The sequence below is a fragment of the Pseudomonas sp. URIL14HWK12:I12 genome (assembly GCF_003097135.1).
Taxonomy (GTDB): Bacteria; Pseudomonadota; Gammaproteobacteria; order Pseudomonadales; family Pseudomonadaceae; genus Aquipseudomonas.
Genome location: NZ_QEQL01000002.1, coordinates 1 through 56643, shown reverse-complemented (window position 1 = coordinate 56643; position 56643 = coordinate 1). Strand labels below are relative to the sequence as shown.

Here is a 56643-nt window from a genome sequence, read left to right as displayed (position 1 = left end):
CAGTCACTTGCAGCAACTGCTGTTGGCTGGGCTCGCCTTGGCGCAGGTTGTTGTCGTCTGGCGGAAGGTATTGAGCATGCAGCGGGGCGGCGGCCAGTGGTGCAGCACACAGGAAGGATAAAACGGCAACGAGCGGCAGGCGCATGAGGAGCTCCGAGGCGGGCGGCGCTGAACTTTAGCACACCCCACCCGCCGCTCAGCTGGCCGGTTACAGGCCTTTTACCGCAAAGATGCCAGGGGCGTTGCGCCAGTAGCCCTTGTAGTCCATGCCATAGCCGAAGATGAAGCGGTCGATGCATGACAGCCCGACGAAGTCTGCCTTCAGGTCCGGGCTGGCTTTGCGATCATGCGCCTTGTCGACCAGCACAGCGGTGCGCACCGAGCGGGCCCCGGCGTGGCGGCAGAAATCCATAATTGCGCTGAGCGTATGCCCTTCGTCGAGGATGTCGTCGATGATCAGCACATCACGGTCGATGAACGAAATTTCCGGCTTGGCTTTCCAGAACAGATCGCCACCACGGGTTTCATTTCTGTAGCGCGTGGCGTGCAGATAGGAGGCTTCCAGGGGGAAGCGCAGATGGGTAAGCAGCTTGCCAGCGAAGATCAGCCCGCCGTTGAGCACGCAGAACACTACAGGGTTGCTGTCGGCCATTTCGGCGGTGATGTGCTCGCCCACTTGGGCGATGGCCGCTTCGACTTCGGCTTCGGAATAAAGGCAATCGGCTTCATCCATGACCTGGCGGATATGGCTGAGATCGGCAGGCATAGGGGCTCTCCTGAAGGTGGCGAAATAAAAGCGGGCAAAGGTACGCATCGGGCGCCAACGAAGCAAGTGATTGTGGACTAACGTGCATCAATGGCTCCACGCCTTGCGCTGAATAGATTAATCTAGCGCGTTTTTTCCGCGCCCTTTGGAGAGTTGCACATGCCCGTTCGCGAAATCCGCCACCCGCTGATCCGTCACAAGATCGGCCTGATGCGTCGCGCCGACATCAGTACCAAAAATTTCCGCGAACTCGCCCAGGAAGTGGGTGCGCTGCTTACCTATGAAGCCACCCAGGACCTGCCGCTGGAAACCTATGAGATCGACGGTTGGTGCGGCCCGGTGCAGGTCGAGAAGATTGCCGGCAAGAAGATCACCGTGGTGCCGATCCTGCGCGCGGGGATCGGCATGCTCGATGGTGTGCTCAGCCTGATTCCTGGTGCGAAGGTCAGCGCCGTAGGCGTGGCGCGCAACGAAGAAACACTCGAAGCGCACACCTACCTGGAAAAACTGGTCACCGGCATCGGTGAACGCCTCGCGCTGATCATTGACCCCATGCTGGCAACCGGTGGCTCGATGGTTGCCACCATCGACCTGCTGAAGAAAGCCGGCTGCCGAGATATCCGTGCCATGGTGCTGGTTGCAGCGCCGGAAGGCATTGCTGCGGTGGAAAGCGCCCACCCGGACGTGCGCATCTACACTGCCTCCATCGACCACGGCCTGAACGAGCAGGGGTACATCATGCCGGGGTTGGGCGATGCCGGAGACAAGATTTTTGGCACCAAGCAAAAGGACGCGTGATGATGCAGAGCGAGTTCGAAGACCCGCTGTGGCGCACCGTGCTCTCTGGCGCGCAGATGCTGTTCGTGGCGTTCGGTGCGCTGGTGCTCATGCCGCTGATCACAGGGCTCGACCCTAACGTGGCGCTGTTCACGGCGGGCTTGGGCACGCTGCTTTTTCAACTGGTCACAGGCCGCCAGGTGCCGGTGTTCCTGGCCTCCAGCTTTGCTTTCATCACCCCGATCATTCTCGCCAAGGGGCAATTCGGGTTGGCCGAAACCATGGGCGGGGTGATGGCGGCAGGGTTCGTGTACACCTTCCTGGGGCTTGCAGTGAAGATCAAGGGCACCGGCTTCATCGACCGCTTGCTGCCGCCAGTGGTGATCGGCCCAGTGGTGATCTCGATCGGCCTGGCCATGGCCCCGATCGCCGCGAACATGGCCATGGGCAAGGCCGGCGACGGCACGGAGCTGATCCCCTATCGCACCGCGATTCTGATCTCGATGTCGGCCTTGCTGACCACCCTAGTGGTCGCGGTGTTCGGCCGAGGCATGCTGCGCCTGGTGCCGATCATCGCCGGCGTGCTGGTGGGCTTCGGCATGGCGCAGCTGCTTGGGGTCACCGACTTCAGCAAGGTTGCCAGTGCCCCTTGGCTGGCGCTCCCGCACTTCACAGCACCGGCCTTCAACCTGCAGGCGATCCTGTTTATCGTCCCGGTGGCACTGGCACCCGCCATCGAGCATATCGGCGGCGTAATCGCCGTGGGCAGCGTCACCGGGCGCGATTACCTGCGCAAACCAGGCCTGCACCGCACATTGCTGGGTGACGGCCTGGCGACCACCGCCGCTGGTTTGTTTGGCGGGCCGCCCAACACCACCTACGCCGAGGTGACCGGCGCGGTCATGCTGACTCGCAATTACAACCCGAAGATCATGACCTGGGCGGCGGCGTTCGCAATTTCGCTGGCGTTCATTGGCAAGTTCGGTGCGCTGTTGCAGAGCATCCCCGTACCGGTAATGGGTGGCATCCTGTGCCTGTTGTTCGGCTCGATCGCTGCAGTGGGCCTGAACACCCTGATCCGCCACCAGGTCGATCTTGGCCAGCCGCGCAACTTGGTGATCGTCTCGATAACGCTGGTGTTCGGCATCGGGGGCGTGCTGATTGGCACTGGCACGCAGGCCAGCGACTTTGGCCTCAAAGGCATAGCGCTGTGCGCGCTGGTGGCCATTGCGCTGAACCTGCTGCTGCCCAAGGCACAGGCCTGAGCCCGCGCCGGGCGCGCCTCAGGCCGAGGCGCGCTGGGCGAGCTGCGCCAAGGCTTGAGCCCAGCCAGGATGATCGTTCAGGCACGGCACCAGTACCAACTCCTCGCCTCCCGCTTCACGGAATTGCTCCTGCCCGCGAATGCCGATCTCTTCAAGGGTCTCGATGCAGTCGGCCACGAATGCAGGGCACATCACCAGCAGCCGCTTGACGCCACGGGCGGCCAATTCGTCCAGCCGTGAGTCGGTATATGGCTCGATCCACTTGTTCTTGCCCAGCCGAGACTGAAACGCCACTGACCATTTTCCGTCAGGCAACCCGAGCACATCGGCCACCGACTTTGCCGTCGCCAGGCATTGGCCGCGATAGCAGACCGCTCGCTCCTGTGCGGTCGCGCCGGCGCAGCAATCGGCCGCTCGCAGGTCGTGCTTGCTGCCTTTGGGCAGCAGCTTGCGAATGTGGCTTTCTGGCAGCCCATGAAAGCTCAGCAGCAGGTGGTCGTATTCGTGCTCCAACCACGGCCGGGCGCTGTCGGCCAGGGCTTGGATGTACAGCGGCTCGTCGTAGAACGGCTTGAGCGTGGTGAAGGTGATTGGCAACTTCTGCTCGGCAACCACCTGCTGAGCCATTTGCACCACTGTGGTGACGGTGCTGTCGGCGAACTGGGGATAAAGTGGCGCCAATGTGACCTTGCGTACGCCCTGCGCGGCCAGCTTCTGCAGCACCGCGGGCAACGACGGCTCGCCATAACGCATGGCGATCTCCACCGGGCCATGGGGCCACAGGCCGTGCATCTGTTGTTGCAGCCGGCGGGTGAGCACCACCAGCGGCGAACCTTCATCCCACCAGATGGAAGCATAGGCATGGGCCGACTGAGCCGGGCGCCTGATCAGGATCAGCGAAACCAGCAGCCGGCGCAGTGGCCAGGGCAGGTCGATGACGTAGGGGTCCATCAGAAACTGGTTCAGGTAGCGAGCCACGTCGTCCACGTCGGTGGAGGCCGGCGAGCCCAGGTTGACCAGCAGCAGCGCGTGATCGGTCATTCACAATCCTGTTTCAGTCAAGGTTCAGCGCCGAGTGAAAACATCATCGAGCGCGGTTTGCAGTTCGGTGAAGCGAAAGCTGAAGCCTGCATCTTGAAGCCGAGACGGCAGCGCATGCTGGCCTCCGGTGAGCAGGCCGGCCATCTCGCCCAGCAACAAGCGCAGCACCGAACCGGGCATCGGCAACACCGCCGGCCTGTGCAGGGCCTTGCCCAGGCGCTTGACGAATTCACGGTTGCGCACCGGGTGCGGGGCGCACGCATTATAGGGGCCCTCGGCATTCTCGCGGTTCAATAAAAAATCTATCAGGGCGACCTGGTCGTCAATATGAATCCAAGGCATCCATTGCCGACCGCTGCCCAGCGGGCCGCCCAGCCCAAGGCGAAACGGCAGTGCCATGCGCTGGAGCATACCGCCCTCGGAGGCCAACACCAGCCCGGTACGCACTAGCACAACCCGTATGCCCAGATCCCGGGCGCGCTCTGCGGTTTCCTCCCAAGCGATGCACAATTGGCTGGCAAAATCCTCACTCACCGGCGCGCAAGTTTCATCCAGGGTGCGTTGCCCGCCATCACCATACCAACCCACCGCAGAGCCGGAGATCAGAACAGTCGGACGTTGCTGGCGGCTGCCAAGCCAGGCTAGCAATTCTTCTGTCAGGCCAATACGGCTGGCCCACAGCAGCTTGCGCCGGGCAGCTGTCCAGGGCCGGTCGGCGATAGGTGCGCCTGCCAGATTGACCACCGCGTCAATCGGCTCCTCCTTGAGCTCATCCAGCTGGCCGATGCCGCGCACACCGGCACCACAGCGCGCTGGCACGCCCGCCGGCTCGCGGCTCAGGACGGTCAGCCGATGCCCCTGCTCGATCCAGAAGCGGCAAAGCCGCCGGCCGATCATCCCTGTACCACCGGTCAGCAAAATGTGCATGGCAGCTACCTCGTAGTGGCCGGCCCAAGGGCCGTTATGATGTATTGCATCTGAGCCAGGGCACTAATGGCCCTGTGCGTTCTCAGATAAAACATAGGACACCTCAGCACGTATAGGTTTTAAGGAAGCTTGAACTTATACCTGTTTTTCTGAATGTACGGGCCCGCGTCACAGGCGTAGGCTGTACGTCGAGACGTATAGAGGTCACCCATGACGACTGTACCCATCGCAATCATCGGCACTGGCATCGCTGGGCTTTCAGCGGCCCAGGCCCTGTCAGACGCCGGCCACACCGTGCACCTGTTCGACAAGGGCAAAGGCCCTGGCGGGCGGATGTCCAGCAAACGGAGCGAAGCGGGCTCACTGGACCTGGGCGCTCAGTACTTCACTGCGCGGGACCGCCGCTTCGTCGCCCAACTTCGGCAGTGGCAGGAGCAAGGCTGTGTGGCCGAGTGGGCTCCTACGCTTTACACCGCCAGCAGTGAAGGCCTTACCTTGTCACCCGATGAACAGGCCCGCTGGGTCGGCACCCCACGCATGGGCGCGTTGTGCCGGGCACTGGTGGCCGACCTGAAGGCAACTTACGGCTGCCGGGTTGTGGAGGTGTTCCGAGGCGAGGATTACTGGCATCTGCTCGACGCCGAAAACAATAGTCATGGCCCGTTCAGCCATGTCATCTGTGCAGTGCCTGCGCCTCAGGCTACCGCATTGCTCTCGGCGGCCCCCAAGCTCGCTGCCGTTGTGGCCGGTGTGAAGATGGACCCCACGTGGGCAGTTGCCCTGGCGTTCGACACAGCACTGCAAACCCAGATGCAAGGCTGCTTTGTACAGGGCAGCCCCTTGGACTGGGTAGCCTGCGATCGCAGCAAGCCGGGGCGCAGCAGCTCACTGGACACTTGGGTACTGCATGCCAGTGCGCAGTGGAGCCGCCAGCACATCGACCTGGCCAAGGAGGCGGTGATCGAACGCCTGCGCGGAGCTTTCGCGGAGCTGGTCAATTGCCCCGTACCTGACCCCCAGTTCAGCCTGGCACATCGCTGGCTCTATGCTCGCCCTTCGAGCGCGCATGAATGGGGCGCGCTGGCCGACTCAGATCAGGGCCTGTACGTCTGCGGGGATTGGTGTCTGTCAGGCCGCGTGGAAGGCGCCTGGCTCAGCGGCCAGGATGCGGCGCGCAAGCTGCTTGAAAGCCTTGAGCGCTGAACTGGCGCTCCGCTGATCGGCACTTACCGCGAATGAGATGAACTAAACCTGCACAAGTTGTACAAATGTCATAAGATTGTACAACTCCAGGTGCAGAGGTTCCCATGCTCGCTAACGTGCCCGTCCGTAAACCGAAAATTGCCATCAGCGCCTGCCTGATGGGCGATGAAGTTCGTTACAACGGTGGGCACAAGCAATCCCGCTACTGTCGCAACCTGCTGAGTGACCACTTTAACTTCGTCAATGTTTGCCCGGAGATGGCCATTGGGTTGGGTGTTCCGCGCCAGCCTATTCGCTTGGTGGGCGACCCGTCCGCGCCGCGAGCCCGAGGGACCGTCGAGAAAAGTCTTGATGTTACCCAAGCACTCGCTGATTACGGCCAGGAGATGGCTCAGGCACTGGGTGATATAAGTGGCTATATCTTCATGCAGAAGTCCCCTTCGTGCGGCGTCGAGCGCGTAAAGGTCTACCGCGAGGATGGCGTTCCGCAGATTGAAAGTGGAAGCGGTGTGTATGCCAAGGCGTTCTGCCAAGCCAGGCCTGACCTGCCCGTCGAGGAGGAAGGCCGGCTATGTGACCCAGTGCTGCGAGAAAATTTCGTCACCCGGGTCTATGCGTATGCGGACTGGCAGGCCCTCAAGGCAGAGGGCCTGAGCCGTCGTGCGCTTACCGAGTTTCACGCCCGTTACAAATACCAACTAATGGCCTGCAACCCAGAGCAGTATAAAGCGCTGGGCGGACTGCTCGGCAAAAGCAACGAGCGGCCCCTGAACGAATTGGCAGCCGAGTATTTTCACGGGCTAATGCAGGGGTTGCGCCGCTGTGCGACCCGCGGCAGCCATGCCAACGTGCTGATGCATATCAGTGGGTACTTGCGCCGCCACCTGGACCCTCAAGACAAGGCAGAGATCCGTGACTTGATTCTTCAATACCGCGATGGCACCGTTCCGCTGGTGGTGCCAATGACCCTGCTCAAGCATTTGTTCCGCCTGCACCCTGACCCTTATATCGCCAGGCAAGTCTACTTGCAGCCGCATCCTGAAAAACTCAGTTTAAGAAACGCTATCTGACCATGAGCCCCGCACCCGCGCCCGATAATGACTACAACCAGGCACTGGCCGAAGGCTGGCTGCCCATACGTGAAGTATCCCGTAGAACCGGGGTCAACCCAGTCACGCTCCGCGCCTGGGAGCGACGTTATGGCTTGGTTGTCCCCCATCGAACGCCCAAAGGCCATCGGCTGTATTCGGCCGAGCATCTGGCGAGGATCGAGTCGGTTCTGACGTGGTTGAATCGCGGTGTTCCGGTCAGCCAGGTCAAGGTGTTACTGGAGTCACCGGCCCAGCGGTTGCGGCAGCGTTCCGAGAACGAATGGCAGCCGCTGTGCCAACAGTTGCTTGAGGCCGTTGCAGAACTGGCAGAGCGCAAGCTAGACGACAAGCTCAATCAAGCGATGGCACTTTACCCACCCAGCACCCTGTGCCAGCAGTTGCTCATGCCTCTGCTTCGCGAGCTAGACCTGCGCTGGCAAGGGCAGCCTGGCGCTGCGGCACAACGCGCGTTTTTTCTCAGCTGGCTGCGCAGCAAACTAGGCGCGCGTATTTATCACAACAATCGGCAGTTGAGCGGCAAGCCTGTGCTGCTGATCAATCAATCCGATTTACCAATGGAGCCCGCGCTGTGGATAACCGCCTGGCTGATCAGTAGCGCTGACTGCCCAGTGGAGGTATTCGACGTGTCGCTCCCTCCTGGGGAGCTGGCGTCGGCCGCCGCGTTGCTGGGCGCACGCACCACAGTGCTTTACTCCAGCCGCCCTCTGCATCTAGAGCGCCTTGCTACTCAGGTGATGGATGCTGGGCTTGTGTTGTTGGCCGGGCCTTGCGTGGAGATCCATCGCAGCGAGTTGGCCATGCACCCGACACTTTCGAGCTTGCCATTGGCCAGTACCCCACTGGACGCCTGCCAGCAATTACAGATGGCTAACGTACTTTGAGGGGTCAGCCATGAAAGCGACTGCACAGCGGCAACTTGCCTGGTTGCGCACAGACCTGCGCACCCATGACAATACTGCCTTGGCTCAGGCATGTTCAGCCGGGCCTACCGTAGCCCTGTTTGTCCTGAGCCCCCAGCAATGGTTGAGCCACGACGACTCCGCCAACAAAGTGGATTTCTGGCTGCGCAATGTGCGCGAGCTTTCAAAGCAGTTGGCAGACCTCAACATTCCGTTGTTGATCGAACACGCAGACACCTGGGACACAGTGCCGGCGCTGATCCAGCGCGTCTGCCATGCCCACGATATCCAGGGCGTACACTGCAATCGCGAATACGGCGTCAATGAAGGCCGCCGGGATGCCGCTACAGCCGAAGCCTTGAAGGGCGACGGCGTTCAATGGCACAGCTGGCTTGATGGCACGCTCTTCGAACCGGGCGCGATCCTGACGCATTCAGGGGGGTACTTCAAAGTATTCAGCCAGTTTCGAAAGCAGTGCCTCTCGCGGCTTGAGCATAATTTACCCAGCGTGCACCGCCGCCCAGCCAAGCAGGCGCCCCTGCACATAGCAAGCAGTCAAGTTCCAACCACGCTCAAGGGCTTCACCTCGCCTTCAGAGGCATTACGTGCGCACTGGCCAGCTGGGGAAACCGAAGCCCGCAAACGCCTGGATCACTTCATCGATGCCGACATAGACGAGTACGACACCCAGCGCGACTTACCCGCACGGCCCGGTACCAGCACACTCTCGCCCTACCTGAATGCCGGGGTCATTTCGATACGCCAGTGTTTGCACGCCGCGTTGCGGCACAACCAGGGCGAGCTGTATTCAGGCAGCAGTGGTGTGACCACATGGGTGGGCGAACTGATCTGGCGAGAGTTCTACCGGCATATTCTCGAGGGGTTCCCGCGCGTTTCAATGCACAAGGCATTCCGGCCAGAAACCGAAGCGCTGCCATGGCGCCATTCGCCCGACGACCTCGCTGCCTGGCAAGAGGGGCGTACCGGCATACCTTTGGTAGATGCCGCGATGAAGCAATTGGTCGAAACCGGCTGGATGCACAACCGCCTGCGCATGGTCACAGCCATGTTCCTGACCAAGAACCTGTTGATCAATTGGCGTGAGGGTGAGCGTTTCTTCATGCGCCACCTGATTGATGGCGACTTGGCAGCCAACAATGGTGGTTGGCAATGGAGCGCATCGACCGGCACCGATTCGGTGCCCTACTTCAGGCTTTTCAACCCGCTGAGCCAATCACAGCGTTTTGATCCTCAAGGCGTGTTTCTCAAGCAGTGGTTGCCGCAGCTAGAACCGCTCTGCGCCAAAAGCGTCCATGAGCCTGCACGAGCCAACGGAGGGTTGTTCGCGCAGGTGGACTATCCCAAGCCAATTGTCGATCTCAAAAGCAGTCGCGAGCGGGCGCTGAGTGCCTTTCGCAATCTGTGATCAGAGCGGCAACTTGTAATTGAGTGAGTAGGCCTCGATACCATCGTTAGGCTCCTTCAGCCCGCCGTTGGAATAATGGATCGCGCGAACGCTGAGCTCATGACCACCCGGCAGTTGCACCCCCAGGCCCAGGCGGTCTTCGAAATTGAAGGACGAGCCCAGTTTGTTGTCTTCGATCTGAGTTTGGGAAAACAACGATACGCCGATGCCCGCTTCAACGAAGGGCTTGATCGAGGCATTGCCAAATTCGTAGCGGAAAACAGGTGCGAAAGACACACTGTGCGCGCTGGAGTGCTTGTCACCGTCCCAATAGGTGTAGCCGGCATCCCAGTAACCCGTGAGGCGGCCTGCGCCGCTTTGCAACCAGCTCTTGTCCCAGTCGATCTGGTAACCCAGGCGATACACTTGGGTTGATTCACCCGTTTCACCGGCCGAAAAGGTGACGCCATCAGCGTATGCGCCCACGCTGCAACCTAGCAACAGCGCCGCCGTGGCGGCCAACCCCATCAAGCGTTTCATCGACGTACTTCCTGTGTGGTGTTCTTTTTTGCACGCACAAGGCCCAAGGCCCGAACGCAATTATAGAAGCTCGCCCTGCATCATTAGTTCACCCATGCCCGACGACCTTTTCACATCTTTTTTACACTGGCAATAGACCAACGCTGCTCTCAGTGCAACCCAACCCAGGAAGCACGGCCGCAAGCCTCTGAGGATCGGCGCTGGTCCAATAGCGCACGCTACCTTCCAGGCTATCGTTCAACAGCCCATGCCGGCTCAACAGGCGTTGCGCCTGCCGGGCCACGGCCGCGCCGGTGTCGATCAGTACAACCTCCGGTGGCAGTAGCGTGGCGAGCAGCGGCCTGAGAAAAGGATAATGCGTGCACCCCAGGATCAAGGTGTCGCACCCCGCTTCCAGCAAAGGCGCCAGGTAACCCAGGAGAAGGCCGCACAAAGCCGGGCTGTGCAGGTCGCCGGTTTCTATCAACTCGACCAGCCCGGGGCAGGGTTGGGTAAAAACCTTCACATCGCTGGCGAATTGGTCAAGTAAGGCCGCAAACCGCGCGCTCTGCAAGGTACCGGTCGTCGCCAGCACCCCTACCCTGCCATTGCGCGTCGCCTTGGCCGCTGGCTTGACTGCCGGCTCCATGGCTACCACAGGCCACCCTGGGTAGCGGGTGCGTACATCTGCGCAGGCCGCAACAGTTGCGGTATTGCAAGCAATCACCAGTGCCTTGGCGCCCTGTGCCCGCAGAAACTCGGCCACCCGAGCCATGCGCTGGCGGATGTAGTCGGGGCTTTTTTCGCCGTAGGGGCAGTGCCCGCCATCGGCCACATACAGCCAGTTTTCCCCAGGCAACAGCGCACGCAGCTCGTGGAGCACCGACAAGCCGCCGACGCCTGAGTCGAACACCCCTATCGGTGCGTCCACTTCAGGCATTAGTGCCTCCGCACACCGGGCAATCTGGGTCGCGCTTGACCCGCAGCTCGCGGAAACGCGTGCCGAGGCCATCGATCAACAACAGCCGGCCTACCAGCGGCTCGCCGAAACCGGCCAATAGCTTGAGCGCCTCCAACGCCTGCAAGCTGCCCACCAGCCCTACCAGCGGCCCGGCGACGCCCGCCTGGCTGCAGGTCAGGTCTTCTTCACTGCCGTGGCCATACAGGCAGTGGTAACACGGGCTGCTCGCCTGTCGCGGGTCGAACACCGACAACTGGCCTTCCAGGCGGATCGCCGCACCGCTGACCAGCGGCACGCGAGCTGAAACGCACGCCGCATTGACGGCCTCGCGAGTCGCAAAATTGTCGCTGCAGTCCAAGACCAAGTCGACACGGCCGATCACTTCGGCCAGGCGGGTTTCATCCAGCGCCTGGCGATGGGGCACCAGCTCGATACCTGGGTTCAACGCGCCCAGCCGGGCCAGCGCCGAATCGACCTTGGGCAGGCCGACCTCGGCACTACCATGCAACACCTGGCGCTGCAGGTTGGTGACGTCCACCGTGTCGAAATCAGCCAGATGCAACTGGCCCACACCTGCTGCTGCCAGGTACAAAGCCACCGGCGAGCCCAGCCCACCGAGGCCGACGATCAGCACGCGCGACTGTTTCAGGCGCAGTTGCCCGGCAACGTCGATCTGCGGCAACAGCACCTGCCGGCTATAGCGAAGGAGTTCTTCGTCGCTCAGCATGCCAGCCGGCCCAGGCTGATGCGCTCGTGACCGCCCAGGTCTCGGCGGCTTTCGACCTGCTCGAAGCCATGCTCGGCCAGCAGCTCGCGCACACGCGGGGCCTGATCGTAGCCATGCTCGAGCAACAGCCAGCCGCGTTCGGCCAGATGCCCGGAAGCATGGGCGATGATGTGACGAATATCGTCAAGCCCATCGGCGCCTGAAACCAGCGCGCTGGCAGGCTCGAAACGCACATCGCCGGCCACCAGGTGAGGGTCTTTCTCGGCGATGTACGGCGGGTTGCTGACGATCAACTCGAAGCGCTCACCGGCAAGGTTCGAGAACCAATGGCTACTTAGCACTCGTACGTTCGCCAGGCCCAGGCGCTGGCGGTTGCGCTCGGCGAGTGCAACCGCTTGCTCGACGCGGTCAACGGCGGTGACCTGCCAACCGGCACGTTCGCGCGCCATGGCCAACGCGATGGCCCCAGTGCCGGTGCCCAGGTCCAGTGCGCGTACGCTGGCGGCCGGCAAGCATTCCAACGCGGTTTCTACCAGCAGCTCGGTGTCAGGCCGGGGTATCAGGGTGTGCGGCGCAACTTCCAGGTCCAGCGACCAAAAGCCCTGCTGGCCGAGAATATAAGCCACCGGCTCGCCCTGGTTGCGGCGCGCCAGGTACCCGGCGAACGCCTGGGCCTGGTCGTTGGCGACGATGCGCTCAGGCCAGGTGCGCAGGTAACTGCGGGACTTGCCCAGGGCCGCGGCGAGCAGCAGCTCGGCATCCAGGCGGGCAGTAGGCGATTGTGGGATCTGCGCTTCGCGCAGCAGGCTGGCAATGATGGTCATTCAATCACCCAGGGCGGCCAGTTGATCGGCCTGGTATTCGGCCAGCAGGGGTTCGATCACGGCCTCGACGCCACCGGCGAGCACTTCGTCCAGCGCATAGAGAGTCAGGTTCACGCGATGGTCGGTGACCCGGCCCTGCGGGAAATTGTAGGTTCGGATTCGCTCGGAGCGGTCGCCCGAACCCACCAACAGCTTGCGCTCGCTGGCAATCGCGGTCTGCTGGGCGCTGGTCTGCATGTCGTCGAGCCGTGCCTGCAGCCAAGACATCGCACGCGCCCGGTTCTTGTGCTGCGAACGCTCTTCCTGGCACTCCACCACGATGCCGGTGGGCAAGTGGGTGATGCGGATGGCCGAGTCGGTCTTGTTCACGTGCTGGCCGCCCGCCCCAGAGGCGCGGTAGGTGTCCACACGCAGGTCGGCCGGGTTGATCTGGATGGCGGCCTGCTCGTCGGGCTCAGGCAACACGGCCACGGTGCAGGCGGAGGTGTGGATACGGCCCTGGGATTCGGTTTCAGGCACACGCTGCACCCGATGCGCGCCAGACTCGAACTTGAGCTTGGCGTACACGTTGTCGCCCTCGACCCGGGCGATCACCTCTTTATAGCCGCCATGCTCGCCTTCGTTTTCCGACATCACTTCCACGCGCCAGCCCTGGCGTTCGGCATAGCGCGAGTACATGCGGAACAGGTCGCCGGAGAAGATCGCCGCTTCGTCGCCGCCGGTGCCAGCTCGAATCTCGAGGAACACGTTGCGGCTGTCGTTGGGGTCCTTGGGTAAAAGCATGCGCTGCAAGGCACCTTCAAGTGCAGCGATGGCCTCCTTGGCTTCGGCCACTTCCAGCACGGCCATTTCGCGCAGGTCCGGGTCGCTGTCCTTGAGCAGCGCCTGGGCGCCCTCGAGGTCGGCCTGGGCCTTGCGCCAGCCGGCAAAGGCCTGCACCACCGGCTCGACCTCCGCATACTCGCGGGAATAGGCGCGGAACCTGGCCTGATCGGAGATGATCTCGGCGTCACCCAGGAGCGCGGTGAGTTCCTCATAGCGGTCCTGGAGGGTGTCCAGCTTGTTGAGCAGCGACGCTTTCATTGCGGGGGGTTATCCGGTGAGCCCTCGTTGAGGGCGAACAATTCCTGGGCCGTGGCCAGCGCTTCGACGCGGCCCTCGGCGGAAAACTTCTTCAGTTGCACGCTCGGCGCGTGCAGCAGCTTGTTGGTAAGGCCACGCGCCAGCAGTGCCAGTGCCTGTTCGGCGCTGGCACCATTGGCCAGAGCACGCTGGGCCTTTTGCAACTCGTCGTCGCGCAGCCGCTCGGCCTGTTGCCGATAGGCGCGCAGCACATCGACCGCCGCCAGCCCACGCAGCCGGCCCATGAATTCGCCAACGCCGGCTGCCACCATATCCTCGGCCGCCTGCGCAGCGCCCTGCCGGCTCTTGAGGTTCTCGGCAACCACTTCGTGCAGGTCATCGACCGAATACAGGTAGACGTCTTCCAGCTCGCCCACTTCAGGCTCGATGTCGCGCGGCACCGCGATGTCGACCATGAAGATCGGCTTGTGCTTGCGCAGCTTCAGGGCGCTTTCCACCGCGCCCTTGCCCAGGATCGGCAGTTGGCTGGCGGTGGAGCTGATCACGATGTCACTGCCGGCCAACTCCTGCGGGATATCCGACAGCAGCACCGCACGGGCACCGAACTCTTCGGCCAGCAGGCTCGCCCGCTCCAGCGTGCGGTTGGCAACCACGATACGCTTGACCCCTTGCTCATGCAGGTGGCGGGCGACCAGCGTGATGGTTTCGCCGGCACCGATCAGCAGCGCCTGGCTGCGTTGCAGGTCGCTGAAGATCTGCCGTGCCAGGCTCACCGCCGCGAACGCTACAGACACCGGGTTTTCGCCGATCGCAGTATCGGTGCGTACCTGCTTGGCGGCATTGAACGTGGCCTGGAACAGCCGCCCCAGCAGCGGGCCCACGGTGCCTGCTTCACGCGCCACGGCGTAGGCGGACTTCATCTGGCCAAGAATCTGCGGCTCGCCCAGCACCAGCGAATCGAGCCCGGAGGCCACCCGCATCATGTGGCGCACCGCGTCGTCATCCTGGTGAACGTAGGCACTGGCTTTCAGTTCCTCAACGCTCAATTGGTGATAATCAGCCAGCCAGCGCAATACCGCCTCCGCCGCGGGGCTTTCCTGTTCCAGGTAAAGCTCGCTGCGGTTGCAGGTAGAAAGGATCGCGGCTTCACGGCTCTCGGTGTGCCGGCAAAGCTGCTGCAAGGCATCGACCAATTGCTCGGGTGTGAACGCAACGCGCTCACGCACGTCCACCGACGCAGTCTTGTGGTTGATACCCAGGGCGAGGAAGGCCATTCAATGTCGCTGATGAGGACGAACAAGCCGGCAATTGTCCTACTTCGCAGAGCACAGAACAACCACTGCGCTCTATTGTCCCAATAGACGGCTCGGCCCTTGGGGCTGTCGCTGGGTTTTGTACAGCCGCTTGTGTCATCATGCCCTTCAATCGCAGGTCAATCGTTTGAATGCCCTTATATGAATAGATCCCCCGCGTTGCTTCTTGCTCTTGCCGTGCTCAGCGGTTGCCAAGCCTTGCCGCCCATCGGCCAGCCCAACGGCCCGCAAGCCGACGAAGAAGCCCCGGCGAGTACCCCGGCCAAGCCCGAGAAATACGCAAGCTTCCCGCCAGGCACCGTTTACAGCCTGCTGGCGGCAGAACTGGCAGGGCAGCGCAACCGCTTCGATATTGCCCTGGCCAATTACGTCGACCAGGCACGCAAAACCCGCGACGCAGGCGTGGCAGAGCGGGCTTACCGAATCGCCGAATACCTGGGTGCCGACCAGCCGGCCACCGAGATGGCCCTGCTGTGGGCCAGCGTAGCGCCGCAAAGCACCGACGCTCAGCGTGCTGCTGCCATTCAGCTGGCGCGTACCGGCCGCTACGACCAGTCGATGGCGTATATGGAGAAGGTGCTGCAGGGCCGCGGCGAAACCCATTTCGATTTCCTCGCCCTGAGTGCCGCCGAAACAGACAAGCCTACCCGCGAAGGCCTCAAGCAGAGCTTCGACCGGCTGCTGGCGAAATACCCCAGCAACGGCCAGCTGATCTTCGGCAAGGCACTGCTGTTGCAACAGGACGGCGACACCGCCGGCGCCCTGAAGCTTCTCGAAGACAACCCGCCTAAAGATGGCGAAGTAGCACCCGTGCTCCTGGAGGCGCGCCTGTTGCAGGCAACCGACCAAGGCAAGCAGGCGGTTCAACTGCTTGAGAAATACATTCGCAAAAGCCCGGACGACAAGCGGCTGCGCTTGACCTACGCACGCACCCTGGTCGAACAAAACCGCATCGCCGATGCGAAGGTGCAGTTCGACCAACTGCTGCAGCAATACCCCGATGACGACGACCTGCGCTATTCCCTGGCACTGATCTGCCTGGAGGAAAAGGATTGGGACCAGGCCGAAAGCCTGCTCAACGACCTAGTCGAGCGCCAGGCTCATGTGGATTCCGCCCACCTGAACCTGGGCCGGCTGGCCGAGGAGCGGGGCAACCTGGAGCGCGCCGTCAACCAGTACTCGCTGGTCACGCCGGGGCCGGATTACCTGCCTGCACAATTGCGCCTGGCCGATATCCTCATTGCCAATGGGCGCGCTGCCGATGCTTCCCGGCGCTTGGCCGACAATCGCCTTGCCGCACCTGACTACGCCGTGCAACTGTGGCTGGTCGAGGCCGAGGCACTTGCCGACAACGACAAAGACTCTCTGGCCATGGGCGTGCTGAACAAAGCGCTCAGCCAGCACCCCAACGATGCCAGCCTGCTTTACACCCGCGCGATGCTCGCGGAAAAACGCGGCGACCTGGCTCAGCTGGAAAAAGACCTGCGCGCAATCATTGCGCACGACCCGGACAACGCCATGGCACTCAATGCACTGGGCTACACGTTGTCGGACCGCACGCAACGCTATGCCGAAGCCAAGGCGCTGATCGAGAAAGCCCATAGCCTGACGCCGGAAGACCCGGCAATTCTCGACAGCCTGGGGTGGGTCAACTTCCGCCTGGGCAACCTGGAGCAGGCCGAAAATTATCTGCGCCAGGCGTTCAGCCAGTTCCCCAACCACGAAGTGGCCGCGCACCTGGGCGAAGTGCTCTGGGCCCGGGGCAAACAGAAAGAAGCCCGCGAAGTGTGGGCACAAGGCCTTAAAGATCAACCTGACAGCCCCGTCCTGCGCAGTACTTTGCAGCGCCTGACCGGCTCCGAGACCCTCTGACCCATGCAATTGCGCCACTGCCTCGCTCTTTTTTGTCTTTCCTTAGTCGCCGGTTGCGCCGGCCTCGGCCAACAGGAGGCGGTGCAGGGCAGCGGCTCCCCCGAGCAGTGGGCCGCGCACAAGTCGCAGGTCGCCTCGGTCAACGGCTGGGAAATCAACGGCAAGATCGGTATTCGCGCGCCGCAGGACTCCGGCAGCGGCACGCTGTACTGGTTGCAGCGCCAGGATTACTACGACATCCGCCTTTCCGGCCCGCTTGGCCGCGGCGCAGCGCGGCTGACCGGCCATCCGGGCAAGGCCAGCCTTGAGGTGGCCAACCAGGGCCGCTTCGATGCCGACAGCCCCGAGCAGCTTTTGCGTGACCAATTGGGCTGGAACCTGCCGGTCTCCAACCTGGGGTACTGGGTGCGAGGGTTGCCGGCACCCGGCAGCAAGGCCTCGATCACGCTCGATGGCGATAGCCACCTGGCGCACCTGGAGCAGGACGGCTGGCGCCTGGACTACACCCGCTATGGCGATCAAGGCCCCTATCAGTTGCCGGAGCGCATCAAACTGCAAGGCCAGGACCTGGACGTGACCCTGGTTATCAAGGACTGGCAGCCTCGCCAGCTGGGCCGTTGAAATGCCCACCGAACGCCTGACCCTGCCCTCCCCGGCCAAGCTCAACCTGATGCTGCACATTCTCGGCCGCCGCCCTGACGGCTACCACGAGCTGCAAACACTCTTCCAGTTTCTCGACCACGGTGACGAGCTGGATTTCGCCGTTCGAGAAGACGGGCAGATTCGCCTGCACAGCGACCTGGCCGGCGTGCCCCATGACAGCAACCTGATCGTTCGCGCCGCGCGCGCCCTGCAAGAGGCCAGCGGTACGTGCCTTGGGGCCGACATCTGGCTGCGCAAGGTCCTGCCCATGGGGGGCGGTATAGGCGGTGGCAGCTCGAATGCGGCCACAACGCTGCTGGGCCTGGATTATCTCTGGGGTACGCGGCTAGGAGAGGATCGGCTGGCAGCGCTTGGCCTGAAACTGGGCGCCGATGTTCCGGTTTTCGTGCGCGGCAAAGCGGCCTTCGCCGAGGGTGTGGGGGAGATTCTCACCCCGGTAGAACCCGAAGAACCGTGGTATCTGGTACTCGTTCCGCAAGTCTCTGTAAGTACAGCAGAAATTTTTTCAGATCCACTGTTGACACGTAACTCGAAGCCCATTAAAGTGCGCCCCGTTCCCAAGGGAAACAGTCGAAATGACTGCCAACCGGTGGTAGAGCAGCGTTACCCAGAAGTACGTAACGCACTGAATTTGCTAAACAAATTCACATGCGCTAGACTCACCGGCACTGGAAGTTGTGTGTTTGGGGCCTTCCCAAACAAGGCCGAAGCTGATAAAGTTTCGGGCCTTCTGACAGAGACCCTTACAGGGTTTGTAGCGAAGGGAAGCAACACTTCAATGTTGCATCGCAAGTTGCAGAGTCTGTTCTAAGAACCGAGTGCCAAGCACTCGATGATCCGCCACAGGGGCGTCGCCAAGCGGTAAGGCAGCAGGTTTTGATCCTGCCATGCGTTGGTTCGAATCCAGCCGCCCCTGCCATTTTCCTATACTCATCCAGGTATACCCTCAGCCGGCAGGTACTGCGCGTGTCCAAGATGATGGTCTTTACGGGGAATTCCAACCCCGATCTGGCTCGGCGTGTTGTACGTCAGCTTCATATTCCCCTGGGTGATGTCTCGGTCGGCAAGTTCTCCGACGGTGAAATCAGTGCTGAGATCAATGAAAACGTTCGCGGTAAAGACGTCTTCATCATCCAGCCCACCTGTGCGCCGACCAACGATAACCTGATGGAACTGGTAGTGATGGCCGATGCCTTCCGCCGTTCCTCGGCATCGCGAATCACCGCCGTGATCCCCTATTTCGGTTATGCCCGGCAAGACCGCCGCCCTCGCTCAGCGCGCGTGGCGATCAGCGCCAAGGTCGTGGCCGACATGCTCACCGTGGTCGGTATCGACCGGGTGCTCACTGTCGACCTGCATGCCGATCAGATCCAGGGCTTCTTCGATATCCCCGTCGACAACATCTACGGCTCGCCCGTGCTGGTCGATGACATCGAAGATCAACGTTTCGAAAACCTCATGATCGTCTCCCCCGACATCGGTGGCGTCGTGCGTGCACGCGCCGTGGCCAAGTCGCTGGGCGTCGATCTGGGTATCATCGACAAGCGCCGCGAGAAAGCCAACCACTCCGAGGTGATGCACATCATCGGTGACGTGGAAGGCCGTACCTGCATCCTTGTCGATGACATGGTCGATACCGCCGGCACTCTCTGCCACGCCGCCAAGGCGTTGAAAGAGCACGGCGCGGCCAAGGTGTATGCCTACTGCACCCACCCGGTGCTGTCGGGCCGCGCCATCGAGAACATCGAAAATTCCATGCTCGACGAGCTGGTGGTGACCAACACCATCCCGCTGTCTGCCGCAGCACAAGCCTGTGCACGTGTCCGCCAACTGGACATCGCACCGGTGGTCGCTGAAGCGGTTCGCCGCATCAGCAACGAAGAATCGATCAGCGCGATGTTCCGCTGAGGGCCCTGCCCTCTCGGCATCACGCTGACGAAAAGCGCCCCGCCCGAGCAGTAATTGCCGGGCGGGGCTTTTTTGCCTTGAAAGCCCTTGCGCTGGTCGCAAACGCAAGTGCGCGAAAGGCCAATTTGGAGATACGAAATGACTGATTTCATCCTGAATGCCGAAGCGCGTTCCGACTCGGGGAAAGGTGCGAGCCGCCGCCTGCGTCGTAACGCCGGCCTGATTCCTGCCGTGGTTTACGGTGGCAATCAAGCCCCTGAGTCGATCACCCTGGTCGCCAAAGACTTCAGCAAACTGCTGGAAAACGAAGCTACCTACGCTCACGTGATCGAGCTGAACGTCGGCGGCACCAAGCAGAACGTCCTGATCAAGGCGCTGCAACGCCACCCGATCAAGGGCTTCCCGATGCACGCTGACTTCGTCCGCGTCGTTGCTGGCCAGAAACTGACCGCCAAGGTCCCGGTTCACTTCATGAACCAGGAAGCTGCTGTCAAGAAAGGCGGCGAGATCTCGCACACCGAGACCGAGCTGGAAGTGTCCTGCCTGCCGAAAGACCTGCCCGAGTTCATCGAAGTCGACATGGCCAATGCCGAAATCGGCACCATCGTTCACCTGTCCGATGTCAAGGCGCCAAAAGGCGTTGAGTTCGTGGCCCTGGCCCACGGCAACGACCTGGCCGTCGCCAACGTTCACGCTCCTCGCGTGCAGGCTGAAGACGGTGAAGCTGGCGAAGAAGCTGCCGAGTAATCGAGCCGCTTGCGCCAAGGGCCACCTGCGGGTGGCCTGAACGCGTGCAAAAAGGAAGAGCCCCTGACGTGACCGCCATCCAGTTGATCGTTGGCCTGGGAAACCCCGGCCCCGAATACGAACAGACCCGGCATAACGCAGGGGCTCTTTTCGTTGAGCGCATCGCCCGTGACCAGAACGTGAACCTGGCGGCCGATCGTAAGTATTCCGGCCTCGTGGGGCGTTTCTCCCACAAGGGCCAAGACGTTCGTTTGCTGATCCCTACCACCTACATGAATCGCAGCGGCCAGTCGGTCGGTGCGCTGGCGAACTTCTTCCGTATTCCGGTAGACGCCATCCTGGTGGCCCACGACGAACTCGACATGCCCCCGGGCGTCGCTAAGCTCAAGCAAGGCGGCGGCCACGGTGGCCATAACGGGCTGCGCGACATTATCGCCTCGCTCGGCAACAACAACGGTTTTCACCGCCTGCGGCTGGGTATCGGCCACCCCGGTGATGCCAGCAAGGTATCCGGGTTCGTTCTGGGCCGCGCCCCGCGTGAAGAACAGGACAAACTCGACGCCAGTATCGATTTCGCCCTCGGCGTGCTGCCGACCATCCTCGCCGGCGATTGGCCGAAAGCGATGCGAGACTTGCACAGCCAGAAGGCCTGACTCTTCGAAGAGGGAAGCACCATGGGTTTCAACTGCGGCATCGTCGGCCTGCCCAACGTGGGCAAATCCACCCTGTTCAACGCGCTGACCAAATCCGGCATCGCAGCGGAGAACTTCCCGTTCTGCACCATCGAGCCCAACAGCGGCATCGTACCGATGCCCGATGCGCGCCTCGATGCGCTGGCTGCCATCGTCAAGCCCGAGCGGGTGATCCCCACTACCATGGAATTCGTGGACATCGCAGGCCTGGTGGCCGGCGCATCCAAAGGCGAAGGCCTGGGCAACAAGTTCCTGGCCAACATCCGTGAAACCGATGCCATCGCCCACGTAGTGCGCTGCTTCGAAGACGAGAACGTGATTCACGTCTCCAACAGCGTCGACCCCAAGCGCGATATCGAGATCATCGACCTCGAGCTTATCTTCGCCGACCTCGACAGCTGCGAAAAGCAACTGCAGAAGGTCGCACGCAACGCCAAGGGTGGTGACAAAGACGCACTTGCACAAAAGGCAATCCTGGAAAAGCTCATCCCTCACTTCACCGAAGGCAAGCCTGCGCGCAGCCTGATGAAGACCATGAGCCCCGAGGAAAAGGCACTGATCCGCGGTTTCCACCTGCTCACCAGCAAGCCGGTGATGTACATCGCCAACGTCGCTGAGGACGGCTTCGAAAACAACCCGCACCTGGACGTGGTCAAGGCCATCGCCGCCGAGGAAGGCGCGCTGGTGGTGCCGGTGTGCAACAAGATCGAGGCCGAAATTGCCGAGCTCGACGACGGTGAAGAGAAAGACATGTTCCTCCAGGAACTGGGCCTTGAAGAGCCCGGCTTGAACCGCGTGATCCGCGCCGGTTATTCCCTGTTGAACCTGCAGACCTATTTCACCGCAGGCGTAAAGGAAGTGCGCGCCTGGACCGTACGCGTCGGTGCTACGGCGCCTCAGGCCGCAGCGGTGATCCACACCGACTTCGAGAAAGGCTTCATCCGCGCCGAAGTAGTCGCCTACGACGACTTCATCCAGTACAAGGGCGAGAACGGCGCCAAGGAAGCCGGCAAGTGGCGGTTGGAAGGCAAGGAATACATCGTCAAGGATGGCGACGTGATGCATTTCCGTTTCAACGTCTGAGCCCCTCCCGATGAGGCCTTCCCCAGGCCTCATCCTGGCGCCGTTGCACCTCTAGCACCGGCGGCCCTACCAAGTGACCGGCGGTAGCTCACAGTTTGCACAAACCGCTCTGCCAAACGTACCGCGACACCTTACAATCGCCGCAGTTCCGTGCCCTGTTCGAAGGCTCGTCGGCCCATGACGCTCGACCCCATTACCCTCCTCTGCATGACCGTGGCACTTGCCGCAGCGGCCGCCCTGTACCTGGCCGTGGAATGGCGCAACGTGCGCGAGCCGTCACTGCTGTACTGGTGTGGCGGCTTTTCGACCATTGCCATAGGTTCCACCCTTGCGCTGCTGCGCAGCAGCGGTTTGCTGCTGGTCGGCATCTGGTTCGCCAATGGTTTGTTGATCGCAGCCCACGGCCTGTTTCTGCTGGGTGTGGGGCGCTTCACGCAAACGCGGCTGGGGCGGGGCTGGTGGCTGATCGTGCCGCTGTGGGCAGGGCTGCTGTGGCTGCCGGCCGGCCCGCTGTGGTCTGCCGTGATGCTGGCGAGCAATTCGGCGCTGGTCGCGCTGCTGAGCTTGCGTGCCAGTAGCCTGCTGCGCCCGCACGGGGTTTCGCTGAGCGTGGGGGCGGTGCAGTTACGCTTCGTCATGCTCGGCCACGGGATTTTCTACCTGGCCAAGGCGCTGTCTGCGGTGATGTCGGGCGCGCTGATCGACCTGGCGGCGTTCAAGGGGCAGATCATTCAGGTATCGCTGATCGAAGGCGTCGTGGCGATCATGCTGATTGCCTTGTCGATGATCGGCAGTGAACGCCATCGGCGGGAGAAGCGGATCGCCCGGCTCGCCGCGCGCGACCCCCTGACCTCGCTCTACAACCGCCGCGCACTTGAAGTGCGTGCCCCCCACATGCTCGCCAGTGCGTCCCATGATGCCCCGGGTGCACTGCTGCTGATCGACATCGACCACTTCAAGCAGGTCAACGACCTGCACGGCCACAACGCTGGTGATCAATTACTGGTAGCGCTGAGCGAGATCATCCGCACCCACCTGCCTCAGGGTGCGGTGGCTGCACGGCTGGGAGGGGATGAATTCGTGATCTTGCTCAAGCATGCCTCCGTTGACCGAATCGTCGAGCTCGGCAGCGCCCTGCGGGGGCGTTTTCACCAAGCCGCGCAACAGCGATTCCCCACGCCCGACGCGGTCACGCTCAGCGTAGGCGCCACTTTCTTCGATCAGCCACCAGCGAGCCTAGCAGCGCTTATCGAGCAAGGGGATGCGGCGTTATATGAGTCCAAGCGCAATGGGCGAAACAGCCTGCGGCTCAAGGACTGGACGACAACACCGCAGGCAAGCCAGAGAAGCGCCGGCTGATCGAACTTTCCCAAGCAGCACACGACTACTCGAGCGCTCAACGGACCCACTCGCCTAGGGCGATGAAGCCCGAATTACCTGGCCTGTAAGGGTTTTCCACCTCATACTGGCTTATTGAAATCGCTGCCTATCCAACACAACTATTCTCCCCTCAAAATGTCTTTGCATTCACAGCAGCCCATTCAGGGGAGCGGGCTGCGCATCGGAGCGTGAAACCTTATGGCAGCACTGCAACTGAGCACCCTCGAGGCGTTGTCGGCAAACCAGGCCAGCACCATCGACCAATGGATTTCTCGCCTGGAGACTGCCGGCGCCACGCGGAACGTGCGAGAGCACGACCTGCGCCAGCAGGTCGGCGAATTTCTCGATCTGCTGCTTGCAACGCTGGCCAAACAAGGTAGCGCGCACATTGGCGACAGTGGCTGGGACGATATCCGTCGCTTTCTCGAAAGGCTATCGGCGAGCCGGGCGCAACTGGGCCAGGATTCGCACCAGACCGCCCATTTCATCTTCAGCCTCAAGGGGGTGCTCTTTGCACGCCTGCAAGCGGCCTACCGCGAACAGCCCGAACTGCTGGCCGAACAGCTCTGGGAGATTTCCGAGCTGCTCGACGCGCTGGCCATGCACACCATTCGGACGTTCCAGAAGTCCCGTGAGTCGGTGATCAAGCGCCAGCAGGAAGAGCTGCTGGAGTTATCGACGCCGGTGGTGAAGTTGTGGGACGGCGTCCTGGCGCTGCCGATGATTGGCACCCTGGATTCCCAGCGCAGCCAAACGGTGATGGAGTCGCTGCTGCAAGCGATTGTCGACACTGGCTCGGAGATAGCCATCATCGATATCACCGGCGTGCCGACGGTCGATACCCTGGTAGCGCAGCATCTGCTCAAGACGGTCACCGCGATCCGCCTGATGGGTGCCGATTGCATCGTCAGTGGCGTGCGCCCGCAGATCGCCCAGACTATCGTGCACTTGGGACTGGATTTGGGCGAGCTGGTCACCAAGGCCAGCCTGGCCGACGCCCTGAAACTGGCGCTGGCGCGGCTGGGTGTCAGCGTCAGCAAGGCGGTGTAAGCGATGGAGCGTATTCCGATTCTACAGATGGGCGACTTTCTGCTGGTGACCATCCAGGTCGACATGGACGACCAGATCGCCCTGCGCCTGCAGGATGACCTGTCCCAGCGCATCTACGCCACCTCAGCCAGAGGCGTGCTGATCGACATCTCGGCCCTGGACATGGTCGACTCCTTCATCGGCCGCATGATCGCGACCATCGCCGGGCTGTCACGCCTGATGGATGCGCGCACGGTGTTGACAGGCATGCAGCCGGCGGTGGCCATCACCCTGGTGGAGCTGGGCCTGGAACTGCCGGGCGTAAGCACCGCCCTGAACGTCGATCGCGGCATGCAGCGCCTGCGCGAGCAAGTAGGCCAGGCATGAGCGGCGAGCGCAGCGGTACCCTGCCGGTAAGAATCGAGCAGGACGTGGTACTCGCCCGCCAACTGGCGCGAAAGCTTGCCAGCGAATGTGGCATGCGCCTGGTGGACCTGACCAAACTGGTCACGGCCGTCAGCGAGCTGGCGCGCAATACCGTGGTCTATGGCGGCGGTGGCGACATGGATTGGCAGGTGCTCGAAGAGTCCGACCGCACCGGAGTACGCCTTGTGTTCCGTGACGAAGGCCCGGGCATCCCTGACATCAAGCTGGCCATGACCGACGGCTGGACCTCCGGAAAAGGCATGGGCCTGGGCCTGACCGGCGCCCGCAGGCTGGTGGACGACTTCGAGCTCGACACCACACCAGGGCACGGCACGAGGGTATCGATCACGCGATGGATATGAGCAACCTTCGACGCCTCACGGAAGTATTGCCGCTGCAGGACGACAGCCAGGTCGGCCACGCCCGGCGAACCGCGCAAAGCCTTGCGCGGCAGGTCGGCATGGACGACACCGACAGCGGGCGTGTAGCGCTGGTGGTCACGGAGCTGGCCACCAACCTGCTCAAGCATGCCGGCCAGGGTGAGTTGCACCTGCGCGCCCTGCCCCGCGCCCACGGTGCAGGCATCGAAGTGCTGAGCGTCGACCGAGCACAGGGTTTCGACCCGCACGCCTGCCTTACCGATGGCTACTCCACCGGCGGTACGCAGGGGTTCGGCCTGGGCACGATCAGCCGCCAGGCCCAGGTGTTCGACCTGTACGCCGACGCCCGTGGCGCGGTGTTGCTGGCACGGGTGTATCCCCGCGCCGACAACGCCCCTGACGTCCGCTTCGGCGTCAGCCACCACGCCTTGCACAACGACCCAGCCTGCGGCGACACCTGGCGCCTTGCTCAAAACGACGAGTTCCTCAGTGCACTGGTGATCGACGGCCTGGGCCATGGCGAAGAGGCCGAACACGCAGCCCGAAGCGGCGCGCAGGCCTTCACCGACGCACCCTTCGGCGCTCCGCAGCAGTTGCTGCCGGAGATCCACCAAGCCATGCGCGGCACTCGTGGGGGCGCAGTAGCCCTGGCACGTTTCGATCGGCGCAGCGGACACCTCGGCTTCGTCGGTATCGGCAACATCAGCGCCAGCCTTCAGGGTGGTGAGCGTACCCGTGGTCTGGCCTCGTTGCCGGGCATCGTCGGAGAGCAATACCGCACCGCTGTGCAGTACGACCATCACATCGAGCCCCGCCAACTGCTGGTGATGCACTCCGATGGGCTACAGACAAGGTGGCGGCTTGAGGATTACCCAGGCTTGGCTGCCCGCCACCCCGCCATCATCGCCACGGTGTTGCACCGGGATTTCTGCCGGGCACGGGACGATGCCACGGTACTGGTTATCGAACTGGACACGCACCATGACTGACACCCACGCCGCCCTCAACCGCCTGCAAGAGGAAAACGACGCCCTGCGCGCCGAGCTCGAAGAAACCAATCAAGGCGTGCTTGCCCTTTACGCCGAGCTCGATGCACAGGCCGAGCAACTGCGCCAGGCCTCTGACTTGAAAAGCCGTTTCCTGTCGTACATGAGCCATGAGTTCCGCACCCCGCTGGGCTCGATCCTGAGCATCACCAGCCTGCTCTCCGATGAGCTGGACGGCCCGCTCAGCCCGGAACAACATCGCCAGGTCAGCTTCGTCAGCAATGCAACCCGCGAGCTCAGCGACATGGTCGACGACCTGCTGGACCTTGCCAAGCTCGATGCCGGGCGCATCTCGATCTCGCCGGCCTGGTTCGACATGCTTGACCTGTTCGCCGCCCTGCGCGGGATGTTCCGGCCGATTCTCACCTCCAGCGCCGTCGACCTGATTTTCGAAGAACCTAAACATTTGCCGCGGCTGTACACCGATGACAAGAAGCTTGCGCAGATTTTGCGCAACTTCATCTCCAACGCGCTGAAATTCACCATGCAAGGCGAGGTGCGTGTGTCGGCCAGCCTTGAAAGCGACCAGCGAATACGCTTTTCGGTGAGTGACACAGGCATTGGCATTGCTGCTCAGCTACACGGCACCTTGTTCGAGGATTTCACCCAGGTAGACTCCCCCCTGCAAAAGCGCCTGCGAGGCACCGGCTTGGGCTTGTCGTTGTGCAAACGCTTCGCGGCGCTGCTGGGCGGCGAAGTCGGAATGCACAGCGAGCCTAACCAAGGCTCGACCTTCTACGTGATTATTCCACTGGCCATTACCCAGGAACCTGCCGATGAGGCGTGACGCCCGCTTGCTCGTGGTGGATGACAACGAGGCCACTCGCTATGCCTTGAACCGCCGGCTGACCGCCCAGGGTTTCACGGTGTTCGAAGCGGGCACCGGCACCGATGGCCTAGCCATGGTGGCGTCGATGGCCCCGGACGCGGTGATACTGGATGTAAACCTGCCAGACATGAGCGGCTTCGACGTGGTTCGCCAGCTGCGCGCAGCGCCAGCCACCGCCCTGCTACCGGTGGTGCACGTGTCGGCAGCCTCGATCATGAAGGGCGACATCATCACCGGGCTCGAAGCCGGCGCCGATGCCTACCTGGTGCATCCCGTAGACCCCGACGTACTGCTGGCCACCCTGCGCTCGCTGCTGCGCGTGCGCGATGCCGAGCGCGCCCTGCGCGAAAGCGAAGCGCGCTTTCGCGAGATCTTCACCGCGGTGCGCGCGCCGATCGCCGTGATCGACAGCGAGCTGAATGTCCAGGAATGCAACCACGCCTTCGCCGAGTTGGTGCCGGGTGGGCTGCTGGCGAGCCTTGCAGGCGATCAGACGCCCGGCGTCAAAGCGCTACGCCAGCACCTTGAGCACGGCGAGCGCTGGCAGGGTTCGCTGATACTGAAAGCCAATGGCCAGGCGCGTGAGACACTCTGGCAGGTTTCACCCTACCGAGCGCCGAACCTGAGCCTGCTGTTCATTGAAGACATCACCGAACACCGGCACCGCGAGCGCGCTCACCTGGCTCAGCTCGACAGCGCCAACAACCAACTGGCACTTGAAGTGGCCGAGCGTACGCAGGCACAAGCCCAACTGCTGCAATCGCAGAAGATGGACGCCCTGGGGCGGCTGACAGGCGGCATCGCCCACGACTTCAATAACATGCTCAGCGGCATCATCACCAGCGTCGAGCTCATCAAACGGCAGTTGGCCCAGGGGCGCAGCGACAAGTTGGCCGTCTATGCCGACGCCGCGCTGCACTCGGCCACCAGCGCAGCCTCCATGACTCGCAGGCTGCTGGCCTTCGCGCGGCAGCAACCGCTGGATACCTGCTGCATCGACGTCAACCAGCAGCTACGCGCGCTGGAACAAATGCTGGTACGCAGCATCGGCGAAAACATCACCTTGGTGATGGACCTGGCCCACGGGCCGCTCGCCACCGTCGCCGATGCCGCCCAGCTGGATAACGCGGTGCTCAACCTCGTGCTCAACGCCCGGGATGCAATGCCTGAGGGCGGCCACATCCTGATCCGCACCTATCCGTCCTGGTCTCAGGGCGACCCGGCCCTGGGGGATGGCGCCTACGTGAACATAGCCGTCAAAGACGACGGCACCGGGATCGACCCGGCACTGCTGAGCAAGGTGTTCGACCCCTTCTTCACCACCAAACCGGCTGGCCAGGGAACCGGCTTGGGGCTGTCGATGCTGTACGGTTTCACTCGGCAGTCAGGGGGTACGGTGAACATCCGCAGCGCCCCAGGCCTGGGCACCGAGGTGACCCTGCAATTGCCCGCCAGTGAGCTTGTGCTAACCCAGGCCAGCCTGCCGTCATCGGCAGAGCCCGTAGGCATGGGTGAACATATCCTGGTGGTCGAAGACACCGATGCGGTACGCCAGAGCATCGTCGACGCCCTGAGCGAGGGCGGCTACCGCTGCAGCGCCGTAGCCAATGCGAGCGAGGCGTTACTGGCCCTGAGCCAGGGCCCGCCGGTGGACCTGCTGCTGACCGATATCGGCCTGCCCGGCCAGAGCGGGATGGACCTGGCCCGCCAAGCCAAAGCGCTGCAGGCCGCGCCCAAAGTGATGTTCATGACCGGCTACGCGGAAAACCGCATGAGCCGCCAGCAATTTGCCGACGACGGCAGCGACGTGCTCTTCAAGCCTTTCCCTATCGACGAGCTGCTGCGGCGGGTGCGCAGCCGGATCGACGGCGTAGGCGAGCCGGCCGTTTAGGCCCGACGACGGGGGGCGGTCAGGGCCGCTCCCCGGCCAACCGTTCCAACTCAAGGTCGGCGCGCTCGGCCCACTCCCCACTAAGCTCAGCCTTGACCGCTACACCCAACTGCTGAAAATCGCTGACCTGCTTGACCAGGTTGCCGCGGCCACTGACCAGTTGATCACAAGCCCGGCGATAGGCGTCCTGGGCTTTTTCCAGGCTTGCGCCGACGGTGTCCATGCTGCCGAGGAAGGTCCGTAGCTTGTCATAGACCCGCCCGGCGCGCTCAGCCAGCTCGGCACTGTGCTTGTTCTGGTCTTCGAAGCGCCACAGTTGGCGCACGATGTTCAGGCTGGTGAGCAAGGTGGTGGGCGTGGCCACCAGCACGTTCTGCTCGATGGCTTTCTGGAAAAGGGTCTCGTCGGCCTTGAGCGCTTCGACGAAGGCCGACTCGATGGGCACGAACATGAACACCATTTCCGGCGCATTCAAGCCGGGCAGCTGGAAGTAATGGCGATCACTGAGTTCCTTGATGCGCGCAGCCACGGCGCTGACGTGCTCGCTCAAGGCAAGCCGGCGCTCGGTTTCATCTTCGGCATTGATGTAGCGCACATAGGCATTGAGCGAGACCTTGGCGTCGATGATCAGGTGCTTGCCCTGGGGCAGGTAGACGATTGCATCGGGCCGCTGCCGGCCGTGCTCGCCTTGCAGGCTCACCTCGCGCTTGAAGTCGCGGCCCAGCACCAGCCCGGAACGCTCCAGCACGTTCTCAAGAATCAGCTCGCCCCAGTTGCCCTGGGCTTTTTTCTGGCCTTTGAGGGCGGTGGTCAGGTCATGGGCCTCTTGCGTGATCTGGCGGTTGAGCTCCTTGAGGTGCAACAGCTCCTGCGCAAGGGCGGCTTGCTGCTGAACATCCTTGTGGTGAATGTCTTCGACCTTGGCACGAAAGCCTTCGATCTGCTCGCGAAAGGGTTTGAGCAGCGCGTCGAGCGACTGCTGGCTGTGCTGCGAGAAGGCCTGGCCCTTGGCTTCGAAGATCTGCCCGGCCAGCTGCTCGAACTCCAGCTTCAGCTGGTCGCGGCTGTCCTTGAGCAGTTGCTGCTGTTCATCGAAGTGCTGCTGCTTGTGCGCCAGGGTGTTGCTCAGGGTCGCATGCTCGCGGGCCAGCTCCGCATGTTGGGCCTGCAGCCCTTCGTAGGCTGCTTGCAGGCGCGCCTGGATACCCTTGAGCTCGTGGTGCTGCTCCAGCAACTGCCCCATCTGAGCTTCGGCGGCGCTGGCGCGGCCGTGAGCCTGGGTGGCCTGCACCTGCGCCTGGCGAGCGTCTTCGCGCAACTGCGTGAGGTCGCCGGCTTGCTGGCGGCTGGCACGCAGCGCGGCGTTGAGCTCTCCCAGCTCAAGGGTTTGCGCAAGGTTGGCATCGCGCTGCTGCTCCAGCTGCAGGTCGCGGGCGTCCAGTAGTGCCTGTGTGTCACGCCGGCGCAGAACCTGCCAGAACAGCCCTGCGCCCAGCGCCGCGCTCAGCGCGCCCAGGCCGGCCACGGCCCAGTCAAACGTAGCGATATAGAGCATCGCAAGGTCTCCCGCGCAAAGCGGCCATCATAAGGCATCAGCGGCACTGATGGGGCCTGGCAGGCAAAGCGATTGGCTCGCGGCACGCAGGCCGGTGCATGCTGCCAGCCTTCTCGTTCACGGACACTGCCTCATGCCCCCTTCGGACCTTGCCACCACCCTGGTGCTGATTTCGGCCCTGATGCACGCCAGCTGGAACGCCGTGGTCAAGGCCAGCCCCGACCGGCTGCTGACCATGGCGTCGGTGGACATCGTCGCGTTCATCCTTGCACTGCTAGCCCTGCCCTGGTTCACCCCGCCGCCGCTAACCGTATGGGGGCTGATCGCCTGCTCAGTGGTGGCTAACCTGGCCTACCGCGCAGGCCTGCTGCGCGCCTACCGAATGGGCGACTTCGGCCAGGTGTATCCGCTGGTGCGGGGCCTGCCGCCGCTGCTGGTGGCGCTACTGGCCTGCCTCTTTCTGGGCGAGAAGCTCAGCTCGCTGGCGCTCGTGGGCGTAGTACTGATCAGCACCGGTATTCTCAGCCTGATGCAAGGCCGGGGGCATTGGCCCGCGACCCTGGCGGCATTGGGTGCGGGGTGTTGCGTGGGGCTGTACACGGTCATCGACGCATCTGGCGTACGCCAGAGCGATGCGGTGGGTTATATGGTTTATTTCACCCTGGCGTTGAGCCTGCTGACGCCCGCCTGGGCCTTGGCCCAGCGTGGCCCACGCCGTATCGCTGCGCACTGGCGCAGCCAGTGGCGGCTGTCGGTATTCGGCGGCGTGACCTACACCGGGGCCTATACCCTCGTGCTGGTGGCGATGGCCATCGGCAGCGTTGCGCAAGCGGCGGCCCTGCGCGAATGCAGCGTGATCCTGGCAGCGCTGATCGCCCGCTGGCTGTTCAAAGAACCCTTCGGCACGCGGCGGATCCTGGCGGCCCTAATGGTCGCGCTGGGTATCGGCCTGATCAAACTGGGTTAGCCAGATAACGCCTGTAGAACTCCAGCACCGCGACGTTCTTGTCCTTTGCCTCGAACATCACATCGAAGCGGTCGAAGAATTGCAGTGCATAGCGATTCACCGCGTCGTTCCACATGCCCAAGCTGTGGGCGTAGAGCTCGGTTTTGCCGACTTTTTCGAGCACTGCCGCCATCTCCAAGGGGTTTTCCAGGTCAAAGCCCAGTGCCTGCAAGCGCTCCACCGGCTGTGAGTAATGCAGCACCGGGCGCACGCCCCGCCAGCTGTCGATGATTCGCGCCACCCGCTCGCTGCGCGGCGCTATGCGCTGGCCTTCGTGAATCCAGCTGTGGTGGATGTCCAGCACGACTGGGGCGATATCGGCAAGCGCCAGGCAGGCGTCGACGCCGTAGGTTTTCTCGTCGTTTTCGAAGGTGATGCAATTGCGGGCTTCGGTGGAAAGCATTGCCCAGCTCTCGCGCACCCCTTCTGCACCGCGGCGCCCGGCGATGTGCACGTTGCATTTGAGGTCTTGGAAGCGCTGGCCATAGCCCATCCAGCGAATCATGTCGGCATGGTATTCGAACTCGGCCAGGCTGTTGGCTACCACCTGTGGGTTGTCTGAGCCGAGCACACAGTACTGGCCGGGATGGAACGACAGGCGAATGCCAGCCCCCCGCGCCAGCTCGCCCAGCGCCGCGAAACCCGGCTCCAGCACCGCTCGCACGCTGGGTGCCTGGTAGAAGGCAGCCCATTGGGGGTGGCTGTAGAACGGCAGCAGGTCACTGCTCAGGCGCAGCATGTGCAGGGCCGGTGGCAGGCTTTGCACGTAGGCCAGCAGCTTGTGCTGGGCCGCGAGGTTGTGGTCGATGATTTCCAGCAGCTTGGCTTCGGCCACGGCGGGCTCGACGCTGTTCAACCAGCGCAGTGTGGTGGTACGCGGGTTGAAGGGGCGTTGGATGGCTTCCACCGCCTTGGGCGTTTCACTGCCCTGGAGGTGGCGATACTGGCAGGCAAAACCGAGCCGGCCGTGGGCGGGAGGGGTCAGAGAGGTCATGCGGGCTCCGTGCGCGTTCAGCCCGCGGGGGCGGCCTGAACACTTCAGACCACGCCCGCGCACCAAGGATCACCCGCGTTGCAACTGCAGCAGCACCTCAAGCGGGTGGCGCAGGGTTTTGTCCGTGTAGCGTTTGGTCTGGCTGCGGCAGGAGTAACCGGTGGCCAACGCCTCACCCTCCTCCTGGGCCGGTGCGGCCACCTGGCGCGCCCAGGACTGGTCGAAGATCGTCCGCGAGGTTTCCTGGTTGCGCGCCTCATGCCCATAGGTGCCAGACATTCCGCAACAGCCGGTGGCCTGCGTGCTGAGCTTCAGGCCGGCGCGAGCGAACAGCGTTTCCCATTGCTTGCTGCTGGCCGGGGCATTGGTTTTCTCGGTGCAGTGCGCCAACAGGCGGAATCGGCCCGCCTGTGCCGCAGGCGCGCGTTCAGGCAGCGCATCGAGCAGCCACTCCTGAGGCAGCTCCACTTTCGGCGCCAGGCCGATACCCGGCACCTTCTGATACTCCTGACGGTAAACCAGCGTCATGGCCGGGTCCAGCCCGACCAGGCGTACACCAAAACTGCTCAATGCTTGCAACTGGCTGGCATTGCGCACAGCGGCCTTGTTGAACGCCCCGAGGAACCCTTGCACGTGAAGGGGCTTGCCGTTGGCGCTGAATGGCGCGAGAAACACCTGGTAACCCAGGCGGGCGGCCAGCTCGATGAAATGAGCCAGTAGCGGCGTTTCGAAGTAACGGGTGAAAGCGTCCTGGACGATGATCACGCTGCGCTCACGGGCCTCGGCGCTGATCCCCAGCAGGGCTTTGGGCGTAGCGGCACGGACGTTCCAGCGGCGGGTGAGCGCCTGAAAATCGAAGCGGCTGATCAGCGGGCTGTCGACCATGCCTACGTGGTTGGCCAGCAGCTTTTTCACCCAACCCGCATTCATCAGGCCGTTGTACAGCGCCGGGAAACGCGCCAGGTACGGAATGGTGAACTCCAGCGAGCCGATCAGGTAATCGCGGGCCGGGCGCAGGTAACGGCCGTGGTAGAGCTCCAGAAAGCGTGAGCGAAACTCCGGCACGTTGACTTTGATCGGGCACTGGCCCGCGCAGGACTTGCAGGCCAGGCAACCAGCCATGGCGTCGTACACCTCATGGGAAAAGTCCTGCTCGCCCTGGCGCTGCGCGCGGCTGTTGCGGATGCGCTCGGGCAAGCCCCTGAAGAAGCTCGGCGTGCGCTGCGCCGGTGCGAGCACGTCGACCCCCGCCTGGCCCTGCAGCCGCAGCCACTCGCGGATCAGCGAGGCACGCCCCTTGGGCGAGTGCTGGCGTTGGCGCGTGGCCTTCCAGGACGGGCACATGGCGTCGTTGGGGTCGTAGTTGTAGCAGGCCCCGTTGCCGTTGCAATGCACAGCCGTGCCGTAGCTTTGCCATACACGCTCGTCGATGGTGCGGTCGAGGTCGCCACGCAGCGTCACTTCATCCACCTTGAGCAAGGCCTCCTCACTCTCCAGCGGGGTGCAGATCTTGCCGGGGTTGAGCTGGTTGTGCGGGTCGAAGGCGCCCTTGAGCGCTTGCAGGGCCGGGTACAGCTCACCGAAGAACGCAGGTGCGTATTCGGAGCGCACCCCCTTGCCGTGCTCACCCCAAAGCAGGCCCCCATAGCGCTGGGTCAGCTCGGCCACCGCATCGGAGATCGGCCGCACCAGCGCAGCCTGAGCCGGGTCTTTCATGTCCAGGGCCGGGCGCACGTGCAGTACACCGGCGTCGACATGGCCGAACATGCCATAGGCCAGGCCATGGCTGTCGAGCAGGGCGCGGAATTCGGCTATGTAGTCGGCCAACTGCTCCGGCGGCACGGCCGTGTCTTCGACGAACGGCTGCGGCCGGATTTCGCCCTCCACATTCCCCAGCAGGCCCACCGAGCGCTTGCGCATGGCGTATACCCGGTTCACCGCCTCAGCCCCCTCGGCCAGGGTGTGGCCCAGGCGCTCGACGCCGGTGTCGCTTTGCAGATGCTGGACGAAGGCGCGAACGCGTGCGCTGACCTGCTCGGCGTCGTCGCCGCTGAACTCCACCAGATTGATGCCCAGAGTCGGGCGGGCTTCATCGGCCGGAAAGTACTCGGCCACGCTGTGCCAGACGATGTCTTTCATGGCCAGCAACAGCACCTTGGAATCGACGGTTTCGATCGATAGCGGCTTGTGCTCAAGCAGCGCACGGGCGTCGCGCAGCGCATCCATGAAGCCTGCGTAGCGGATGTTCACCAATACCGAGTATTTCGGGATCGGCAGCACGTTCAGCCGCGCCTCCACCACGAAGCCCAGCGAGCCTTCGGCGCCGCACATCACGCTGTTGAGGTTGAAGCGCCCCTGCTCGTCGCGCAGATGCGCCAGGTCGTAGCCGGTCAGGCAGCGGTTGAGCTTGGGAAACCGCGCCTCGATCAGATCGCCCTGGGTGTCGTTGATGTGCCTGGCGACTCTGTAGACCTGGCCGACGCGGTCCTGGCGAGCGCACTGGCGCTCGAGCTCGGCCTCATCGATTGGCTGGCTTTGCAGCCTTTGGCCCCCCAGCAGCACGCTGTCGAGCGCCAGTACGTGGTCGCGGGTCTTGCCGTAGGTGCAACTGCCCTGGCCGCTGGCATCGGTGTTGATCATGCCGCCGACGGTTGCCCGGTTTGAGGTGGAAAGCTCCGGCGCGAAGAACAGCCCATAGGGTTTGAGCGCGGCGTTGAGCTGGTCTTTGACCACCCCCGCCTGCACCCGCACCCAACGGCCTTCTACGTCGATCTCGAGGATCTGGTTCATGTGGCGTGACAGGTCGACCACGATACCGTCGGTCAGCGACTGCCCGTTGGTGCCGGTGCCACCGCCGCGTGGAGTGAGCTTGACCGTGCTGAAAGCCGCCTCGCCCATCAAGCGGGCGATCAGCGTCACGTCATCGGCGTCACGCGGGAATACCGCCGCCTGCGGCAGGCGCTGGTAGATGGAGTTATCGGTGGCCAGCACCGTGCGGCTGGCGTAGTCGGCGCTGATTTCACCCTTGAAGCCGGCGCTCTGGAGCGCGGCGAGAAAATCACGGTAGCTGGCCGCTGCGGCGGCCGGTTGCAAGGCGGCGATCATTAGGGGCCTCGTCAGGCTGGTAAGCAAATACGGTGGGCCTGCGCTTGCCATCAGGCGGTGGCTGCGGCAGCCTCTCATTCGGTGTTGTCATGCTCGCGCGATTAGTCGCCTGGGACAAACGGAAAATCGACCGCTTATCGATGACTTTTACGAATGAATTATCGCCACCTGACGCCTTCGATGTCTCTGCTGCTCGCCTTTGAGGCTGCTGCCCGCCATGAAAGCTATACCCGCGCGGCGGAAGAGCTCTCGCTGACCCAGAGCGCCGTGAGCCGCCAGGTTCAGGCACTGGAAAAAAGCCTGGGGCTGACCCTGTTTCGCCGCGAGGGCCGGCAGGTGCAGCTGACCGACGTTGGCCGGCTGTACCAGCGCGAGGTGGCCGAGGCGCTGGGGCAGATTCGCAGCGCCACTCTGCAGGCTCTGGCCTTCCAGTCTGGCGTCGGCACATTACGCCTGGCGACCCTGCCCACGTTCGGCTCGAAGTGGTTGTTGCCACGGCTGCATCACTTCTACCGGGCGCATCCGGGGATGTTGGTGCACATTCATTCGCGCATCGAGCCCATCGACTTCGCCACCAGCGAGATAGACGCGGCCATCGCGGTAGGAACCGGCGAGCTGCCCGGCCTGGCGTGCCATCGGCTGCAAACCGAGGAGCTGGTGGTGATTCATGCACCGGGCTCGCCGGCACTGGCGCCGCCAGAGGTGCCTGGGCAAGTGCTGCTCAATGTCGCCAATAACCCGCAGGCGTGGCCGGAGTGGTTCAGCCACCATGGCCTGGCCCACCGCACCATGCGCCTGGGGCCCAGCTTCGAGCTGACCTCGCACCTGGTGCAGGCGGTGCGGGCCGGCATCGGTATCGGCTTGGTGCCCCGGGTGCTGGTGGAAGAAGAGCTGGCCAAAGGGGAGCTGGCCTGGAGTGGCGAGACGTTCGCCAGCCGGCGAAGCTATTACCTGGCCTACCCACCGCGCAACGAAGGGCTGCCGTCGTTGAGGGCGTTCAAAGGGTGGCTGCTAGGCCAGATCTGAACGCCTGAACGTTGAAAGCAGCCTCGCCCGCGCCGCTTAAGCCTTCTTGCCGGTCGAGGGCAGCAGAACCGTGAGGATCCCCAGCAACGGCATGAACGAGCACACCTGATACACGAACTCGATGCCCCGGGCATCGGCCACTGAGCCAAGCGCCGCGGCCGCGATGCCGCTGAAGCCGAACATCAGGCCGAAAAACACGCCGGCGATCATGCCGACATTGCCCGGCACCAACTCCTGGGCATACACCACGATCGCCGAGAAGGCCGACGCCAGCACGAAGCCGATGATCACGCTGAGCACGCTGGTCCAGAACAGGTCCACATAGGGCAGTGCCAGGGTGAACGGCGCCGCGCCCAGGATCGAGAACCAGATCACCGCCTTGCGGCCGATGCGATCGCCGATCGGGCCGCCGAAGAACGTGCCGGCAGCCACAGCGCCGAGAAACAGGAACAGGTGCAGTTGCGAGCTGGCAACCGACAGGTCGAATTTGTCGATGAGGTAGAAGGTGTAATAGCTGGTGATGCTCGACATGTAGATGTATTTGGAGAACACCAGCAACGCCAGCACCACCAGCGCCCAGGTTACGCGGCCACGGCTGAGCCCGTGGCTGGCCTCGGCGCGCTTTTTGCCCTTGGCATTGTTGAGGTGGTTCCGGTACCAACGGCTCAGGCCGTACTGCACACCAATGGCGAATACCGCGAACAGCCCGAACCAGGCGACATGGGTTTGCCCGAACGGAATGATGATCGCCGCCGCCAGCAGAGGCCCGATGGCCGTGCCGGCGTTACCGCCCACCTGAAACGTGGATTGGGCCAGGCCGAACCGCCCGCCGGAGGCCAGCCGCGCCACCCGGGAGGTTTCGGGGTGGAAGGTCGACGAACCGATCCCGATCAGTGCCGAGGCCAGCAAGATGGTCGGGAAGCTGGTGACGAAGGCCAGCATGATGATGCCGAGCAAGGTGCAGACCATACCCGCCGGAAGCAGAAACGGCTTGGGATGGCGGTCGGTGTAGAAGCCGATCCAGGGCTGCAGCAGCGAGGCGGTGACCTGGAAGGTCAGGGTGATCATCCCTACCTGGGTAAACGTCAGACCGTAGTTGGCTTTGAGCAGCGGATAGATCGACGGCAGCACGGACTGGATCAGGTCGTTGATCAGGTGCGCCAGCCCGCAGGAGAGCACGATGCTCATCACCAGCGTCTGGGGGTTGGGCGCGGCGGAGGGCGCCGCAGGGTTGGCGGCATTGCTGATAGCCATAGAAGATACCTGGAGGGAAGTGATGCACGGTTCAGGTGCATCACTGTGCCACTTTGGATCATCTAAGGCCAGATTGCAGTTACAAGATGTTTCTCAAGCAAGCTGGAACCGTGCAGTGTTCTGGCTCAGGCTGCGGCTGCCGGCGCTCAATTGATCTGCCGCACCGTTGACCGCCCTGGCACCGTCGAGCAAGCGCATGGCAGCCTGGTCGATTTGCTGGATGTTGCCGCTGACTTCATCGGCCGTGGCCGCCTGCTGCTCCACCGCCGTTGCGATGAGCGTGAGGTTATCGGTCACATCCTGCACAGCGCCGGCAATCTTGCCCAGGCTCTCGCCAAGCCCAGTGACCGCCTGGGCGTCCTGCAAGGCCTGGGCGCAGGCCACCTCCATCAGCTCGACGGCCTGGCGCACAGTACCGCGAAGGCTGTCGACGGTACTGGCGATCTGCGCAGTGGACGCCTGGGTACGTTGCGACAGGCTACGCACCTCATCGGCCACCACCGCAAACCCCCGGCCCTGCTCGCCGGCACGCGCCGCCTCGATGGCGGCATTGAGCGCCAGCAAGTTGGTTTGCCCGGCGATGCCGCCGATCACATCCACCACTGACTGGATCTGCTGGCCCTGCTCGCTCACCCGGCTCAACGCCTGTGCGGTGTCGGCCAGGCGCTGGTTGAGCTGCTGGATGCTGTCGGTGGTGCGCTGGCTGTCGCGGCTGCTGGCCATCGCGATCTGGCGAGTCTGCTGCGCGGTGCTGGAGGCAAGCTCGCAACTTTGCGCCACGCCCTGGGAGGTGGCGGCCAACTGGGTGGCCGCGGTGGCGATCTGGCTGATCTGCTGTTGCTGCTGTTCAACCTCGATCAACGTCGCGCCGGCCTGGCTGTTGAGCGCCTGCACCGTTCCACCCAAGGCAACCGTTTCGCGATCGACCCCGCCCAAGCTGCCGCGCAGTTGCACCACGGCACTGTTGAGGGCTGTGCTGATCACTGCCAGCTCGTCCTTGCCAGTGACCTGTACCTGCACGCAGAGGTTGCCGTCGCGCAGCGACTCGGCCAGCGTAGTGATGCCCCGAGCACTGTTGCGAATCGATGCCTGCAGGCATACGAACAGGTACAGCGCAGCCAGCAAGAGCACGGCGAAGCTGCCTGCCACCGGCAGAAACTGCATGACTGCCTGGCCATGGTAGAAGGCCAGGCGATTGTCGAGCGAGAGCAGCGACTGCTTGCGCAGAGCGGAGAGCTCGGCCAGCAAGCCATCGATGTTTTTCTCGAAGTCAGCGGCAGCCATCGTCACCGAGCCGCCAAACAGCCCGTCGTCCAGGCGCTTGAGTTCCTGGTCAAGGCGCTCGATGCTGCTCTGATATTGGGCGGTCCAGGCTTCCAGCCCGTCGGGCAATCGGGCCTTGAGCATGTCACCGCTTTTGACCAACTGCTCCCGCGCATCGCCGATACGGCTACGCAGGTCGCGCATCTGAAGCCGGCTTTGCAAGCTGAACTGGCCGGCGACCACCGAGGCCTCACCCACACTGGCCAGGCGGCCCACCCGCTCGACGGCGCCCGGTGCCTGGGTGGTGCTGATCTGCATGAGCAGGTAAGTTTCCATCCAGGGGTCGAGAATCAGGCCGCTGTCCATGGCCAGTTGCTCGCGCAGCAATTGCACGGTGCCGATGGCGGAAGTGAATTTTTCATAGCCGTCCGGCCACCAGCCTGAGGTGCGAATACCCTCCACGTCCAGGCCTTGGGTGGCTTGCTGTAGCGCTTGGTAACGTTTTAAAGCACCAGTGCTGGCGCCCGATGCCTCGAGGGCCTCACCCAATTGCTTGATCGCCTGAGCCAGCGGCGCAGTGCCACCCTGTAGGGCTGCCATGGCTTCACGCGCAGCCGGCGTAGGTTCGCGGAGGATGTCGACGGCCTTCCAGCGCGCGGCGCGGTCGCGCTGCATCACCAGCAGGTCGTCTACCTGCTCAAGCGCCAACAGCTGTAACACGCCGGTTCTCTCCTTGCCGATGGCGCCCAGGCGCTGCTTGTAGTCGCTGGCGACCATCCAGAGGCTGGCCGCCAATGGCATCATGAAGAGCAGGAACAACAGCTGGAATTTACGAGCAAAACGGAATCGGCCAAGCAGCCCGATCCCCGGTGCCAAAAACGCATTCATAGGTCAACTTCTCCACTGGACCCGCGCCACGGCGCGGATCGGGCCATGGCATATTGAAATCATTGCAAGAAGCGAACCGCTGCCATGGTTCGTTTATCGGCGGGATCCAGAATGAATGCAGTGCTGGGGGGTGAACGGGCTAACCCGTTGATCGGTTGAAGAAATATTTCAACGAGAGGGTTGACACCTCGCCGGCCAACGCGAATAATGCGCGCCACTTGGCTACATAGCTCAGTTGGTTAGAGCATAGCATTCATAATGCTGGGGTCCGGGGTTCAAGTCCCTGTGTAGCCACCATACGCTGTAACACGAAGCCCACCTCACGGTGGGCTTTGTCGTTTCTGGCCGTCCCGATCGCCATCACATTCGCGCCGAATTACTCCCCTTCGCACCCCGTGCAGTGCTCGCCCCCACCCAAACCTTTGGCCGACCAACGCTTTTTTTCATAAATACTAGCTCGCTCATCGCACTCTCGGCGCGCCGCCTGGGTCATACCCTTCACTGAAAGAGGAGATCCCCCCATGGCTCGGCATCATGCCCACATTGGCTGGTTCAAGCGCCGCCACGAAGTCAAACCCCAGGACCTGACAGTCGTCGACGACGCGATGCTCAAGCGAGCTGTCGGCGCCGCGGCGCTGGGTAATGCGATGGAGTGGTTCGACTTCGGCGTATATGGCTACATCGCAGTGACCTTGGGCAAGGTGTTCTTTCCCGAGGGGGATGCAGCCGCGCAGCTGATTGCGACATTTGCCACCTTTACCGTGGCCTTCCTTGTTCGCCCGCTGGGCGGCATGGTGTTCGGCCCGTTGGGCGACAAGTTCGGCCGGCAGAAGATCCTGGCCCTGACCATGATCATGATGGCGCTGGGCACGTTCAGCATCGGCCTTATCCCCAGTTATGCCAGCATCGGCATCTGGGCACCGATCCTGTTGTTGCTGGCGCGCCTGGTGCAGGGTTTCTCTACCGGCGGCGAGTACGGCGGTGCTGCAACCTTCATCGCCGAGTATTCAACCGATGCCAAGCGCGGGCGAATGGGCAGCTGGTTGGAGTTCGGCACCCTCGCCGGCTACATCGCCGGCGCTGGCACCGTTACCCTGCTGACGACGCTGCTGTCGGCCGAGCAACTGCTGGACTGGGGCTGGCGCGTGCCCTTCTTCGTCGCGGGCCCCCTGGGCCTGCTGGGCCTCTACATGCGCCTGAAGCTGGAAGAGACCCCGGCGTTCCAGGCGCACAACGAGGCGATGGCCAAGAACAAGGACGAGGCACCCGCGCACCGGCTGCGCGACCTATTCACCCTGCACCGCGGCGCGCTGCTCAAGTGCGTGGGCCTTGTGCTGGTGTTCAACGTCACTGACTACATGCTGCTGACCTACATGCCCAGCTACCTGTCGGTCACCATGGGCTATGCCGAAACCAAGGGCCTGCTGCTGATCCTGATCGTGATGCTGGTGATGATGCCGCTCAACGTACTGGGCGGGCACTTCAGCGACCGCCTCGGGCGCAAGCCAATGATCATAGGCGCGTGCGTTGCGCTGCTGGTGCTGGCCGTGCCATGCCTGAAACTGGTGGGCAGCGGCCATGACGGGCTGATCTTCCTCGGCCTGATGCTGTTGGGCATAGCGTTGGCGTGCTTCACCAGTTCCATGCCGTCCACGCTGCCGGCGCTGTTCTACACGCCTATCCGTTACAGCGCGTTGTCGATCGCTTTCAACATTTCGGTATCGCTGTTCGGGGGCACCACCCCGCTGGTCACCGCCTGGCTGGTAGAAAAGACCGGCGACCCCATGGTGCCGGCCTACTACCTGATGGTCGCTGCCGTGATCGGCATTCTGACCATGCGTACGGTGCATGAAACTGCCGGTAAGCCACTTCGCGGTTCGCCGCCGGCGGTGGGCAGCGAAGAGGAAGCCCGCGAATTGCTGGCCAGCGACGCGCCGGTGACTGTGGATAAGAAACCGCCGGTGTGAGCGGGCATTTGTCACCGTTTCGTCATACCTGATTGTTAGCGTCCCGGAAATATTTAGAAATATCTCCGGAGCCGCTGACATGAGCCGCAAGCATGATGACGATGCACCTGCCCACACCCTGCCCGATACCTCACGCCGCCGTTTTCTAGGCGGTATCGCGGTAGTGGGCGCGGGCGCCACCCTCGCCGCCTGCGGTGCCACCGAAGGCGGCAAGGGCAATGCCACCAACCCAAGTGACACACCGTTGCGCGGCGCTGAGCTCGACACAGCGCTGCGGGCCAACGTCAAGACCGTCGTGGTCATCTACGCTGAAAACCGCAGCTTCAATAATCTGTTCGCGGACTTCCCCGGTACCGAGAAACCGCTAGGCCAGTTGCGGCCTGCCGATTACCAACAACGTGACCGTAACGGCGAGCTGCTCAAGCAACTGCCGCCAGTGTGGGGCGGGACGGTTCAGCTAGGCCCCCAGACAGTCGAAGGCGTGACCTACCCCAACGGCACGCAATACCAGCAGAACCTGCCCAATGCACCCTTCGCCCTCAAAGGCCCCCAGGGCGAAGACCTGCCAATGGGCGTGGTAACGCGCGACCTCTGGCATGTGTTCTATCAGAACCAGATGCAGATCAATGGCGGCAAGAACGACATGTTCGTGGCCTGGGCCGATTCCGGTGGCCTGACCATGGGCTATTACAACCAGAGCCGGTACGCGCTGCAGCTGTGGGACATGGCCCGAGAGTTCGTGCTGTGCGACAACTTCTTCCAGGGGGCCTTCGGGGGCTCGTTTCTCAATCACCAGTACCTGGTCAGCGCCACCGCACCGGTGTACCCGAACGCTCGCAACTCGGTGGCCAAGGGCCAGATTGCCACACTCGTGAGCGACGACCCGCTGGACTACCGCCTCAAGCCCTTGGACCAATCCCCGGCCAGCGCAATGGATGGCCCGCCGCAGTTCGGCCCCAGCGCGCTGACCCCAGACGGTTACGCGGTCAACACCATGGCCCCGCCCTACTGGCCCACTTGGCTGCGGGACACCGACCGGCCGGATTACTCCAAGCCTGACCTGCCCAACGTGCTAGTGCCCCAGACTCACGAGCATATTGGCGACAAGCTGTCGAAGAAAAACATCGACTGGGCCTGGTACGCCGGTGCCTGGCAAGCCACCATCGATCAGTTCAAGGACTCCGGCGGTATCCCGAAGATTCCCAACTTCCAGTACCACCACCAACCGTTTAACTACTTCAAACAACAGGGCCCGGAAAACCCCGAGGAGCGCCAGCGCCGCCTGCGCGACGGTGGCCTGGGCGATGACCCTGGCAGCAACAAGTTCCTCGCCGATGCAGCAGCCGGCAAGCTGCCTGCCGTGACCTTCTACAAGCCGCAAGGCAACCTCAACCTGCACGCCGGTTACGCCGATGTGGCTTCGGGCGATCGCCATATCGTTCGCGCACTGAAGACGCTGATGGAAAGCCCACAGTGGAAGAACATGGTCGTGGTCGTGACGGTGGACGAAAACGGCGGCTGGTGGGATCACGTAGCGCCGCCGAAGGGCGACCGCTGGGGGCCGGGCTCCCGGATCCCGGCACTGGTGGTGTCGCCCTTCGCACGCAAGGGCATGGTGGACCACACCGTTTACGACACCGCTTCGATCCTGCGCTTGATCACTCGGGTGTTCGGCCTTGAAACACTCGACGGCATCAAAGCCCGCGACCAAGCCATGGCCGGGCGCGGGCAGGTGCCGATGGGTGACCTGACTAATGCGCTGCGTTTTTAAGCTGGCGGTCGCGCCAGCGTGCCATGCCCAGCCCTATTGCCAGTACCAGCGCAGCGCCGGCAGCGCTGGCAAGGTAATGCATCCAGGGCTGGATTGGCGGGAGCCAGCGATGCAAGGCGGGATCGGCAACCCCCATGCCGCCGGCGATCCAGCCAATCAGGGCGCCGCCGAGCAGCACCACTGACGGAAAGCGGTCCATCAGTGCCAGTACCAGGCGGCTGCCAAGCACGATCAGCGGGATGCTGATCAGCACCCCCGCCGACACCAGCCAGAGATTGCCCTGCCCGGCCGCTGCCACTGCAATCACGTTATCCAGCGACATCACCACATCGGCGATGACGATGGTGCGGATCGCCGTCCACAGGCGCACCCCACCGTCGACCTCGTCGTCGTCATCACCCGCACCGATGAGCTTGATGCCTACCCATAGCAACAACAACGCCCCCAGCAGCTTCAGCCAAGGCAGCGCAAGCAGCTGCATGGCGAAAAACAGCAGCACGATGCGCACCAGAATGGCGCCCAGCATCCCGCCCCAGATGGCTTGCTTTCGCTTCTGTTCGGGGAGGCGGCGGCACGCCATGGCGATGACTACAGCGTTGTCGCCGCCCAGCAGAATGTCGATGGCCAATATCTGTAACAGGGCGATCCAGATACCTGGATCAGTGAACCACGTCATGAAGATTCCTTCGGATCGAAGCCTTAGCTTCAGGTTTGAATGGTGAAGCAGGTTGCGCCGCCGACACGCAGGCGGTATTTAAAGCTGCCCTAAGGCTGGTTTAATGGAGATTGCCCATGAGCGCTAAGGTTCTGGTGCTGGTGGAAACGATCGGTGATTACCTGCCGATTCTGGAAAATGCCGGCTTCCAACTCATCCTTGCCACCACCCCGGCGGCCCGTGCCGAGGCGATCGCGCAACAGGGCGAGCACATCAACGCCGTGCTCACCCGCGGCCCGCTGGGCTTGCGGGCCGACGAGATCGATGCGTTGCCAAAGCTTGAGATCATCACCGTGATCGGCGCCGGCTATGAGCACGTCGACCTGGAGGCGGCACGCAGGCGCGGCATCATGGTCACCAATGGCGCAGGCGTCAACGCTTCGACCGTCGCCGACCATGCCATGGCCCTGCTGCTGGCGCTGGTGCGTGATATCCCGCGCGCCGATGCCTCGGTACGCCGGGGAGAGTGGAGCAAGGTCATGCGCCCCTCGCTGGCGGGCAAGCGGCTCGGCGTGCTGGGCCTGGGCGCAGTAGGCGTGGCGATCGCCAGGCGCGCCGGCCTGGGTTTCGGCATGGCTGTGAGCTACCACAACCGCCGCCCGCGCAGCGATGTCGACTACCGCTACCACGATAGCGTGAAGGCGCTGGCAGCGGACAGCGATTTCCTGATCGTTGCTACGCCCGGCGGCTCCGACACCCAGCAGCTGGTGGATGCCGAGGCCCTGCAAGCCTTGGGTGCCAACGGGTTTCTGATCAATATCGCGCGTGGGAGCGTGGTCGATACGGCCGCCTTGCTGGCCGCCCTCCAAGCCGGTGAGCTCGCCGGGGCGGGCCTGGACGTATTCGATGACGAGCCCAACGTACCCGACGCCTTGAAAGTGCTCAATAACGTCGTGCTGACGCCCCACCTGGCGGGGCTGTCGCCCGAGGCGGTGCGCGCGACGGTAGAAATGGTCACGCAGAACCTGCTGGCGCATTTCTCCGGCCGGCCGGTACTGACCCCGGTGCCGGGCTTCTGAACTCACTGGCACAAGGCGCTGGCGCGGGTATAGTCCTGCCCCCAGGTGCGGTAGCCGGCAGTGTCGATATGGATACGCCCGGAAGGGTAACGCGACAGGCCCATCGCCCAGCCCTTGCCATGGGCCTTCCAGAAGGCGCATAGCTGCGGCGCCGGTGCACCCAACCAGAGGTCGACCGCATAGGCGCGGCTGTGCGCGCTGTTGGCCGCGCCACCGGCGCACTGGTTGAGCGCCGGGGAGCGATAAGCCGAGACCACCTCGAAAGCGCCGATGACGCCGCTGTCTCGCAGCGTCTTGAGCAGCGCCAGGGTGCGCTTGACCGAGGGCCACAGCGCTTCGGGCGGCACTGCAAAAGGCTCTGCGCCGCAGCGCTGCCAGTCGCTGGCGCTGCGCAGCAATTGATACAACGGCGCCACCTGATCGAGATGCTCCTGGACCAGATATGCCTTGAACCGCTGAGCTTGCCCGCCTTTGTGCCACTGTTCGAACTCGGCCTGGCCCCGGCCGTCCTGTGCGGCCTGCGTAAAGCCTGGCAGCGCCAGTAGCCAGGCCAGGGCGATTGCGCCATGATGCCGCTTCTTCGCCAACAAGGAGTGGTTGCTCATGCTCAAGTGTTCTCCTGCTGTTGTTGCCCTCGGGCTGGCCCTGGCCAGCGTCGCCGCTCAAGCCGATACACAAGTGGACCTGGGTACGCGCGAGCGCGTGACCCGTTTGTTCGCCTTCCCAAACAATTGCTCGGTAATCTGCTACCGCCCCTGGACGCTGGAACAGACAGTGCAACACTACCTGACCCAGAGCGTGCAGCGCGACGGTTACCCCAGCGCCCAGGTCACCGTGACCGAAACCAACGGCAACCTGAGCGCCAGCATCACCGAAGTGCCACAAGACTACGCAACACCCTTGCAGCAACTGCTGGATGCGGGAGACCTGGCCTGGCAAGGCGCCAACGAACTCAACCAGGCCGGTGGCTGGGCCTACAACTGGGCATTGTTCCTGCCCTTGGGGATGGCGCTCGAAAACCGCAAGAGCGTAGAGCTGCTGCACTTCCCGCCGGATTACTCGCTGACCCAGGCGCAGGATTACCTGGAATCCAAGACCACCGACCGCTGGGACACCTTGCTGCAGCTCAACGGCGTGCCCAAGGCGCAGACTGCCCAATACCAGACGATCGTAGACATCGCGCCGATCGCCGCACCTGCCAACGCCGGCGACACCTTGGCCAAGACCTACAACTACTTCACGCCCTATCAGACCCGCATGGTGCAGAACCTCACCGCCGGCCAGCAGGGCCAGAGCCTGCCGATGGTCGCCTTCGGTGCGCCGGTGCGCAGCTGGGTGCAGCAACAATACGGGGCTAAAGTGGGCGTATTGGGCCTGGGCAGCGTCAGCCCTACCCCTGGGCAGACCGTTGCGGTGTTGGGCGCCAACCACCCCAGTTACATCTGGTACGCCGCTGACCCTGAAACCTATAAAGGCAACGAACAGGAAGCCGATGCGGTGGGCCTGAAGGTGATGGGGCAAGACCTGAGCGCCGCCTGCTGGCAAGCCGGCATGGGCGTGAACCCAGGCGCCGACCCGAAAACCACCCTCAGCGATTGCACCAACAAATGGCAGGTGGCCCAGGCGACCCAGACCTGCGAGGTGTTCTATACGCAGATCCGCAACCTCAACGCCCAGCAGGCCGAGGCCAAGTGCACCACGCCCCAGGCCAAGGCCAGTGCCACCCAACTGCGCCAGGCGCTGCCGGCTACCGCGCCGGCAGACCGCTGAGCGTCAGCCGATCGGCCGCAGGCGATATTGCTGCGGCAATTGGTCCAGGCCGCTGATATTGGTATCCAGGCTCTTCCAGCGGCCATCTTTGATACCGTAGATGCAACCGTGAATCGACAACGCCTGGCCCCGGTGCCAGGCGTTCTGCACGATGGTGGTCTGGGCGACGTTGGACACCTGCTGGATCACGTTCAGTTCGCACATGCGGTCCACCTGCGCCTCTTCGGTGGGCAGTTGGGCAACGTCATGCCGGTGCACGTAATACAGGTCACGGATGCTGCGCAGCCAGCCATCGATAAGGCCGAACTGCTGGTCCTGCATAGCGGCGCGCACGCCGCCGCAACCGTAGTGGCCGGTGACCAGAATATGTTTGACCTTCAATACATCCACCGCGTACTGGATCACTGACAGGCAATTCAGGTCCGTGTGCAGCACCACGTTGGCAACATTGCGGTGCACGAACAGGTCGCCCGGCAGCATGCCGACGATCTCGTTGGCGGGCACCCGCGCATCGGAACAGCCGATCCAGAGAAACTCCGGCGTTTGCTGGCGAGCGAGCTTGGCGAAGAACTCAGGGTCTCTTTCATTGATCGACTCGGCCCAACGGGCGTTGTTATCGAGCAGCTCTTGCAAGTCGTGCATTTCAGGTCTCCTCATTGTTACAGGGTGTGACTGCGGCCTTCCGGATTAAGTCACGTCGCACCCACTTGGCCAGCCTATCCTGCCGATGGAATCTCCCCCGCCGATGCGGGTCCACCTCTGACAGGCTCGAAAAAGGAGAACCTCTTCATGAATCGCCCACAGCGCCCATTGCATAGCCCGGAACCTACCCCCATCGATGATGACAACGACCGCATGGGGTCGATCGAAAGCCTGGATTTCGACCAGGATGAAACCACCGGCCGTATTGGCGATGAACTGCCGGATGACATCCGTGAGCAGGAACTCAGCGCCCGCCGAACCCAGGAGGCAGGGATGACCGGCGCGTCGACCGCGGACCACCACCCGACCGACGATGACCTGGACCCCGCCGTGCTGATCCCCGAAGACGGCGCTCGTGGCCCCACTGAACCGGGGCACGGCAAGGCGGGCGACCGTGACTTTTCTATTCGGGACCAGGACGAGATCGGCGCAGGCCACGGCCTGGATGAAGAGGAGCTGGCACACGTGCTGCCGCTCGACGGCAGGCCTGAATAAGCGTTAGAGCAAGGTGCAGGCCATCACCAGTGCATCTTCACGGCCGCCGGCGGCGGGGTAATAGTCCCGGCGCCGGCCAATTTCGTTGAAGCCGTAGCGTTCATAGAGCCGGTAAGCCACCTGGTTGCTGGCGCGTACTTCCAGAAAGCATTCCTTGGCGCCTCGCTCATTTGCGCGGCCCATTAGATGCTCGAGCAAGCGCAGGCCGAGGCCACGGCCCTGGCTCTCAGGCTTTACCGTGATATTCAATAGATGAGCTTCATCGAGAATGATGCTCAGCACCCCATGGCCCACCTGTTGCTCGCCATCGAACATCAGCCAGATGTCGTAGGACTTGAGCCCATCGAGGAAAATACCCCGTGTCCACGGATGGGTGAAGGCCGCGTATTCGATCTTGAGCACCGCTTCGAGGTCGGCCTCGGTCATAGGGCGAAAACTTACAGCGTCGATCATTCAGTGGTAATCCAACGGGGCATGAGGGTGCGCATCGACTGCCATACGGCGGCCTTGCGTTGCGGTTCGTCCATCAGCAGCTCCAGGCCAGGCACTCCCCAGGCCTCGCCCAGGCCCTCGACCTGCCAATGCCGATGGTAGCTGTCGGCGTCGCTGGCGCCACCGAAGCGCAAGGCGGGCAGGCCGACCAGCCAGAGGCAGATACAAGGTTCCCGCTCAACCTGCGCGGCGACGAAGCCTTGGACGAAGTCAGTGGCGGCCTGCGGGCCTTGGTCGAGGTTGCCTCGGGTGAGTAACGGCCAACGCACCGGGTCGCCGACTATCTTTGGCGAATCGGGCAGCCCGGCAGCGCGCAGCATATCCTTGAGCAGAAGGTACGCAGGGTCGCGGCTCTGGAATGCTTCGCCTGTGGGCAGCTCGACCAGCAGCAGGCAGCGCCCCGCGCGCAGCAGCTGCAGGGCGAAACGCGGCGGCGGCACTGCTGCCACAGCAGCTTCGATGTTTTTTACCGCCTCTTGCGCTTTGACTTTGGGCTGTGCCGGCGCAGGGCGTGGGATTTCGACTTTCGCCACTTTTGGGCGCAGCGCTTCAATGGGCGCTCGGCCAGGGGCGGCCGTGGCCGGCTCGCGCTCCGCTTGAACCTCGGCCGCAGGCTCAGGCTCGATGAGAAGCGCTGGGCGCGAGGGCGCGGCGAAGGGTAGCTCGGCACGGGGCAGCCATTGCACGATCTGCATGGCATCGAGATAAGCGCGACGGCGGGGTTCGGTCAGCACAAGGCGGGCATCGGTCAGCGAACGAGGCGGTATTCTAACCGCGAAAGCCGTTGCCGCGCATGGCGGCCGATCAGCAACACGGCCTTGGGCGCGCCGATGCAGTACAATCGGCCCTTTTTCTGGCAACGAGTCGCCCCCATGATCGAACCCAAGCGCGTGCTGCGCGCCCTTGCCGAACACTGGGCCTTGCTGGAGCCACTGTGCGAGCACTTCGACCAGGGCACGCTGAGCCTGACAGAGCTTCGCCTGCAACTGGCGCGCCAGCAGGTAGACAGCACGCCCCAGGACATTACCGCTCTGCTGGATGTGTGGATCCGCCTGGATATCCTGGTGCCGGTGGCCAAAAGCCCCAACCGCTTCGAGCTTAACGCGCAGATCCACGACTTCCTGGCCTACCTGCGCCATGAGCACCGCTTGGGCCTGTGCCTGGAAATCGAAGCCTACCTGCGCCACCTGGAACGGTTGGCCGGGCATATCCAGGAAGCCTTCGACAACCGCGACGGCAATGACCTGGCACGCCAGCTGCGCCTGCTCGACATGCGGGTGCGTGATGTACTCAAAAAGCTCGGCAACGACGAACAAGCGCTAGTGGCGGTGGCCGAGCGCGCCAAAACCAGTGACCGGCAGATCCCGCTGCGCCAGCGTTACGCTGAAGTGCTTGCCACCTGGGACGAATACGTCGAGCCCATGATCCAGTTGGTAAATGCCGACGGGGCGTTCGAGCAAGGCGTTCGCAAGGTCGAGAACGTGCTGCTTCGCCTGATGGGCGAGCAGCAGCGCCTGGGCCACCTGGTAGATGACGACATGCTGGTGCGCACGCATGCGCGCATCCTTGAAATGCAGACCCACGCCCAGCTCACCCTGCGGCGGGCTCGCGAGCTGCTGTTGCCGCTGCGCGAAGAGGCGCGCCGGCACAACGCCGTGACGCGCGGCGCCGCATTGGCACTCTCGGCCATCCGGCGCAAGGGCCTGGACGCAGTGCCACAGGCAGCCATGCCGCTGTTTACCCGGCCGCAGAGCAACTTTCTTGGCAACGCCAGCCAGGTGGAGGCCTATGTTTACGCCCTGGCCCGCTTCGAGTCCAAACCCGCGCGCTTTCCCAAGGCCCATCGCGCGCCAGGCCGCGGCGAGCCGGCGCGTGCACCACGCACCGTGCGCGAGATGCTTGAGCGCTGCGAAGACGCCCTGCCCCTGCCCGACCTGATGGCCTGGTTGCTGGAGCAGGAACCTGAAGGCGCCACTGACGAGCTGTTGTACTGGTTCTCACGCCTGTCCCGCGAGAAGCGCTTCGCCCGCCACCGCCTGGAGCGCCAGGATTATTTCACCCGCGAGCATCAGGTCAGCCTGCGCTCCTACGCGCTGCAGTCCCCGGCGGACGCAGCGGCCGAACCTCAAGCGAGCCCTGCCCATGCAACTTGATCTTTCCGAACTGACTCAGCTTGCACCGATTTTTCGCGAGCTGTTCAAAGGCTTCCACATCAGCCGCCGTGACGCGGAGCTGTATGCCCAATTGTCCAACTGCCAGGACCAGTACCGCGGCCTGTTCAAAGCCATGGGCTTCGAGCTGGTGTGCGACACCCGTGGGTTCTACTATTTCGTGCCGGAAATCACCGCAGCACAGGTGAACAAGACCGCGCAGCGCCTCTCACTGTTTACCTTCATCCTGGTCGAGCACCTGGCTGACCAGGGCCGTGACCCGCTGGCCGTGCTCGACGGTGGCAGTTTGGGCCGCGAAGAGCTTCCCTCGCTGCTGGACAAGTACCGCGACCTGTTTCTTCAGGCCGAAGTGCAGACCCAGGAAGAGCTGGAAGAAAAGGTGATGCGGCGCATGACCCAACTGGGCTTCGCCAGTGAAGAGAACGGTGTTTATCGCTTCCTGCCGCCCATGCACCGCTTCCTTGATGTCTGCCTGGCCGTACAACAGGACCGGGACCTGGCCGCCAGCGTGCACAGCCACTTGCCGCTGCCGGTTCCGGAAATGCTGCCCAGCGAAGAAGACACTGCCATAGCGCACACGGATGACCCCCTGGACCTTACCCCCTTTTCCGATGATGAAACGGAAGAACAGGCTTTGGCCCGCGCCATTGCCCAGGAACAACAGGAGATCGACGCATGAGCCAGGAACGCTACGGCATCCGCCGTTTCGCCCTGCTGAATACCGCAGGCTACAGCCTGGGGTTGTTCCCTCTGGAAGAGCCGCTGTCGGTGTATGGCGCCAACAACCTGGGCAAGAGTGCCTCGATCAACGCCTTGCAGTTTCCGATCCTGGCGCGCATGTCCGACATGGCTTTCGGCAAGTACAGCCTGGAGCAGTCGCGGCGGTTCTATTTCGCTACCGACACCAGCTACATCCTCTGCGAAGTGATGCTGCCCCATGGGCCGCATGTAATCGGCTGCGTGGGCCGGGGCCCGGGCGGTGGTTTCGGCCACCAATTCTTCGCTTATGCCGGTGAGCTGGACCTGGCTCATTACCAGAAGGATGACACCTGCCTGCGCCAGAAGGCGCTGTTTGCCAATCTCGAGCAGGCGGGGTTGAAGGCCTATGAGCTCAAGCCCGACGAACTGCGCCGCTTGCTTGTGGGGGGGCATACGTCGATTCCCCTGGACATGACGCTGATCCCTTTGCGCTCGACCAGCGAGCAGAGCTTGAAGACTTTCCGCGCGCTGTTCATCAACCTGCTGCACATGCGGGAAATCACCGCGGCCAAACTCAAGCAGCTGTTCCTCGATGCATTCGAGCACAGCTTGCGCTCCGGCAGCGTCGACTACATCGCAGCCTGCGAAGAAGCCTTCCGCGATGTACGCCGCATGGAAGCCGATTACACCGCATTGGTTACCGCCGGCCCATTGGTTGAGGCATTGGCCAATGGCGTCGCCCAGCGTGACGTGCTGCGCGGCAAGCTGCACCGCTTGTCTCCATTGCTCGACAGCCTACTGGGCACTTGGCAGGAATATTCCGGGGGGCGCAAAGAAGAGCTGGTGATCCAGGCAGAGCATTATCGCCACGAACAGGATGCGCTTCAGGATGAGCAACGCGGTGGCACCCAGGAGCTGATGCGGCTGGAGCGCGAGATCACCGGTATCCAGCGCTGGCTGGGTGAGCTGGCGGTGCTGAAGAATCGTTTTGCCCTGGTCGAAGACGTCAAGGTGCTCGAACAGCAACTGCTTGCCGCCAAGGATGCGCACGACGAACTGGCCGGTGCGCTGGCGCAGTCGCGCCAGTTCAGCAGCGAAGACCTGGATGAGCGCCTCAGAGAGCTGGAGCGCCGCCTCAAGTCGGTGAAACAGCAACTCGAGCACGCCGACAACAACAGCTATGCACGCCTGCGCGAGGAATTCTCGCAGCAGGATGTCGAGCGGTTGATGCGCTTGTTCAATGGCGCACTGTTCAGCCTACCGCTAGGGCAGGATGGTATTGCACTGGACGACAGCGACGCTTGGGTGCAGTCGATTGAGGCAGTGCTGGATCGCTTCAAAGGCGAGCGCTTCGAATTGCCGGGGCTGTCGATCGATTTGTCCCACATCGAGCCGCCTGCGCTTCAGGCTCTGGCTGATCGCGCGGCGCTGCGTGACCAGAAAGAGCGCCTGGAAAAAGAGCTGCGCCAGCTCAAGACACAGCAGGCCGTGGCGGCGGACCGCGCGGCGAGCAAGGCGCAAAGCGACGCGCTCTACCAGCAGGTGCTGGACGCCCAAAAGGCCCTGGAAGACTTCCGCCGCACCCAGACGCTCAGTGCGGAGGAGGCGGAAAAACTGCAGCAGCTGGCGCAGATGGAAGAAGCTCAGGATGGCCTGAAGCGAGCCAGCGACGCCTTTGCCGAGCGGGTGCAGCAGCTGTCTGCCAAGCTGCAACTGGTGGGCCGGCAGATCGCCGACCTCGAAGCGCAACAGCGCACGCTCGAAGATGCACTGCGCCGGCGCCAATTGCTGCCTGCGGACCTGCCATTCGGCACGCCGTGGATGGAACCGGTCGATGATTCCATGGATAACCTGCTGCCGCTGCTTCATGACTATCAGGACAGCTGGCAAAGCCTGCTGCGGGTCGATGGCCAGATCGAAGCCCTCTATGCGCAGGTACGGCTCAAAGGCGTGGCGAAGTTCGACAGCGAAGAAGATCACGAGCGCCGCCTGCAACTGCTGATCAACGCTTACGCTCACCGCCAGGATGAAGCGCTGACCCTGGGCAAGGCACGCCGCGCGGCGGTCACCGATATTGCCCGAACGCTGCGCAACATCCGCAGCGATTACGACAGCCTTGAGCACCAACTGGCGCTGTTCAATCGCGAGATCAACCGCAAGCAGGTATCGAACCTTCAGAGCTTCCGTATCGTGTTGGCGCCCAACAAGGAAGCGCTCAAGCATATCGATCAGATCATCCACAGCGCGGGCCAATATGAAGAAGGCGAAACGCTTTCAGTATTCGACCTGAGCCAAAGTGCCGAGCAGGACAACAAGAACGAGGAAGCCAAGGAATACCTCGCTCGCCTGGTTGCGGCCAACCATAACCAGTTGGGCCTCAAGGACCTGTTCGAACTGGCATTCGAGATCACCAAGGTCGGAGGCCAGCCGGTGATCCACACCGACATCGACGGTGCGGCATCCAATGGCACCACCATGACGATCAAGGCGCTGACCAACATGTACCTGTTGCTGCACCTGATGGACCGTGAGCAAGCGGGCCGTGTGCGCTTGCCGTACTACCTGGACGAAGCTGCCGACATCGATGAACGTAACCAGGCGGCCCTGCTGGAAACCAGCCTCCAATTGGGCTTCACGCCTATCCTTGCGAGCGTGAAACCGCAGGTATCGGCCAAGGTTGCTATCGATTTGGAAGGGGGCAGCGGGCCTAATGGCATCTATATCGACGAGGCGGACTGGAAGTACATCAGCCGGTTGGATCGGGTAAACGCTGTTAATAATCCTGTGGCGGAGGATGAGCTGGTTTAAGCATTTCCGGCCGTTCAAGAAAACCGCATGGTCTTGCAGCCATGCGGTTTTTTTGTATCTTCCACAAGGCTGGCGTCAGTGCTCCATCAGCGTGCCAATACCCTCGGGCTTGTCATGTATGCCGAAACGGTCCACAAGCGTTGAGGTCGCCTGGTTCATCCCGATCACATCCACCTGCATGCCTTCGCGACGAAGCTTGAGCACTATCTTGTCTAGCGCAGCCACAGCCGTGATGTCCCAGAAATGAGCTTCACGCAGGTCAATGGTGAGGGTGTCCAGTCGCTCCTTGAGATCGAAAGCGCTGGAGAACCTGTCTGCCGAACCAAAGAACACCTGGCCAGTGACATAGTACGTACGGTGAGCATTTTCAGGGTCCCGCTTGGAAGCCACTTCAAGGTAATGGCCGATTTTGTTGGCGAAGAACATCGCTGCCAGTAATGTGCCGGCGACTACCCCAAATGCAAGATTATGAGTCGCGACCACGACCACCACGGTGACAAGCATCACGATGTTGGTTGAGAGCGGGTACTGCTTCAGATTGCGGATCGATCCCCAGCTGAAGGTGCTGATAGATACCATGATCATCACGGCGACCAACGCCGCCATCGGTATCCGGGCCAACCAGTCGCCCAGGAAGATCATCATGATCAGCAGGGAAAGCCCGGCAGACAGGGTAGAGAGGCGGGTGCGGCCGCCGGATTTAACGTTGATCATCGATTGGCCAATCATTGCGCAGCCTGCCATGCCCCCTATAAGACTGCTTGCGATATTGGCAAGCCCTTGACCTTTGCATTCACGGTTCTTGTCGCTAGAGGTGTCGGTGAGGTCATCCACGATGGTTGCAGTCATCATGGACTCCAGCAGCCCTACCACAGCCAGAGCCGCTGAGTAAGGAAGCACGATCAGCAGGGTCTGCAGATTCAGCGGCACGTTTGGCCACATGAAAATCGGCAGACTGTTCGGCAAGGCGCCCATATCCCCTACCGTATGAATGTTCAGCCCCATATATATCGAGATGGCGGTGAGGACGATGATGCACACCAGCGGCGATGGCAATAGTTTGCCCACCACCGGTAGTCGAGGAAACAGATAAATGATTGTGAGGCCGCCCGCCGTCAGGGCGTAAACCGGCCAAGTGACACCGGTCAACTCGGGTAACTGCGCCATGAAAATCAGGATAGCCAAGGCATTCACAAAACCGGTCACAACCGAGCGTGATACGAAGCGCATCAGCGCTCCCAACCGCAGATAACCTGCTGCTATTTGCAACACGCCGCACAACAGGGAGGCAGCAAGCAGGTATTGAAGGCCATGATCCTTGACCAAGTTCACCATCAGCAGGGCCATGGCGCCCGTGGCGGCAGATATCATTGCAGGCCGACCGCCGGCGAAGGCAATGACCGTACAAATACAGAACGAGGCATAAAGGCCAACTTTGGGATCAACCCCGGCGATAATCGAGAAGGCGATGGCCTCGGGAATAAGGGCCAGGGCAACGACGAGGCCCGCGAGGACGTCAGCCCGGACGTTAGATAGCCAGGCAGCTTTGATCTTTTCAAGCATGGATTCACCCATAGCAGACACGGCACAAAGCGCAGCGGCAGGCACTGAGCAATGCAGGTGCTTCTGTCTTCAATTCAGTGGGGGGCAGCGGCGTCCGAAACAGGCGCAGCAGAAGTTAACCGCGACTAGGTGGCGATTAGGGTGTTGCGAGGGGGCGTAGCGCTATGGCGGCGTAGGCAGCCAGTGGGTGCAGGACAAAAGTATTTCCTTCAAGGCGGCAGAAAAGGACTTCGGGATAATACCCGCGATGGACTCAGGCTTACAACCGCTCCTGGATGAACTGCGCGGTTGCACAGCAATCCCCTTCCGCTGAAAAGACAAAACCCCAATCGTTTTCACGATTGGGGTTCTGCGGGTTTGAATCTTGACGATGACCTACTCTCACATGGGGAAACCCCACACTACCATCGGCGATGCGTCGTTTCACTACTGAGTTCGGGATGGGATCAGGTGGTTCCAACGCTCTATGGTCGTCAAGAAATTCGGTAGCTGCCGCGCCTAGGCGTTGCAGCGAATTCAGGTATGTGATGTTTGTGCGTATCTGGCGAATTTTCGGCTGTGTCGCTTCACCACCGCATCTGCTCTGGGCAGATTGCTTGGGTGTTATATGGT

51 protein-coding genes, 2 tRNA genes and 1 rRNA gene (1 of these 54 only partly in view) are annotated in these 56643 nt (G+C 62.7%); 32 read left to right on the top strand and 22 right to left on the bottom strand.

The window, feature by feature from the left end; all coding sequences use genetic code 11:
- Positions 1-145: the 5' portion of a hypothetical protein gene (locus F474_RS07195; protein ID WP_097088585.1), read on the bottom strand. Its footprint begins 329 nt before the window's first position; only the first 145 of its 474 coding nucleotides appear in the window; the start codon lies at positions 143-145; the stop codon falls past the left edge of the window.
- Between the two features lie 63 nt (positions 146-208).
- Positions 209-766, bottom strand: a complete 558-nt coding sequence (locus F474_RS07190) for a hypoxanthine-guanine phosphoribosyltransferase (RefSeq protein WP_097088583.1) — start codon at positions 764-766, stop codon at positions 209-211.
- A 159-nt stretch (positions 767-925) separates the two neighbouring features.
- Between F474_RS07190 and upp the strand changes: the two genes are divergently transcribed.
- Positions 926-1564: a uracil phosphoribosyltransferase gene (upp, locus tag F474_RS07185; RefSeq protein ID WP_097088581.1), complete on the top strand. Its 639-nt coding sequence runs from the start codon at positions 926-928 to the stop codon at positions 1562-1564.
- 2 nt (positions 1565-1566) lie between these two features.
- Positions 1567-2808, top strand: coding sequence for a uracil-xanthine permease family protein (locus tag F474_RS07180; RefSeq protein WP_097089027.1), 1242 nt, complete (start codon positions 1567-1569; stop codon positions 2806-2808).
- An 18-nt stretch (positions 2809-2826) separates the two neighbouring features.
- Here F474_RS07180 and hemH read toward each other — a convergent pair whose 3' ends face one another.
- The gene (hemH, locus tag F474_RS07175; protein WP_097088579.1) at positions 2827-3849 is read right to left on the bottom strand and encodes a ferrochelatase; all 1023 of its coding nucleotides are present in this window, start codon (positions 3847-3849) and stop codon (positions 2827-2829) included.
- Between the two features lie 24 nt (positions 3850-3873).
- Positions 3874-4776 (bottom strand): TIGR01777 family oxidoreductase, encoded by a 903-nt coding sequence (locus F474_RS07170; RefSeq protein ID WP_097088577.1) that lies wholly within the window; start codon positions 4774-4776, stop codon positions 3874-3876.
- Positions 4777-4986: 210 nt separating this feature from the next.
- Here F474_RS07170 and F474_RS07165 point away from each other — a divergent pair, with 210 nt between their 5' ends.
- The 4 genes from F474_RS07165 to phrB all read left to right on the top strand — a co-directional run bounded on the left by F474_RS07165 (position 4987) and on the right by phrB (position 9416).
- Positions 4987-5979, top strand: a complete 993-nt coding sequence (locus F474_RS07165; protein ID WP_097088575.1) for an NAD(P)/FAD-dependent oxidoreductase — start codon at positions 4987-4989, stop codon at positions 5977-5979.
- 104 nt (positions 5980-6083) lie between these two features.
- The gene (locus tag F474_RS07160) at positions 6084-7049 is read left to right on the top strand and encodes a 2-thiouracil desulfurase family protein (RefSeq protein WP_097088573.1); all 966 of its coding nucleotides are present in this window, start codon (positions 6084-6086) and stop codon (positions 7047-7049) included.
- Positions 7050-7051: 2 nt separating this feature from the next.
- Positions 7052-7972, top strand: a complete 921-nt coding sequence (locus tag F474_RS07155; RefSeq protein ID WP_097088571.1) for a MerR family transcriptional regulator — start codon at positions 7052-7054, stop codon at positions 7970-7972.
- A 10-nt stretch (positions 7973-7982) separates the two neighbouring features.
- Positions 7983-9416, top strand: coding sequence for a deoxyribodipyrimidine photo-lyase (gene phrB / locus F474_RS07150; RefSeq protein WP_097088569.1), 1434 nt, complete (start codon positions 7983-7985; stop codon positions 9414-9416).
- Here phrB and F474_RS07145 read toward each other — a convergent pair whose 3' ends face one another.
- The 6 genes from F474_RS07145 to hemA form a co-directional block, all read right to left on the bottom strand.
- Positions 9417-9935: an acyloxyacyl hydrolase gene (locus tag F474_RS07145; protein ID WP_097088566.1), complete on the bottom strand. Its 519-nt coding sequence runs from the start codon at positions 9933-9935 to the stop codon at positions 9417-9419.
- A gap of 121 nt (positions 9936-10056) precedes the next feature.
- Entirely contained in the window at positions 10057-10854 is a 798-nt protein-coding gene (gene murI, locus F474_RS07140) for a glutamate racemase (RefSeq protein WP_097088564.1), read from the bottom strand.
- On the bottom strand, positions 10847-11602 hold the full coding sequence (locus tag F474_RS07135) for a molybdopterin-synthase adenylyltransferase MoeB (RefSeq protein WP_097088563.1): 756 nt from the start codon (positions 11600-11602) through the stop codon (positions 10847-10849). Before F474_RS07135 ends, murI begins: the two co-directional genes overlap by 8 nt.
- The gene (gene prmC, locus F474_RS07130) at positions 11596-12426 is read right to left on the bottom strand and encodes a peptide chain release factor N(5)-glutamine methyltransferase (RefSeq protein ID WP_097088561.1); all 831 of its coding nucleotides are present in this window, start codon (positions 12424-12426) and stop codon (positions 11596-11598) included. The genes F474_RS07135 and prmC overlap by 7 nt, the downstream gene beginning before the upstream one ends.
- A complete protein-coding gene (gene prfA / locus F474_RS07125) occupies positions 12427-13509 on the bottom strand; it encodes a peptide chain release factor 1 (RefSeq protein WP_097088559.1) in 1083 nt (360 codons plus the stop codon).
- On the bottom strand, positions 13506-14783 hold the full coding sequence (gene hemA / locus F474_RS07120; RefSeq protein WP_097088557.1) for a glutamyl-tRNA reductase: 1278 nt from the start codon (positions 14781-14783) through the stop codon (positions 13506-13508). The genes prfA and hemA overlap by 4 nt, the downstream gene beginning before the upstream one ends.
- A 180-nt stretch (positions 14784-14963) precedes the next feature.
- Here hemA and F474_RS07115 point away from each other — a divergent pair, with 180 nt between their 5' ends.
- The 15 genes from F474_RS07115 (at position 14964) to F474_RS07045 (ending at position 28768) form a co-directional block, all read left to right on the top strand.
- Positions 14964-16694 carry a tetratricopeptide repeat protein gene (locus F474_RS07115; RefSeq protein WP_097088555.1) on the top strand — a complete coding sequence of 577 codons (1731 nt, stop codon included), beginning with the start codon at positions 14964-14966 and terminating at the stop codon, positions 16692-16694.
- Between the two features lie 3 nt (positions 16695-16697).
- Complete coding sequence (gene lolB, locus F474_RS07110) at positions 16698-17315, top strand: lipoprotein insertase outer membrane protein LolB (protein WP_097088553.1); 618 nt, start codon at positions 16698-16700, stop codon at positions 17313-17315.
- 1 nt (position 17316) lies between these two features.
- Complete coding sequence (gene ispE / locus F474_RS07105; protein ID WP_097088551.1) at positions 17317-18168, top strand: 4-(cytidine 5'-diphospho)-2-C-methyl-D-erythritol kinase; 852 nt, start codon at positions 17317-17319, stop codon at positions 18166-18168.
- Between the two features lie 33 nt (positions 18169-18201).
- Positions 18202-18276: transfer RNA gene (locus tag F474_RS07100), tRNA-Gln, on the top strand.
- 47 nt (positions 18277-18323) lie between these two features.
- Positions 18324-19265 (top strand): ribose-phosphate pyrophosphokinase, encoded by a 942-nt coding sequence (locus F474_RS07095; protein WP_097088549.1) that lies wholly within the window; start codon positions 18324-18326, stop codon positions 19263-19265.
- A 138-nt stretch (positions 19266-19403) separates the two neighbouring features.
- A complete protein-coding gene (locus tag F474_RS07090) occupies positions 19404-20012 on the top strand; it encodes a 50S ribosomal protein L25/general stress protein Ctc (protein WP_097088547.1) in 609 nt (202 codons plus the stop codon).
- 68 nt (positions 20013-20080) lie between these two features.
- Entirely contained in the window at positions 20081-20665 is a 585-nt protein-coding gene (gene pth, locus F474_RS07085; RefSeq protein WP_097088546.1) for an aminoacyl-tRNA hydrolase, read from the top strand.
- Between the two features lie 21 nt (positions 20666-20686).
- Positions 20687-21787, top strand: a complete 1101-nt coding sequence (gene ychF / locus F474_RS07080) for a redox-regulated ATPase YchF (protein ID WP_097088544.1) — start codon at positions 20687-20689, stop codon at positions 21785-21787.
- Positions 21788-21964: 177 nt separating this feature from the next.
- Positions 21965-23146, top strand: coding sequence for a GGDEF domain-containing protein (locus F474_RS07075; RefSeq protein WP_097088542.1), 1182 nt, complete (start codon positions 21965-21967; stop codon positions 23144-23146).
- Positions 23147-23365: 219 nt separating this feature from the next.
- Positions 23366-24217 (top strand): STAS domain-containing protein, encoded by an 852-nt coding sequence (locus F474_RS07070; protein WP_097088540.1) that lies wholly within the window; start codon positions 23366-23368, stop codon positions 24215-24217.
- Positions 24218-24220: 3 nt separating this feature from the next.
- Complete coding sequence (locus F474_RS07065; protein WP_097088538.1) at positions 24221-24583, top strand: STAS domain-containing protein; 363 nt, start codon at positions 24221-24223, stop codon at positions 24581-24583.
- Positions 24580-24984 carry an anti-sigma regulatory factor gene (locus F474_RS07060; protein ID WP_097088536.1) on the top strand — a complete coding sequence of 135 codons (405 nt, stop codon included), beginning with the start codon at positions 24580-24582 and terminating at the stop codon, positions 24982-24984. Before F474_RS07065 ends, F474_RS07060 begins: the two co-directional genes overlap by 4 nt.
- Positions 24975-25991 (top strand): ATP-binding protein, encoded by a 1017-nt coding sequence (locus F474_RS07055; RefSeq protein ID WP_097088533.1) that lies wholly within the window; start codon positions 24975-24977, stop codon positions 25989-25991. The genes F474_RS07060 and F474_RS07055 overlap by 10 nt, the downstream gene beginning before the upstream one ends.
- Positions 25984-26835, top strand: coding sequence for a sensor histidine kinase KdpD (locus F474_RS07050; RefSeq protein ID WP_097088531.1), 852 nt, complete (start codon positions 25984-25986; stop codon positions 26833-26835). The genes F474_RS07055 and F474_RS07050 overlap by 8 nt, the downstream gene beginning before the upstream one ends.
- On the top strand, positions 26825-28768 hold the full coding sequence (locus F474_RS07045) for a response regulator (RefSeq protein ID WP_097088529.1): 1944 nt from the start codon (positions 26825-26827) through the stop codon (positions 28766-28768). Before F474_RS07050 ends, F474_RS07045 begins: the two co-directional genes overlap by 11 nt.
- Positions 28769-28787: 19 nt before the next feature.
- Here F474_RS07045 and rmuC read toward each other — a convergent pair whose 3' ends face one another.
- Positions 28788-30323: a DNA recombination protein RmuC gene (rmuC, locus tag F474_RS07040; protein WP_097088528.1), complete on the bottom strand. Its 1536-nt coding sequence runs from the start codon at positions 30321-30323 to the stop codon at positions 28788-28790.
- Between the two features lie 133 nt (positions 30324-30456).
- Here rmuC and F474_RS07035 point away from each other — a divergent pair, with 133 nt between their 5' ends.
- The gene (locus tag F474_RS07035; protein WP_097088527.1) at positions 30457-31290 is read left to right on the top strand and encodes an EamA family transporter; all 834 of its coding nucleotides are present in this window, start codon (positions 30457-30459) and stop codon (positions 31288-31290) included.
- Here F474_RS07035 and F474_RS07030 read toward each other — a convergent pair.
- Positions 31277-32323 (bottom strand): UV damage endonuclease UvsE, encoded by a 1047-nt coding sequence (locus tag F474_RS07030; RefSeq protein ID WP_097088525.1) that lies wholly within the window; start codon positions 32321-32323, stop codon positions 31277-31279. The two genes, F474_RS07035 and F474_RS07030, sit on opposite strands and share 14 nt — an antisense overlap.
- 69 nt (positions 32324-32392) lie before the next feature.
- Positions 32393-35428, bottom strand: a complete 3036-nt coding sequence (locus F474_RS07025; RefSeq protein ID WP_097088523.1) for an FAD-binding and (Fe-S)-binding domain-containing protein — start codon at positions 35426-35428, stop codon at positions 32393-32395.
- A gap of 153 nt (positions 35429-35581) precedes the next feature.
- On the opposite strand from F474_RS07025, the gene F474_RS07020 reads away from it, so the two are divergent.
- Positions 35582-36454 carry a LysR substrate-binding domain-containing protein gene (locus F474_RS07020; RefSeq protein WP_097088521.1) on the top strand — a complete coding sequence of 291 codons (873 nt, stop codon included), beginning with the start codon at positions 35582-35584 and terminating at the stop codon, positions 36452-36454.
- A 36-nt stretch (positions 36455-36490) separates the two neighbouring features.
- On the opposite strand, the gene F474_RS07015 is transcribed toward F474_RS07020, so the two are convergent.
- Together F474_RS07015 and F474_RS07010 are read right to left on the bottom strand one after the other, a co-directional pair.
- Entirely contained in the window at positions 36491-37708 is a 1218-nt protein-coding gene (locus F474_RS07015; RefSeq protein ID WP_097088519.1) for an MFS transporter, read from the bottom strand.
- A gap of 93 nt (positions 37709-37801) precedes the next feature.
- Complete coding sequence (locus F474_RS07010) at positions 37802-39859, bottom strand: methyl-accepting chemotaxis protein (RefSeq protein WP_097088517.1); 2058 nt, start codon at positions 39857-39859, stop codon at positions 37802-37804.
- A 220-nt stretch (positions 39860-40079) separates the two neighbouring features.
- Here F474_RS07010 and F474_RS07005 point away from each other — a divergent pair.
- From F474_RS07005 to acpA, 3 genes are all read left to right on the top strand, one after another.
- Positions 40080-40156: transfer RNA gene (locus F474_RS07005), tRNA-Met, on the top strand.
- A 224-nt stretch (positions 40157-40380) separates the two neighbouring features.
- A complete protein-coding gene (proP, locus tag F474_RS07000) occupies positions 40381-41826 on the top strand; it encodes a glycine betaine/L-proline transporter ProP (RefSeq protein WP_097088514.1) in 1446 nt (481 codons plus the stop codon).
- 79 nt (positions 41827-41905) lie between these two features.
- Positions 41906-43597 carry an acid phosphatase gene (gene acpA, locus F474_RS06995; protein WP_097088512.1) on the top strand — a complete coding sequence of 564 codons (1692 nt, stop codon included), beginning with the start codon at positions 41906-41908 and terminating at the stop codon, positions 43595-43597.
- Here acpA and F474_RS06990 read toward each other — a convergent pair.
- Positions 43578-44273 carry a TerC family protein gene (locus F474_RS06990; protein WP_097088511.1) on the bottom strand — a complete coding sequence of 232 codons (696 nt, stop codon included), beginning with the start codon at positions 44271-44273 and terminating at the stop codon, positions 43578-43580. The two genes, acpA and F474_RS06990, sit on opposite strands and share 20 nt — an antisense overlap.
- Positions 44274-44389: 116 nt before the next feature.
- Here F474_RS06990 and F474_RS06985 point away from each other — a divergent pair, with 116 nt between their 5' ends.
- On the top strand, positions 44390-45331 hold the full coding sequence (locus tag F474_RS06985) for a 2-hydroxyacid dehydrogenase (RefSeq protein WP_097088509.1): 942 nt from the start codon (positions 44390-44392) through the stop codon (positions 45329-45331).
- Positions 45332-45333: 2 nt separating this feature from the next.
- On the opposite strand, the gene F474_RS06980 is transcribed toward F474_RS06985, so the two are convergent.
- Positions 45334-45936, bottom strand: coding sequence for a D-Ala-D-Ala carboxypeptidase family metallohydrolase (locus F474_RS06980; RefSeq protein WP_097088507.1), 603 nt, complete (start codon positions 45934-45936; stop codon positions 45334-45336).
- Between F474_RS06980 and F474_RS06975 the strand changes: the two genes are divergently transcribed.
- Complete coding sequence (locus F474_RS06975; protein ID WP_097088505.1) at positions 45935-47101, top strand: hypothetical protein; 1167 nt, start codon at positions 45935-45937, stop codon at positions 47099-47101. The genes F474_RS06980 and F474_RS06975 overlap by 2 nt on opposite strands.
- Positions 47102-47104: 3 nt before the next feature.
- On the opposite strand, the gene can is transcribed toward F474_RS06975, so the two are convergent.
- On the bottom strand, positions 47105-47743 hold the full coding sequence (gene can / locus F474_RS06970; protein WP_097088504.1) for a carbonate dehydratase: 639 nt from the start codon (positions 47741-47743) through the stop codon (positions 47105-47107).
- Positions 47744-47890: 147 nt separating this feature from the next.
- Between can and F474_RS06965 the strand changes: the two genes are divergently transcribed.
- A complete protein-coding gene (locus tag F474_RS06965) occupies positions 47891-48298 on the top strand; it encodes a serine kinase/phosphatase (RefSeq protein WP_097088502.1) in 408 nt (135 codons plus the stop codon).
- 3 nt (positions 48299-48301) lie between these two features.
- Here F474_RS06965 and rimI read toward each other — a convergent pair whose 3' ends face one another.
- A complete protein-coding gene (gene rimI, locus F474_RS06960) occupies positions 48302-48751 on the bottom strand; it encodes a ribosomal protein S18-alanine N-acetyltransferase (RefSeq protein WP_097088500.1) in 450 nt (149 codons plus the stop codon).
- Positions 48748-49524, bottom strand: coding sequence for an energy transducer TonB (locus F474_RS06955; RefSeq protein WP_097088498.1), 777 nt, complete (start codon positions 49522-49524; stop codon positions 48748-48750). Before F474_RS06955 ends, rimI begins: the two co-directional genes overlap by 4 nt.
- A 138-nt stretch (positions 49525-49662) precedes the next feature.
- Here F474_RS06955 and mksB point away from each other — a divergent pair, with 138 nt between their 5' ends.
- The 3 genes from mksB to mksF are packed head-to-tail and all read left to right on the top strand — an operon-like array spanning position 49663 to position 54468.
- Positions 49663-50943, top strand: a complete 1281-nt coding sequence (gene mksB / locus F474_RS06950; protein WP_097088496.1) for an Mks condensin complex protein MksB — start codon at positions 49663-49665, stop codon at positions 50941-50943.
- Positions 50933-51640, top strand: a complete 708-nt coding sequence (mksE, locus tag F474_RS06945; RefSeq protein ID WP_097088494.1) for an Mks condensin complex protein MksE — start codon at positions 50933-50935, stop codon at positions 51638-51640. The genes mksB and mksE overlap by 11 nt, the downstream gene beginning before the upstream one ends.
- Complete coding sequence (mksF, locus tag F474_RS06940) at positions 51637-54468, top strand: Mks condensin complex protein MksF (RefSeq protein WP_097088492.1); 2832 nt, start codon at positions 51637-51639, stop codon at positions 54466-54468. The genes mksE and mksF overlap by 4 nt, the downstream gene beginning before the upstream one ends.
- Positions 54469-54543: 75 nt before the next feature.
- On the opposite strand, the gene F474_RS06935 is transcribed toward mksF, so the two are convergent.
- Positions 54544-56031, bottom strand: a complete 1488-nt coding sequence (locus tag F474_RS06935) for a SulP family inorganic anion transporter (RefSeq protein ID WP_097088490.1) — start codon at positions 56029-56031, stop codon at positions 54544-54546.
- 362 nt (positions 56032-56393) lie between these two features.
- A 5S ribosomal RNA gene (gene rrf / locus F474_RS06930) occupies positions 56394-56509 on the bottom strand.
- Between the last annotated feature and the right edge of the window lie 134 nt (positions 56510-56643).

Coding starts and splice junctions, on each gene's coding strand:
- F474_RS07045 (WP_097088529.1), top strand. CDS start 26,825: ATGAGGCGTGACGCCCGCTTGCTCGTGGTGGATGACAACGAGGCCACT.
- rmuC (WP_097088528.1), bottom strand. CDS start 30,323: ATGCTCTATATCGCTACGTTTGACTGGGCCGTGGCCGGCCTGGGCGCG.
- F474_RS07190 (WP_097088583.1), bottom strand. CDS start 766: ATGCCTGCCGATCTCAGCCATATCCGCCAGGTCATGGATGAAGCCGAT.
- upp (WP_097088581.1), top strand. CDS start 926: ATGCCCGTTCGCGAAATCCGCCACCCGCTGATCCGTCACAAGATCGGC.
- acpA (WP_097088512.1), top strand. CDS start 41,906: ATGAGCCGCAAGCATGATGACGATGCACCTGCCCACACCCTGCCCGAT.
- F474_RS06980 (WP_097088507.1), bottom strand. CDS start 45,936: ATGAGCAACCACTCCTTGTTGGCGAAGAAGCGGCATCATGGCGCAATC.
- F474_RS07015 (WP_097088519.1), bottom strand. CDS start 37,708: ATGGCTATCAGCAATGCCGCCAACCCTGCGGCGCCCTCCGCCGCGCCC.
- F474_RS07070 (WP_097088540.1), top strand. CDS start 23,366: ATGGCAGCACTGCAACTGAGCACCCTCGAGGCGTTGTCGGCAAACCAG.
- prmC (WP_097088561.1), bottom strand. CDS start 12,426: ATGACCATCATTGCCAGCCTGCTGCGCGAAGCGCAGATCCCACAATCG.
- F474_RS07010 (WP_097088517.1), bottom strand. CDS start 39,859: ATGAATGCGTTTTTGGCACCGGGGATCGGGCTGCTTGGCCGATTCCGT.
- lolB (WP_097088553.1), top strand. CDS start 16,698: ATGCAATTGCGCCACTGCCTCGCTCTTTTTTGTCTTTCCTTAGTCGCC.
- F474_RS07035 (WP_097088527.1), top strand. CDS start 30,457: ATGCCCCCTTCGGACCTTGCCACCACCCTGGTGCTGATTTCGGCCCTG.
- F474_RS07050 (WP_097088531.1), top strand. CDS start 25,984: ATGACTGACACCCACGCCGCCCTCAACCGCCTGCAAGAGGAAAACGAC.
- F474_RS07165 (WP_097088575.1), top strand. CDS start 4,987: ATGACGACTGTACCCATCGCAATCATCGGCACTGGCATCGCTGGGCTT.
- F474_RS07155 (WP_097088571.1), top strand. CDS start 7,052: ATGAGCCCCGCACCCGCGCCCGATAATGACTACAACCAGGCACTGGCC.
- F474_RS07115 (WP_097088555.1), top strand. CDS start 14,964: ATGAATAGATCCCCCGCGTTGCTTCTTGCTCTTGCCGTGCTCAGCGGT.
- hemA (WP_097088557.1), bottom strand. CDS start 14,783: ATGGCCTTCCTCGCCCTGGGTATCAACCACAAGACTGCGTCGGTGGAC.
- F474_RS07145 (WP_097088566.1), bottom strand. CDS start 9,935: ATGAAACGCTTGATGGGGTTGGCCGCCACGGCGGCGCTGTTGCTAGGT.
- mksE (WP_097088494.1), top strand. CDS start 50,933: ATGCAACTTGATCTTTCCGAACTGACTCAGCTTGCACCGATTTTTCGC.
- ispE (WP_097088551.1), top strand. CDS start 17,317: ATGCCCACCGAACGCCTGACCCTGCCCTCCCCGGCCAAGCTCAACCTG.
- F474_RS06990 (WP_097088511.1), bottom strand. CDS start 44,273: ATGACGTGGTTCACTGATCCAGGTATCTGGATCGCCCTGTTACAGATA.
- murI (WP_097088564.1), bottom strand. CDS start 10,854: ATGCCTGAAGTGGACGCACCGATAGGGGTGTTCGACTCAGGCGTCGGC.
- F474_RS06935 (WP_097088490.1), bottom strand. CDS start 56,031: ATGCTTGAAAAGATCAAAGCTGCCTGGCTATCTAACGTCCGGGCTGAC.
- F474_RS07090 (WP_097088547.1), top strand. CDS start 19,404: ATGACTGATTTCATCCTGAATGCCGAAGCGCGTTCCGACTCGGGGAAA.
- mksB (WP_097088496.1), top strand. CDS start 49,663: ATGATCGAACCCAAGCGCGTGCTGCGCGCCCTTGCCGAACACTGGGCC.
- phrB (WP_097088569.1), top strand. CDS start 7,983: ATGAAAGCGACTGCACAGCGGCAACTTGCCTGGTTGCGCACAGACCTG.
- F474_RS07060 (WP_097088536.1), top strand. CDS start 24,580: ATGAGCGGCGAGCGCAGCGGTACCCTGCCGGTAAGAATCGAGCAGGAC.
- hemH (WP_097088579.1), bottom strand. CDS start 3,849: ATGACCGATCACGCGCTGCTGCTGGTCAACCTGGGCTCGCCGGCCTCC.
- F474_RS07025 (WP_097088523.1), bottom strand. CDS start 35,428: ATGATCGCCGCCTTGCAACCGGCCGCCGCAGCGGCCAGCTACCGTGAT.
- can (WP_097088504.1), bottom strand. CDS start 47,743: ATGCACGACTTGCAAGAGCTGCTCGATAACAACGCCCGTTGGGCCGAG.
- F474_RS07170 (WP_097088577.1), bottom strand. CDS start 4,776: ATGCACATTTTGCTGACCGGTGGTACAGGGATGATCGGCCGGCGGCTT.
- F474_RS07180 (WP_097089027.1), top strand. CDS start 1,567: ATGCAGAGCGAGTTCGAAGACCCGCTGTGGCGCACCGTGCTCTCTGGC.
- ychF (WP_097088544.1), top strand. CDS start 20,687: ATGGGTTTCAACTGCGGCATCGTCGGCCTGCCCAACGTGGGCAAATCC.
- F474_RS07065 (WP_097088538.1), top strand. CDS start 24,221: ATGGAGCGTATTCCGATTCTACAGATGGGCGACTTTCTGCTGGTGACC.
- F474_RS06985 (WP_097088509.1), top strand. CDS start 44,390: ATGAGCGCTAAGGTTCTGGTGCTGGTGGAAACGATCGGTGATTACCTG.
- prfA (WP_097088559.1), bottom strand. CDS start 13,509: ATGAAAGCGTCGCTGCTCAACAAGCTGGACACCCTCCAGGACCGCTAT.
- F474_RS07020 (WP_097088521.1), top strand. CDS start 35,582: ATGAATTATCGCCACCTGACGCCTTCGATGTCTCTGCTGCTCGCCTTT.
- F474_RS07055 (WP_097088533.1), top strand. CDS start 24,975: ATGGATATGAGCAACCTTCGACGCCTCACGGAAGTATTGCCGCTGCAG.
- F474_RS06975 (WP_097088505.1), top strand. CDS start 45,935: ATGCTCAAGTGTTCTCCTGCTGTTGTTGCCCTCGGGCTGGCCCTGGCC.
- proP (WP_097088514.1), top strand. CDS start 40,381: ATGGCTCGGCATCATGCCCACATTGGCTGGTTCAAGCGCCGCCACGAA.
- rimI (WP_097088500.1), bottom strand. CDS start 48,751: ATGATCGACGCTGTAAGTTTTCGCCCTATGACCGAGGCCGACCTCGAA.
- F474_RS07135 (WP_097088563.1), bottom strand. CDS start 11,602: ATGCTGAGCGACGAAGAACTCCTTCGCTATAGCCGGCAGGTGCTGTTG.
- F474_RS07160 (WP_097088573.1), top strand. CDS start 6,084: ATGCTCGCTAACGTGCCCGTCCGTAAACCGAAAATTGCCATCAGCGCC.
- F474_RS06965 (WP_097088502.1), top strand. CDS start 47,891: ATGAATCGCCCACAGCGCCCATTGCATAGCCCGGAACCTACCCCCATC.
- F474_RS07075 (WP_097088542.1), top strand. CDS start 21,965: ATGACGCTCGACCCCATTACCCTCCTCTGCATGACCGTGGCACTTGCC.
- F474_RS07030 (WP_097088525.1), bottom strand. CDS start 32,323: ATGACCTCTCTGACCCCTCCCGCCCACGGCCGGCTCGGTTTTGCCTGC.
- mksF (WP_097088492.1), top strand. CDS start 51,637: ATGAGCCAGGAACGCTACGGCATCCGCCGTTTCGCCCTGCTGAATACC.